The organism is Arthrobacter sp. Soc17.1.1.1 (assembly GCF_036867195.1).
GTDB lineage: Bacteria > Actinomycetota > Actinomycetes > Actinomycetales > Micrococcaceae > Arthrobacter_D.
The window spans coordinates 1-48026 of sequence record NZ_JBAJII010000005.1 but is presented as its reverse complement, the minus strand read 5'-3'; the positions used below and the strand labels follow the sequence as shown (position 1 = coordinate 48026).

Sequence of the window (48026 nt, the reverse complement as noted above, 5' to 3'; positions counted from 1 at the left end):
CTGACTGAACAAGTTCCTTGTTGATGGGCACGGTTCCTACCTCGTTCCTTGGTTGTAGCGCTGGTTCACGGATTGGCTGGTTCTGTGGGTTGGATGGCTTCGACCAGCCATGGATCGTCCTGCCCGACCCTGTGCAGCAGGACCGACCATGGACCGGCGTTTGTGGAGAACTCGGCCGTCACGGTGAGAGGGTTGTCCTTCTCCCGAACCAGAGACGGACCGGACAGGATCTCGTTCACGCGCACGTTGGCTGGATCGATGTACTGGGCGTCCTCCGCATACTCCTCGGACAGGTGCGGCAGCAGGTCCGTGTACCAGCGACGCTCGGGTACCTCAGGGCGTGCGAACAGATCCATGACCTCTACCGCGACTGCCTCGACCTCTGCGTTCGTCGACGGCGACCAGGTGACATCGGGGACGCCCTCGTAAAACTCGTCGTGTGCATGGCCGTCCCCACTGTGGTGCGTCTCATGCGACGTCGGTGTTGACGAACGAGCCTCATCTTCGACGCTGGAGGCGGGCGTGAACAAAGCGCATCCGCTGACGAGCAACGCGCTCAGTCCCACGGTGGCCGTCCGTGTGAAGACGATAGAAATTCGCATCAGAGTGCTCCCTTGCTACGAAGGATCGGTTCGGGATCGACGGTCGGGTTGGTCGGGATCGAAGGTTCGGCCGGGGTTCCTGTGAAGAACTCAAGGTGAAGGTGGGTGCCGCTGACGTTGCCGGTGCCACCTTCGGTGCCTAGGGGCGTGCCGGCGGCGACGGTATCCCCGACCTTGACCTTCAAGCTGCCGGCAGCGAGGTGGTAGTGGCCGATCGTGAGTTTGCCGTCGAGAGTGGTTCCGTTGACGCGGGTACCGAACTGTCCGTCGTTCTCCCGGGCGATGGTGATTTTCATATCCGTGGCCGCCACCACCGTGCCGCCGGAAGCGGCTGTGGTGCTGGACAGGTCGAGCCCGTAGTGGAAATTAGCCAGGACGCCGCCGGCGGTCCCAGCGGGTGCTCCACGGGGACCGTATCCGCTGGTCACCGTCGATCCGGGCAGAGGGTTCACCCACTTGCCCGACAGCTCCCCAATGACCGCGTTACTGGCTGCAGGGCACGCTCCGGTGGAGTCGATCCCTTCGATGTCGCCGCCGGCAAGAGCCTTGACGACCTCAGTGGCCGGCCCGCGGAACTGCGTGTAGTGATTTGGGTTGTCGTTGCGCTGAACCCGGTGGATCGCCGTGCTCGGCTCGAGCGCTTCCCATCCCTCCACCTTCATCAGCTGCTTGAAGAAGTTCGTGGCGCTCACGCGCGGATTCATGCGGTCTTCGAGAGAACCCCACGCCCCGTTATCACGCTGCTGGAACAGTCCTCGAGAGTCTGGCCCGGCGGCATCCCCGTAAGTCTTTACCTCGAGTGTGGACTCACCGATCGCTGTCTGAACACCGAGAATCTGGGCGGACACCGGGAGCTTCAGGTCGGTTGCCACACCCATGATCTCTGCAGCGTTTTGCAGCTGGACACCCGAGAAACCGGCAACCGATCCCTCGACCGTGCTTGCGTCACCGGCAACTCCGGGTGCTGCACAGAGACCGCTGGCCGCTGGCGCGCCGGTCATGCCGACGACCGCGATGATCACGATCATCAGTGGAACGAGGCAGATGGCGGCCACGACCGCAATCAGTTCCCCGCCCTTTGTGTCTTGCACCGCTCCCCCTCAATACGTGTCGATAGACCCAACTCTTACACATAAACAACCCAACTGCACACTTAAAGTGCTAAGTTGGGCACAGAAATTAGCTCGTTATAGGAAGGTTCGGCAGAATGGAACGCATGCCCCGCCACGTCCGCCCCGAAGACCCCATGTGGTCGCAGGACCTGGATGCCGCCATCGTTGCGTATGGCACCGCCGTCAGGATGCAGATCATCCGCCACTTGAGGATTAGCGGTCCGTCGATGCGGTACCAGATCCAAGAGGCGACGAACATCAACGCGAGCGTGCTGACTCAAAGCCTAGGAAAGCTCGAACTGACGGGGGTCGTTACTGCGAACCTTCCCGCCGGCGAGCGATCGACGAGAGCTCTTACCTACGCCCTGGATGCGCGCCGAGCTGACAAGCTCTTGTCGCTCATCGCCGCATACGTCAACGCTCGAGGCGACACCCACACCATTTAGGCGGAAGCCGGCGCGCAGTGCAGCAGAGCGGACGGCTGAACTCATGCGCCCAGCATAGACCCAAAACTGAAAATATTTCAGTCTGAAATATTTTCAGATCCGGGTGTTCATCTCTAGTTCTCCTGAGAGGGACGTCGAGGCAGGTTGCGGAGGGCTTGAGTGACTGCTCGCAGGGCGTCGATGTTGACCTCGCCTAGCGCCCTGGCGGCGTAGTGCTCAACCTCGGATATGCGGTAGGCCTCGATGAGCCTCAGCTCCGCTTCCACGCGCTCAGGGATGGGGCCTGAGCGCTGCAGCAGGAAGTTCTCATCGACGTCGAAGAAATAGGCAAGTGCCTTCAACAGGGGTGGGTCCCACCTGTTGTCTGCGGATCCTGCAAGTAGGCGGTGCCACCGAGTTTTGGTGAGGGTAAAGCCTTGGTCTTCGAGGCCTCTGCGGATGTCCTCGTAGGTGAAGCTGTCAGCGTCTTTCTCGTGCACGATGTCGAGTAAGAGTCTCAGCTTCGAAGCGACAACTTCCTTGTCGGTTCGAGGATCAACCGGCTCATTATCGTCGCCCAAGGTGACCTCATTTCGACTCATGGAATGTGCAAGAACTGGAATGCAAGAGTGGCCACAGGGACGGCTGTGGACGCTCCTTAGGCTGGTGGATGCTAGAGCTAAGCGGCAATCAGCGTATAGGAGATGCCGAATGCAACAGCACCGACGAGAAAGCCGACGATCACTTGTGCCGCTGAGTGATCTTTCAGATACACCCTAGACCAGCAGACGAGCGGGGCGGCTATAAGTACTGGCAGCCCTGCCCATCCGAACATCAGCAACGAGGTGACCGTGGCACCGCCGAGTGTCATCGCGTGCCCTGAAACCTTCCAGACAGGGCTGATGACGATCAGCGTCACGATCCCGGCGAAAATGCCACCAATCAAGCCCCAAAGGGGTCGTGGGGTGTCCATGAGTGTGAGTAAGCCGGCGCCAACGAGCGCTGATCCCAGGGTCCACAGCATGACTCCGCGGCGCTGCCGCTTGTCCCCTACGTGGTGGTCGGTCAGTCGCCCACGACGCGCCATGACTACCACGACGGCGAAAGGCACCAAGCAGATCGTCAGTGCGGCGATGATGCCGGTCATTACGAACGGCAGCACCGGGTTCTGAAGAATTGATGCCAACACTAGAAGCACTGACAACACCAGTGGCGGCTGGGCTATCTCAGTTGCAGTCCGCGCAATGCGGCCCACCGGGGACGTCCTCACTTCGTCACTGATGGTCTGAGTGCTCATAAGATTTCCTTTTCTTTCACTGTCATATCGAAGGACCTGTCGAACCGGTCTTCCGCTGCTGCAAGGGCCCTTGCGGTCAGAGCGGGCAATGAACGGTGTTCCTCGGTGACACGGCGATCACTCTCGCGGATGATGTGTTCGTACACGGCGCTTGATGGATCGGCGTGTAACCAGGCGGCTCTCATCCTCTGCAACGAGCTTTGAACCTTGGTGGAGTCGTTGATAGTTGCGGGCGAGACCTCCAGCACAAGCAGCGTGAGCCGGTTGACCAGATCGAACGTGCGAACAACACGTATGAGCAGGGGCAGGGCGAGGCTGAGTGAAACGATCAGCACACCGCCGTAGAGCAACGGGGAGAAGGCACCGTAGAGAACGGCTCTAAGTCCTGCCGGTCCGGCGTCCAGAGCCTGCAGCTGCATGTACACGATTTCGTCGATGCAGGCGACAGCCATGAACGCCATCCCGACGGCAACGCCGCGCGCGCTTACTCTGACGGCTCGACTCGACTGAGGTGCCAAGCAGGTTTTCACGACCGAGGCTGCAAGGAAACCCAGTGCAGCCATGTATACCGTCGCGTAGATCAGAACTGCCGGCTGGTCGACGTTTTCTGGAACGAATCGCTCGGTGGTGGGCACGAAGTGTTGGAACAGGAAGGGAATGACAATTGCGGCCGTGACAAGAAGCAAGAATGAACGACGGTAGATGAACCTGCTGCGGTCGGCTTCGCCACCGAACGCATGCACCACTCCGTCGCGGATGAGCCACACAGCGTAGGTGACTGCGAGGTTCCGCAGCAGGTGCAGGACATTGTGACCGCCGAGTAGTCCGTCGAGTATCGGCTCGGGAACCAGGACGCCGGTGCTGAAGAGTCCGATGAGCCCGATTCCCATGGCCGCGAGGAACGCCGTCGACGAGCCGAACCGGATCACGAACGTAAGACGGGAGACAAACGCTACTGCGAGCAGCCAGAAGGCAACCTCGATCACAAGCCGAAGATCCGCTCGGCAGCAGTTAAGTTGCCCTGCGTGGAGCCGAACATCGCATCAGCGAAAACGAACGCAAGGTCCTCCGCTGCACACTCGATGTGGTTCGTGGGTCCGTCGACCTGGCGGAACATCCAACTCACACCTTTTCGGCTGCCGATTCCACGAAAAAAGCCAGATTCGGCCATGGGGTGGCTCTTGTGGCTCTTGTGATCGAGCACGATGTGCCCCAGCTCGTGAAGAATTACGTGAAGCTGCCATACCCGTCGGCCCGCTGCGTATTCGATAAGGCCGTGGGTCACGAAGTCCGTCCACTGACCTGTGATGTTGTGTCCGAGTGACCCCGCCGGCACCTCACGAAGCGTCAAAGGCTTCCCATAGCGTTTCTCAACGGCGACCAATAGGTCGCCTAGCTGCGGCCGCGAAGGAAGTTCGAGCGTTGCGAACGCTGACAGGGCTGCCCCAGATCGCTCCACTTGCTTCTCCTGTCGTTCTCGACGTGTCGTGTGGCCCGCCGAGGACAGGGCGCTGCAGTCCGTTCCCCAACGGTACTGAAAAAATTTCAGTGATGTGTAATATGAAATTTACGATGTCGGCCAGGACGGTCGACGTTCCAGCAGTACGTAGACGAAGACCGAGCCGAGTGTACCGCCCACAGATGACATCTCAGGAGGTTCGGTCCGAACCCTGCGATCGAAGGGTCCACGATGTTTAATCCCGACACGCTGACGATCAGCCAACTTAATCCTAAGAGTTATAGATAGGTTCGAGCCATGGGTCAGACATTGCGGCGAGCACGCGGTACCAGCAAGGGCAACATCCAGGCCGGCTACATCATCCCGCCGGAGTCCAAGCAACGTCTCGCTGATGTGTCCCGCCGCCTCGGAATCAGTGCTTCCGAGGGACTTGAGTTGATTCTTGAGCATCTAGAGCTCGACGCTGATGGTCTCCCAACGTGGGCAGATCGAGAAAACATTCCGGAGGCTTTGCCCATGGCGCAGGCCAGTTAAACGAGGAAGGCCCGCCTAGCCGGCGGGCCTTCGTCCAAGTTTTCGAGCTTCACACCGCATATCCGCCAAGATCCGTCGGTGAGGAGCTCCTCAGTCACTGCTTTCGCTGTGCCTGTTTGCTACTACGAGAAGGATTCTACTACACGTGCTGGAAGCTCCTCCAGTCGTTTCGGACGCGCCGCGCCGCAACGATTCCAAGAAGGCACTTTGGGCTCTTGCCCCGCTAATCGCCGGTCAGCCTGCCTACAGGCTTGGCCGCCGGATCAACGGCGCCCTTCGGTATCAGCAGTCAGCCACGCGACCCATTACCGGCACCTTGCCGGCGGCGCCGGCCGCTGTGATGATCCATGATGTCGACGGATCAGTCCGAACTCTCTGCCTCGACCTGGACACATCCCGGACCGCCCGGCGCGCCGTCGTTGACGCCGACGCCGCACGGCTCGGCCAGCTGCTCACCGGCGTTGGCCTAGCGTTCGTCGAGGACCGTTCCCCCAGCGGTGGACGCCACCTGTACATCCCGCTACAGGAACCCATCACCGCGGCCGACGCCCGACGCCTCGTGGAGGCACTGCAACTGCACGCCCCGAGCCTCGACCCAAACCCCCACCAGAACGTCACAGACGGCTGTATCCGCGTTCCAGGTTCCCCACACAAGCTCGGTGGCCACCAGATTCTCATCACGCCTCTCACCGAGGCATACGGCATCCTCCGCCGCCGGAACCCCACTGCGGCGCTGACCGCGCTCAGGCAAACCCTCGCACCGGAGCTGCACCGCCTCGGACAGAACAAGGGCCACCAGCAGCGCACCGCGGCTGACGCGATCGCCACACTGCGTTCTTCCGCCGCCGCCGGGCACACCACCCTCAGGGCGTCCTCGAGGGCGGGAGAACGCTCTGTCCTGCGTTCCGTGGCCATTACCGGTGTCTACGACACCAGCACCTACCCCAGCGACTCAGAGGCCCGCATGGCGGTCCTCAACCACTTCGCCGGTTGCGGCTGGACCGTCGACCAGGTCCGCGCCGGCATGACTGACCAGCTCGCCGGCCTTACAGCGCTCTATGGAGACACTTCCCGGATCAATCGCCTGTTGCCCGGGGAGTGGGCCAAAGCCCACGCCCGCGTCACGGCCAAAGCCCCTGCAGAACGAGCACGGGACAGGTATGCACCTATCTACAACACAAGCCAAACTCAACTCACGCCCCCCTCGCCCAACCAAGCCTCAATACCAAGTGCGGCAACGATCCACCAGCTTGTGAACGATCTGGAGGTCATCAACTACGCCATCCTTGATTCACACTTCGACCAGCTAGGCCGTATCGGGATCTCGCTAAAATTCCTCATGCGTGCACTCCTCGGATTCATGAGGACGAACGAGACCAACATCCTCGACGTCGGCTGCCGTTCCCTCGCTGTCGCAGTAGGCAAGGACCACGTCACCGTCGCCCGACTCCTCGCAACGCTCGAACGCACATCACGCGGCATCATCACCCGCATCCACCGCGGCCGCGGACGGAACGCCGACACCTACGCCATCGACCTCCCCGCCGACCTCGAGCAGCACGCACGCGTCCTGCCGTGGCGAAAAGGCAAGATTTACGGCATCCGGCCCGTGTTCCGGGCCCTTGGAGAGGTTGCAGCTCTCGCCTATGAGGGCATCGAACGAGCACGCCACTCCCCCACCACCATTGAGTTATCCCGCGCGACAGGAATCAGTCGTAACACCCTCAGCGACCGCCTTGCCACCATGGAAAACCTCGGCATGATCCGACGGCACCACGGCGCCTGGCAGATCACGACCACCACGAACCTCCGCCAGCTCGCGGACAGACTTGGAGCCACCGACGACTACAGCGCTCAGATCAGCCGCTACCGCAAGGAACGAGCGGCGTGGCACGCCTGGCTCGACCGCCATTTGGTCCCGCAGCTCAACGAACACGAAGTGCATGACCCCGACGTCGACGACTACTGGCTCCCGCCAGCTGACGACGACCACAAGCACCACCTGGCCCTATGGAACGCCAGCAGAACAGCAGCTTGACGACCCCACGGTCGTGAGCGGCCTCCTGCCCACCTGGGCACGGCCCAAGCTCCCCCACGCTCCGCTGCTTGGCCCGCACACACGACGCTCCTATAGGTGTCAATCGTCGTGCGGTGGCAGAATTGAGCCGGAGCACGGGGCCCGTTCAGGCCTCGGCCGGCTGAGGCCGCCTTCGATGGTCCTCACGGTGGGAAGAAGGACTGAGTCATGACGATAGAGCTGCTCTACATCGAGGATTGCCCGAACTCGGTGCAGACTCTCCACCGTCTGCAGGTCGCGGTCGACAAGACGCTTCCTGGCACGTCAGTGGAGGCCACGGTGATTGATTCCATCGAGAAGGCAAAGACCCAGCACTTCGCCGGATCGCCAACGATCCTCGTTGACGGTGTTGACCTATTCCCGTCCGAGGGACGCACCACCGATCTTGCGTGCCGCATCTACTTCACTCCCGACGGCATCGCCGGATCCCCAACTCAGGAACAAATCGAAGCGGCGCTCACAGCACGTGTCTGACATCCCAGATCTCGACTGCTCCTGCTGTGGTCGCCCATACCCACGCCGGCGCCTACACGCACTCACCGACACTGTTTTCATCTGCCGCCGCTGCGCGCTGTGGGTAGCGCTGCGCCTCCCACAGCGCGACCGCTAGAGCTCCGGTCCTCTGCCCACAGCCGGGGACAGTTCTTTCGGGCTATCCACCGCTACTACTGCTCGGGAGCTTTCCCTACGGCTCCCTATATTCAGCCGTGGATAACCCAAACTGACCCCAACCGTGGACAGCTCAAGTGGTCACGGTTCGCAGCGTAGCAGCGAACGAGAATCGGCCGTGCAACGAGCTGCTGACGGACCGTGGTCCTCAAGGAGCTGCCGGTACTGGCTGAGCAACGCATCGTTTCTCGTGCGTCCGCGCTCGAGGCGCGACAGGTACGAAGGCCATTGGTGAAGGTGTTCGGCCGCATGTTGCAGCGTCATGCCGAGCTCATGCCGTAGCGGCCGTATGTCGGTGAACGTCGGCGCTGGGACGGGATTCGTGATCTGACGGTAGACCTCGCGGGCGACGTAGCGTTTCAGGCACCGCATGATCTCTCGTTTGCTCCTTCCCTCAGCTGTTCGCTTGTCGACGTAGTCCTTCGTCCGGGAATCGGTGCCCATCCTGACTAGGACGATGTGGTGGAGCGCACTGTTTGCGTGGCGATCTCCGCCACGGCTTAACCGGTGACGGGTTGATTTACCGGACGATGCCGGGACCGGGGCGACGCCGGCGAGTGCCGCGAACTGGGCCTCGTTGTTGATGCGCTGTTTGTTATCGCCCACGGTGACGAGCAGTTGCGACGCGACGTCGGTGCCGACCCCTGGCAGATCACAGAGCAGTGGTGCGTAGGAGTCGAGGATCTCCTGCAGCGACTCTGTCGCGGCGTCGATCTCGATGGTGAGGAGCTGGTACCGCAAAGCGAGGGTCTTGAGCACTCGGGCAGTGACGTAGTCGGGGTCAGCGAGGTGACCGGCCGGGCGGGATCTCGCCATCGTCGTGATCATGGGCACTGTTGGTATGCCCCGGTACTTCGCTCTGATCTCATCGGTGGCTGAGACGAGGATGTCGCGGATCTGGTTGATCGTCGCGGTTCGCGCTTTGAGCGCCGAGGCCCTGCCAGCCCGCAGCACACGTAAGCACTCCACGGGTCCGTCCTTGGCTTTTGGAACGGCGGTACTCGTCCCCGCGAGCACTGACCGAGCGGCCTGGTACGCATCAAGTGGGTCTGACTTCCCGTGTAATCGGCGTTGCTGACGATTGGGTCTATTCACTTCAGTGACGGAGATCCCGGCTTGACGGAGGATCCTGGTCAATTCCGCCCCGTAGGTACCAGTTCCTTCGATGCCCACTCCCCCGACGTCGCCGTGAGCGGTGATGAACTCGACGATGGCGCGATAGCCCGTGCTGGTGGCCGAGAACTCCTGATCCGTGAGAGGTTTCCCGTAGTCGGTGATAATGGCGACGTGGTGAGTGTCTGCGTGGGTGTCGATGCCGACGAAGACCTGGTGTTGTTCCTGATCTGACATGCGTACCTTCCTGAGGTTGGGCATCACACGTTGGACGAGCAGACAATACGGTGAGGGGACGTAGTCAAGCTCCTATGAGGTCATACCCGCTCCGTGTGAAGCGATCGCGCACCGGCGGACAAGTCGTGTGCTGGACAGCAGCCGAGGCCACGTCACGTGGACAAAGGGTCACACCGGTGACGCGATCAATACCATCATTACCGTGGACAGCAGGAACCAGCATGATCGCCTGCACACACCCACCACGTCACCCGCGCATCGTCAGCTCACGTTGAGCGAGCGGTGGGCGTGCACAACCTCAATACGTCGGCAGGGACCATTACCACTATTAGAGGCATTAGGGACGAAAACAGCCGGCGCTCTACGTGAATGGGGTAGAACACGGAGCACCGACTGCCGCAATCAACCGTACAAGGTCTCTACAGGCGATGGCTTGCGGGCCGGGGTCACCGGCCCCGACGATTCTCAAAAGTAAGCTCGCGACGCGTGCACTGATTGGGTCTCACCCACGCCTCACGAGCTCGGGAGAACTCCACCCACTGCGCGTACACCGCAGACGATGTCCACGCCATCGCAAATCCTTTGGCGGACTGCCGGCTTCCGTCGGGATATTCAAGCTCGACCCAGATCGGGCGTGCCTTCGCCGGCTCGGTCACGGCGTCGTCGGGTTTTTCGAGCTGCAGCGGAGCGATGAACCGATCAGCACTCGGCGGGATGCCATGCCACCCAGGACGCGGCGCCGGCACGGGTGCCGGAGGTTTCGGAGCTGGTTCAGCTGTCACTGATCCGTCCGGATCGCAATGATCTTGTACCCGTCGGGAAGGCGCTCAAAGAGTATCGCCCGCGCGGCCGCGTAGTCGACGCCCTCCGCGCCGATGTGGTCGATGTGTCTATGTCATCGCCGCGGCGAATCGTTCCCGTGAGTAGCACGCGCCGACTCTACCCAGACGCACCGACAGCCGGCGGCCGAGACCCCAAGCGACCACCGGCACTCCCCCGACTAGTCCCGGTACGCGGTCGTACCAGCACTTCGCTGACGCTCAGTTCCACAATCAACACCTTTTTGCAGCTGCCCGAAGAGCGTACGCACTCCCTCCGACCCGTCTACGGCTACGCCGCGACGACCCCAGAACTTTCCCCAGGCGCTGCGCTTATTTCCTGGAAAAACTTCTGGGCCCCTGGCCCTACGGGTAGACAGCTCTCCGCGGAGTGCAGCGAGACAAGCTCGCCAGCAGCAAAAAGCGATGGAGAGGAAGCACGACATGACCACCACGACCCGCTCACATTCCAGCCGAATCACCCCGCAGATCAACAACCAGCTCGACATATTCGACCTCCTGGCCCTTGCAGAGCCCATCACCGCACCCCTCAGCTTCACCGTTGCCCCCTACACGCCCGAGGAGCACCATAAAGCTTGCGAACGCTGGAGGATTGAACATGGGAACCTTGAAATCTGGGGCAAGTCCCACATGTGGCACTGCAACGGATACGACTTCGGAAACAACCGCACCTTCGCCGGTGACCACCCCACCGTCCTGATGAGTGCCGACACCCGCTGTGACCACTACTACCCCGCCGCATGCTCCTGCGTCGGGGATCTGCTCTACCGGATGCACTGTGAAGGATGCGGCCACGTCACCGGCATCCACGCCAGCGAGAACGCCGCCGTCGAGGAACACCTTGACCACTGCTGGAAAGGGTGGAGGAACCTCCCCACCATCACGCGCAAAGGCCAAGACGGCCCATGGAAGATCCCCAACGACTACCCCACCGAGTGGCAGATCGAGGGAGCCCCCGTCCGAACCCTCCGCCAACCCATGGGAACCCGCCATGTCCCCGGCCGCTCCCCCTTCGGAGGTTACGACGCAGGAACCCTATCCCCATAAGTACTAATAGTAGTATTGTACCCACCGCCGTAGCTCTGGTGGTGGGTACTTTGTCGAGAGCGACGAAGATGTCAATCCCCAATGCTTCTGATGACACTAAAAGTACTCTTGTGTATATTAGTTCTATTGTTACTAACGATCCTACCGAAGGAGAATTATGGTCGCGCAAATCCTCGCCCTATGTAACCAGAAAGGGGGAGTAGGCAAGAGCACTACAACCTTCCATCTTGCCCGCAGCGCGGTCACCAGGGGCCTCCGGGTCCTCGTGGTCGACGCCGACCCGCAAGGCAACATCACGAGCGTCCTGACAGAGGACGTCGGAGACGATGCCGCCGGTCTCGCTGACGTCCTCAGCGCGCGAGCCTCGGACTCAATCAACGACGTGGCCATCGACGGAATCTGGGATGGGTTGGCCGTCGTGCCCACAGCAGGGGAGACACTCGGAGTGGTCCGCGACGAACTGGTCGTGGCCGGGGCAGGAAGAGAAGCCAGGCTCAGAAACGCGCTGCACGAAGTGCGCGACGACTATGACCTCGTCCTCATTGACTGCGCACCGAGTCTGGACACTCTCACGATCAACGGCCTCACCGCAGCAACCGGAGTCGTTGTCGTCACCCAGTCAAAGCTCTGGAGCGCCAACGGGCTCGCCAAGCTCCTCGACACCATCGCCGCCGTGCAGGCCCACTACAACCCCCAGCTCCGTATCGCGGGCATCCTCGTCAACCAGCACGAAGCACGCACCATCGGGGGAGCCCACTGGGCAGAGCAGATCCAAGAAGCCACAACAGTCCGGGACCTTCCACTCCTACAACCGCCGATGCCCAAGCGTGCGCTCATCGCAGATTCTGCTGAAGCAGCACAAGGACTCGACGAACTGGGAGTCGACGGACTGGAACTCGCCGCTCTCTATGACAGCTATCTCGACGTACTGATGGATAGGAAGTAACACCATGGCCAACCGCGCAGCACCCCGAAAGTCCACCCTGGCCGGTACATCTCCGGTAACCGCAGCGACGCAACCAGCACCAAGCGTTGAGACCGAAGTGGCTCCGCCAACCACTACATCAGTTCCTCGAGTGCAGTCGCCGGCCCCTAGCCCATCGAGTAAGAAGACGAAGGTCGCCTACTACCAGGACGCTGAGCTGGCAGCGAGGATCAGGGGAGCCTTTCAGGCGACAGCCCATCTGGAGAACCATCGCAGTTTCTCGGACTTCCACGCCGCCGTGATGGAAGCCGAACTCGAACGGCTCGAGAAGAAGTACAACGACGGTCGTCCATACGAAGGAGCTGCACCCAAAAGCGGTCGTCTTGGGCGCCCTTTGGACTAAGAATCCCCTTGTCGTGAGATGGTTCTATTGGTACTATTAGTACTAATAAACCTAATGTATCTAAGGGGGACGGATCAATGACACTCACGCTATACATCAAGCCAGAAGGTTGCTTCGGGTGCGACAAGACCAAGCAAAAGTTCACCGAGGCCGGCATTAGCTTCACCACCGTGGACATCACCACGAACGACAATGCTCTCGCCTACATCACTGAGGAGCTCGGGTACACCCAGGCGCCCGTTGTTGTGTACGAGAAGGACGGCAGCGAGGATCACTGGTCCGGTCTCAACCCTGACAAGATCAAGCAGGTTATCGCTAGGAGGACCGCATGAGCCTCCCTGTTGATCCTGCGTTCACTGGTACTGACGACGCACACGAGACGGTTATTGAGTTCACCCGGTTCGTGCGTGGGGGAGGGGTACCGGAGCGGTTGGACTTCAACCACACAAGTATGCGCATCGCCCGGATGCAGTGGGACGACGAACGGCAGGGCGAGATCTACGAGCCGAACGAGGCGTGCGACCTCGCAGGATGGTTGTTCATCGGACCCATCCGAGACCGGATCATGGCAGACGCGATCAGCGTCACCGATGACGCGGCTACCTACCAGCAGATACTCGCTGGCCAGTACGAGGGACAGCCCGACTGGGACCGCGTGGACGTCACAGAGAAGCTCCTGGCTACGATCCTCACCTACACCCCGACCGAGGACCGCGGACCGCTGTACTACTTCCTCGGCTTCCTCAGCTGGCACCGAGGGCAGACCACCACCGCGTCCGCGTACTTCGACAAGGCACTCGAGGTCGACCCCACGAGTTACGGGCAGGTCCTTACCTCCCAGAGCGCATCACCATCAGGCAACGAGAACACCAGCACCCATACGAAAGGCAGTTGAGCATCATGGCCGGAGAGACAGTCATCACCGTCGTCGGGAACCTCACCAACGACCCCGAGCTACGCTTCACCCCCAGCGGGTCAGCGGTCGCGAACTTCACCATCGCGTCGACGCCGCGCACGTTCGACCGTCAGTCCAATGATTGGAAGGACGGGGAAACCCTGTTCCTGCGTTGCAGCGTCTGGCGCGAGGCGGCCGAGAACGTCGCCGAGACCCTCACCAAGGGAACCCGCGTCGTGGCTCAGGGCCGGCTGAAGTCCCGCAGCTTCGACACGAAGGAAGGCGAGAAGCGCACCGTCATGGAACTCGAGGTCGACGAGATCGGACCCAGCCTCCGCTACGCCTCAGCCAAAGTCACCCGAACACAGCGCGGTGGAAACGGCGGCGGCGGACCTCAGGGTGGGGGAGCGCAGGGAGGCTCTCAGCCAGGCAACACGTGGCAACAGCAGCCCGCAGACGACCCGTGGAGCGCACAAGCTGCAAGCCGCAACCCCGCCGGCGGATGGGGCAACGGCCCCGACAGCGAACCGCCGTTCTGACTATGAGTTGAGGATGGCCGGCAATCGCCGCCCACCCTTGCCTGCTTCACCCATCACTCACCAGCTGACCTGCACCCACGAACAACGCCTCTGGAAGGACCACACCATGACTGACGAATTTGACGAGTACGGTTCCCCGCGTGAAGACGAACCAACCCCCGTCATCGTGTCGTCCGCTGACGCGATCTACGACGAGCTGCGCACCATCTGCCACCACAGTCTTCCCGGAACCTCTATCCCGGCCCCCGTCGCCTACAAGGTGCTGGGGAACCTCAAGGGCGTCGAGTACCTGCTCTCGCAGGCCCTCGGCCAACTCGCGGCTGGCCTCGGGAAGTCCCTCGATACCCACGACGTCTACGAGTACGAGGACCGCGATCCCGTCCAGTCAGTTGCCACGGCGACGGATCACCTGACACGCGCGGCCGGTCTCGCCAAGCAGCTCGGCGCCGAGCTCGCGCAGGCGCAAAACGCCATTGCTGGCCAGGGATACCGGGACTGAGGCGTCGTGAGTCGGCTGCCTCGCGCCCTCTCAGCAGATGAGCTGGGAGTTCTACCCGCGACGGTCAAAGACTCATTCAGGGCCGGATGGTGGGCCTTCACCAGCCAGTGGGCGATTCCCCTGCAGCGCGTCCTATTCACCCTCATGGCGGGCGTGTACATCGCCACCATCGTGGCGCTGCCAGTGATCGACAGCCGCCCGTGGCTACCGCACCTGGTGAACACCACGGCACTCTTCCTGGTGGCGTTCACCGTCGTCTACGCCCTCTCGGTCGGTGTGTACGAACGAGCGCGCCGATCGGCCCACGCCGAGATGTATGTGAGCGCAGACGGAGATGCTGTCCTCGTGATCGAACGCGACGTCGTCAACGAAGGGCCTGTCTACCGACCACGGCAGCACACCGTGCGAAAGTCCGGTGAAGGTCAGGGGAGTCGGATGAGAGGCGAGGTAATGCCCCGGCTGGCGGCCATCGTCGACGGAATGCCCGGGGCGATGATCCAGATCAACGCACAGAACTCGGCGGTCAAGAAGATCTACCTCGAGGATTTCAAACGCTTCGACCTCACCGTCGAGGCAGGCGACGACGGATCCGCGACGATTACTTACCCGGCTCAGACGACGCCGGCGTGACGGCGCTCAGCCATACCCACCCCTCACGGTGGATCTTGATGAGGGGCTCCATGAACCGGATTTTCACCGCGGTCCTCGTGTAGGAGACGGCGTGAGCCTGAACCCGAACAGCCTTCGAGGGGTAGCGGATCCACGCGTACACCCGTCGAGGTTCCGGGAAGTCCCTCGGCCGGCAGTTATCGACGTCGAGCTCGGCCGCGGTGAGCATGACCAGCTCCTCGCGCATGACGAACTCCTCGATCCGATCATCCATCTGCTTCGCGTAGAACGCCTTGTACCTCGCGTTCTGACTCATGGCCGGGACAGTACGAGCCCACACCGACAATCACCGGCTCTGGACCTTTAGTAGGCACTCAACAAGGCTGTGCACGGCCACCGCTCGCCTGAGGAGACCTCTGCGCAAATGGTGACGTGGTGGGTGTGTGCAGGCGGTCAGGTGGTCCCTGCTGTCCAGGTGTGTGCGGGCCAAGCAGCGAAGCGAGGGCGCTTGGGCCGTGCACAGGTGGGCAGGAGGCCAATCACCCTGCAGCCGCTACTTCGTTGCGGCGTTGTAGGCGTCAACGATGGACTGTGAGACGCGACCCCGAGAGCTTGGGTTGTGCCCGTTCTCCTCGGCCCACTGACGGATCCGCTGTACTTCCTCGCGCCTGGAGTTACCCGGAAGGTTCCCACGCTGTGAGCGGCGCCCTGGGCGGCCACCAGTGACCTTTCGGCCCTTGTCCGCATACTCGGACACTGCCGAGCGGAACGTAGCAGCGTTCTCGGTCGTGAGGTCCAGCTCGTATTCGACGCCATCGAGGCCGAATCGCACGGTCTCCTGAGCAATCTCGCCGTTGAGGTCATCGACCAGTTCGATATGAACGCGCTGCGCCATTTCTCTCCTTCGTATTGTTCGGAATGTAAGCCCACTATGTCACGACGCTAGTTCCAACTATGCTCATGCTGAATTGGACCTACTGAGGAGTAAGAGGCATGGGAAATCCGTCATATGGCGCTGGCTTCCATCAAGGCTTTGAGGAAGGAGTCCAGTCCAAGGAGGGGGACTGGTCACTTGGGGCGATGGTCGGAGCGGTTGGAGGTGCTGCTGTTGTGGGTTTGGTGCACTGGGGTCCGCGGGGATTCCGGAAGATCAAAGCGTCACTAAAGGCCAAGCGCGAGTCAGTTGCCGATGGGAAGCCTGGCAACCCTACAAGCGACGACGGCGACAAGTACTTAGGCGGCCCCCGGTCGTAAACTTGGGCTATGTGTCCAGCAGCTTCTCCCACAGGGGAGCAACCCATGGTGAGCCCGGAGGTAGAGGCTCACACCGAGCAGCATCACGCTGACCTTCGCTTTTGGGCTTATGGCGATCGTGCGCGTGAGGCTGCGACGGAACTACTTATCAGAGCCTTCAGCGGGCAGTTCGCTACGCCTGCCTACCCCTGGATCGTCGACGGCGAATACAAACCTGCGGTCGACTTTGAAGCCATCGAGGGCAACCTCCAGGGACTGCTCAAGAAGGAACGTCGTCTGCTCGTGTTAGCTGCGTCCATCGGTCGCGGTGGAGTGCGAATCGATCTGGGCGATGTGATTCCGGGCCTGGACAGGACTCTCCTCGACCTTGTTCTCGCGGCCGTAGCGCACCTCGGTGTGGAGCAGCACCACTCTTCGAACCTCCTTGGAGGGACGGACCAGCAGACTGCAGAGCCGCCTCCGTTGCATTGGTGGCCGGCGTAACGCGAGCACGCCGACGACGAACTAGTTCAGTGTTTGGCGGAGCTCCGACAGGAGCTCGTACACGCGTTCTGCCTTGGCTTCTTCGGCGCTGGTATCTGCCCGTCTCACGAGTGCAGTAATTTTCCGGCGAAGTTGTTCCTGATCGTTGGACTCCGAAAAAGCTTTGAGAAAATCGATCCAATATTTGGCTGGGATTCCGGACACAGGACTGTTCACGAGCCCTGATATCCAGCTAGACATCAAACCTCTAATGCGGGCGACTCGTCCGAAGTTACCGCCGCCATCTTGGGCCGGCTTGTCAGATGTCGATGTTCCTGCGGGAGCGTATGGTGTGACGCCCTGCGGAACGTGGATGTCACTGTTCCGTGAGCCGGCGTCGCCCGCTCGGAGGTGCTTCCAGTAGTAGGTCCGCATGTCGGCGGCGTACTTAGCCTGTTCAACATATGGTTCGAGGATTCTTGGGCTGCCGCTGAGCACGTTGCTGAGGGTCCACGGAACACACACGAGGAGATCCCAGACGCTTGAAGCTTCGGCCGTTGCTTGGTACCTGAAAGATGGCTCCGCTTCCTTGCTGAGGAGATACCAGCCCTTGAGCTCAATGCCGAGGATGGGTTGTTGGGTGTTGTCCCCCCTTACAAGACGGACGTCTGGGAAGCTCTGCGAGAACCGTTTGAAGCCATAGTCCTGCCACTCGTCGTCAGGGTCCCAGACAGATCTGATGCGGTTGAGGGTGTCAACCGTTTGCACCTCGATCGCGCCGCCGAGAAGAGTGTTGAGCTGGAAAAGATCGCCTGCGTCGAGGCCTTCGATGTTGATCGGGCTCGCGAAGTGGAACGGTAGGGCATTGATTGCCTCGATGACGTTTTCGCGGAGTTTCGTCCGTCTGTCAGCCGGGTCCAGTTCGTACCTGGTCGGCGCGGGGTCTCCTGCGGGCGATCCGGCGGGGGAGCTAGAAGCCGTGTCGTCCATCGGGGAGAGATCAGTCGGCTCATCCGGATCTGTCATGAGACACGCACCTGCTCCGCGTGGCCGTCACGAGCTGCCTCGAAGAGGTCTGCTGCTTCGTTCAGTCTTTCGCAGGCTAGTCCTTGAAAGGCGACGTCAACTTCGGCGGCGAAAGCACGTCGGCCCGTGCTGACTGCTGCGACAGAGGCGGACGCAAGGCCGCCAAATGGTTCCCACACGACGTCGTTTGGGCGGGTTGTTGCTTCGACCTGGCGCACCATGAACTCCAGTGGTTTCTGGTTGAGGTGTGTGGCGCTGGCGCGGGTCGGTTTGTAGGTTCGTGGGGCGGATCGTTCCATGGCGCCTTTAAGCCGTTCGGAGTCATGCAGCGGAGGTCGCTGCCACACGTTGGTGAGTCCGTGCGCGTGGTTCCATGTAGCTCGAAGTTCATCCCAGGCCATCGCGGTGACCGGCGTTTCACCATCGAGGGAGAAGTAAGGACGGGATGTGATCTGCCCGTTCGTGCGTGCGTATTTGGCCATCAGTTCCACCATGGAGCCGGGCGGCCAGTACCAGAGCCAGTCCTGAGTGAGGTACTTCCTGGTTGCGGCATTTTTAACGCCGCAGGCTTCGTTGGAGCGGTTCAGAGGTAGGCCCGAGCGAAGCCATTCCGTCCTCAGCCATTCCTTTACCGGTAGCGTGCGGCCATCGGCTGCGGGGAGTTCGAGGCGCCTGCGGTACAGAGCGGAGACCTCAGTAACTACGGGCATTTGTCGGATCGTTAGCCCGTTCACGTTGCCTGCGATGTGCGAGAGGCCTTTATCCCAGGTGATGAGTTCCACGTACTCCCAGCCATGAGCGAGCAGTAGTGGGTGAACGGTCGCCCATCCGACCTCGGTGTTCCAGAACCAGAGGCTGGTGGACGGTTTGACGTGCTTACTCCACGCTTGAACGTGTGGCCGGTACCACGCGTCGAGTCCGCTGGCGTCCACGGTGTCGCCACGGAATCCTCGCACACCGTAGGCGCCGTCAGAGACGATGGTGTCGGGAGCTTCCCAGTGTGCGTACGCTTCCAGCGAGTTGCCGCTGTGGAATGTGAAGGCTCCGGTGGGATGACGGGTATCGGCACGGTGTTCGACCGGGCGTGGTGGTGTCCTCCGTGACGGCGTGCGCGCTGACAATGCTTCCTCTATTCCAAGATGAGACCGGCGAATGGTGCCAAAGCTCATGCTATCGGCACCAGTTCGGGTCAGGGTCAGGCGGCAAGGTGGCGCTTGAAAACAATGAGCTCGAGTTCGTCTGCTCGGACACTCGGCACCCGCCCAAGTTGTTCGGTCGCCTGAACCGCCCACTGCACGAAGAGGTTGCAGTACCGCTCATAGGTATCGGGCCACCACTCCCCAGTTGGGGCCGTTGGCCACACATCGCGGCGCAGGTTCTCAGAAACCACCTGATCGAGAATGAGCAGGCGCGGTAATTCAACATTGCCCTGCGCGAAGTAGAGGAACTTGGTGGAGAAGGCAGGGCCGTACCACCCGATTCGACCTTTGCCGTACCCGTTCGTCAGGCAGCTGTACGCCTCCTGTGGCGAGGCTCCGTCCCGGACGAGCGTCCATGCTGACACCAGCAGTTCGCCGGCTACCTCCCGTTGTTCAGCAAGGTGATCTAGCCGTTTGTGAAGGTAGGGTGCCTTCGTTCCGAGCCCCCACGCCAGGGAGTAGTAGAGCAGCTGGAACGCGTTGTCGACCGTGATGGGTGCATCACCGAGATCAAAAATCTCCTGACGACTGATTGTCGTGAGATCCGTGGTTGCTAGCTTCCCGCCTACGGGAGGTAAGGATCGCGCCGAGAGTTCACGTCGCCAGCGCGCGCCATTGGCGGGAGCGACATGCTCGAAAACCTTCGGTGAGGTCGGGATGTTCGCGAAAACGTCAGCAGGAATGGGCGCCTCTTCATTGATCATGGATCGACCTTAGACTCCACGGCTCTACTCATCTGCGCGGCTATCGCGCGAGCAGACGCGCCGCTTAGCCTGTCGGGAACCACCGTCGCCTCGAGGGAGCTAAAGCCGATCGGTCAGGCGTGCACCATTTTCACCACAGTTTCGAATACGCCAGCTGTAGCCGTTGAGTAACATCGACTCCCGCGTGCTGTGCCGCGGCCATCCTCACTCTCCAGTTGTCGCGCTTGTGAGAACGTGCCAAAGCAGTTGCTTCCATCTGTGACAACTCTCGAGCCCAGTTGATCGCGAAGCTGTCGCGATCCACAGAAACGACCACGGCAGCGTCGAAATCGAGGTCACGAAAAGCCCAATGGCGCAGGTCGCCGTGCGGTAGTGAACGTGCCTTGACCTGAAGGCGACGTCCGTCGCCGGCGATGATGTCAACGGATTCTGTCCCGACGCCAGTCAACGTCCCGTTGTAGCTCGTTGCCACGCATCGTTCCATGAGCTCACCGGCTAGGGATGAACTTGTGCGGCTGTAGCCTCTCGCCGAGATCTGACTATGACAGGTTCAAGTGGCCCCACTGTGGCGGTTCGTTTTGGACCCATCTAGCGACTCGCGGGGCTTCTTGTGACGGTTTGAAGTGGCCCCACCTCAGCGTTGGAATCATCGATCTGGTTCCAGTGGTGGAGGTCAAGAATGAGAGCACGCGTGGAGGTATTCGCAGCAATCCGTAGGGACGCCCGAGTGGAGGGCCTCTCTATTCGCGGGCTGGCCGCTCGGTATGGCGTTCATCGTCGAACGGTCCGAGCAGCGCTGGAGTCGGCGAAGCCGCCGGAGCGGAAAACACCGGTTCGGATATCGATGAAGTTGGAGGCGTTCAAGCCGGCAATTGATGTGATGCTCATCGAGGACACGGCCGCGCCGCGGAAGCAACGTCATACCGCCCGTCGGGTTCTTGCCCGGCTGGTTGAGGAGCACGGGGCCACGGAGTTGTCATATTCCACGGTGCGGGATTACGTGCGGGTCCGCCGTGCGGAGATCGACGTGGAGGCCGGCCGGCGGGTCGAGGTGTTCGTCCCTCAGGAGCATGTTCCGGGTGCGGAGGCCGAGGTGGACTTCGGTGAGGTCTGGGTTGTCTTGGACGGGGTGAGAACGAAGTGTCACATGTTCGTCTACCGGCTTTCCTACTCCGGGAAAGCCGTTCACCGGGTGTATCCGACGCAGGCGCAGGAGGCGTTCCTCGAAGGACACATCGAGGCGTTCACCGCTTTGGGTGGGGTTCCGACCAAGCACATCCGGTACGACAACCTCACTGCTGCGGTCACGTCGGTGGTGTTCGGCCAAGGTAGGCAGCGGGTCGAGAACGACCGGTGGGTGCTGTTTCGCTCTCACTATGGCTTCGACGCGTTCTACTGTCAGCCCGGTATCACCGGCGCCCACGAGAAAGGCGGAGTCGAGGGTGAGGTGGGCAGGTTCCGCCGCAACAGGCTTTCCCCGATGCCTGTCGTCGCGTCCCTGGATGAACTCAACGATCGCATCCGGGTCTGGGAGGAAGAGGACGACAATCGGCGGATCAGCGACAGGATCCGCACCGTCGGGCAGGACTTCGACACCGATCAGCCACGCCTCGCGCCCTTACCGGCGGAGGCATTCGATCCCGGGTTGGCGTTGACGCCGAGGGTGGACCGGTCCTCGATGATCACCGTCCGGATGATGAAGTACTCGGTACCGGCACGGTTCATCGGCCGGAAGGTCCGGGTCTCCCTGCGGGCGTCCGAGGTAGTTGTCTTCGATGGGCGCACGATCGCGGCCAGGCATCAGCGGATCACGATCAAGCATGGGCAGTCGGTGCAGCTCGATCATTACCTTGAGGTCCTGAAAACCAAGCCCGGAGCCTTTCCCGGCTCCACTGCTTTGGCCAGGGCCAGGGAGGCTGGTTCGTTCACGAACGCCCATGAAGCGTTCTGGGCTGCGTCCCGACGGGTCAACGGCGACACCGATGGGACCCGGGAACTCATCGATGTCTTACTCCTGCACCGGTTCATGCACCCCCAGGACATCGAAGCCGGAATCAGCGCAGCCCTCACGGTGGGTGCGGTCAGCGCCGACGTCGTCGCGGTCGAAGCCCGCCGACACGTAACCGAGAACCTGACCAGCAACCAGGACCTGAGAGCGGAGGATCTGGCAGCGGTTGGTGGGTCCAGTTCGGGCCGTCATTCCGACGGGCATCGTGGTGCTCGAGTCGAGGAACACGTGCAGCGGGTTGTCAGTCTCACCCAGCGCCGCCTCATGGACCCGGCCGCTGTCATCGCCGGTCTCCCACCCGACAGCCGGCCGATTCCGTCCGTCAGCGCGTACGACGAGCTGCTCGCCAAACGCTCCCCAGTGAACCCAGCAAACGCGCCCGCAAGCAACCCGAACAACGTCCCGAGCAGCTCGTCTGTCAGCATGTCGAAGGAGAACATCTCATGAGCCCCACCACCTCGACCACCACGGTGACTCCTACGCTGCGGCGCAGGCGTGGTCTGACCGAGCAGGCCGCGGTGGCGGCCGTTGATCAGGCGTGCCGCCGCCTACGACTCCCTACGATCCGCGCTGTCCTTGATGAGGCCCTGACCGTCGCAGGGAAGGAACAGCTCTCCTACCAGGGGTTCCTGGCCGAGTTGTTGTTGGCTGAGTGCGACGACCGGGACCGCCGCTCCTCGAGCCGGCGGGTGAAAGCCGCGAACTTCCCCAGGGACAAGTGGCTCGGGGACTTCGACTTCGACGCGAACCCCAACATCAACCCCGCCACGATCCATACCCTGGCGACCGGGGAGTGGATCCGCAAAGGCCAGCCCCTCTGCCTCATCGGGGACTCCGGGACCGGGAAATCTCATCTCCTCATCGGACTCGGGACCGCGGCGGCGGAGAAAGGGTACCGGGTGAAATACACGCTGGCCACCCGGCTCGTGAACGAACTCGTCGAAGCCGCCGACGAGAAAATGCTCGCGAAGACCATCGCCCGCTATGGGCGGGTGGATCTGCTCATGATCGACGAACTCGGCTATATGGAACTCGACCGCCGCGGCGCCGAACTCCTGTTCCAGGTCCTCACCGAACGCGAAGAGAAGAACTCCATCGCGATCGCGTCCAACGAGTCCTTCTCCGGGTGGACAAGAACCTTCACCGACCCGCGCCTCTGCGCCGCGATCGTCGACCGGCTCACCTTCAACGGGGCCATCATCGAAACCGGCACCGATTCCTACCGCCTCGCCCACAGCCTCAGCCAGACAAGCAGTTGAAACGTTGGCCACCCTCCTAGGTCGAAGACTGCCTATGACAATGGCGGGGTGAGTCATGTCTCGGTGTAGTCCTGAGTGGGGCCGGTGCGGGATCTGCGGCAGAAAGTTATTCTTCGATTTCTCCGCCGATGGAGCGTAGGTGCTGCCGGAAGGTCAGCTCCGGGTTGGCTTCCTGGGACGCGATGAACGCGGGTAAGTCGGCCTGGTTTCGTAGTGTGGTGCCGTGGTGCATGCGAGTTGCCTGGGCGCGTTCTGTGTCGCGGATAAATGTTGCGGCCTCCGCGACGTCCTCGGCATGGTCGAGGGGAACGAACAGGACCCCGTCGTCGTCTCCGAGGACGAAGTCGTCGCTCGTGACTGTGTGGGCTCCTGACATCGCGGACTCCAGGGCGGCCGGGTGCCGGGGATCGAGGCGTTGTGGTCCCACAGGCAACGCGCCCAGACTGAATATCGGCAAATGGATGGTCCGCAACTCAGCAGTGTCACGATGCAGGCCCCAGATCAGGATGCCGCTCAGGCCCGCTTGGCTGGCTTCGAGGGTCACCAGATCACCGACGCAGGCCTCGTCCTGACGACCGGTGTTATCGACCACCAGGACCTCGCCGGGTTCGGCGCGATCGATGGCTTCGAGGAAGACGTCGACGCTGCCCGAGTGCCGGGCCGGACGGACCCGACCGACCATGTGTGCCCCGCTCCATAGCGGCACGGTTCCCGCCGGCGCGCAGCGCACGGAAATGCCTAAGCGCATGCACGCGTCTGCGACGTGCGGGGTGGTGAGGTCAAGATAGATCCGGTGAAGCTGTTCTGATTCCATCAGCGAATGTTCTCCTCTTGGGGTAGTGGTTGGGATAGGTGTTGGCGTCGGTCACGGCAATCTGGATCGTCCGATGGCTGGCCTGTCCTCTAATGCATCAGACGCTCCAGCAGGAGGAATACGCCGATGAGGATCATGGCCGCACCGGAAACACGGGTCACGGTCCGGGCAGCCGCGGGGCGGGTGCCCAACACGGCGCGGGCGCCATAACCCACACCAAGGTAGATGACAGCGCAACTGGCCACATGGACCAGCCCGAGTGCAATGATCTGCCCAGCAACCGGCCAGGAACCATGGGGATCAGTAAATTGTGGCAGCAGTGCCAGAAAGAGAAGGAAGACCTTCGGGTTCAAACCGCTGATCCCGGCGCCCTTGAGAGCCTGCCGTCCCCAGCTACCGCCCATATGCACGTCACCGGCGTGCGGGACTGAAGGGCTCCTGAGCATCCCCACTCCCAACCAGACCAGGTACGCGCATCCCACCACGGTCAGCACTGTCAGTACGACCGGCGACCCGGCAACGAGGGCGCCCACCCCGGCCGCGACCACGACCGTGGCCGCCAGGTGTCCGGCCAACAAGCCCGCCACGGCCGGGACCACCGTCCGATGGCGCAGGCCCGCGGAAATCGCGTAAGCCCAGTCCGCCCCCGGTGTGAGCACAAACAGAAACGACACCGCCCAGAACGCGGCCACTGTCCCTAACGGCATAGCTCTCCCTCTCCCAGTGACGGCCCAAGCGTCTGGACCTCAGAAGAGCCTAGGGAAGTTCGCCCCAAATGTGCTTCCAACTTCTTTGTCCCATTCGGGACGGTGAGGGAGAATCTTCTTCATGGACGGGACGGATAAGAGTATTCTTGCTGAGCTGCAGCTCGACGGCAGACTTTCGCTGACCGATCTGGCCGAGCGGGTGGGGTTGAGCCTGTCGCCGTGCCACCGCCGACTGCGGGCTCTGGAACAGTCAGGAGCCATCAGCGGTTACCGGGCGCACGTGGACGCTGAAGCATTGGGACTGACCTTCGAAGCCCTCGTGTTCGTCACCATGCGCGACGGAGACCACACCACGATTGCAGCCTTTGAAGACGCCATCACCGGTATTCCCAACGCCCTCCGCGTCCAACGTCTCTTCGGCGACCCCGACTACCTCCTACAGGTCGTGGCCCACGACATTCGCGAGTTCCAACGCCTCTACGACGAGCAACTCTCCGCTCTCCCTGGCGTCCAACGACTGAGCTCCACCCTGGTCATGAAGAACGTCATAGAAGACCGACCACTACCCCTCTAAACGAACCCGCACAGCCGGTCTCCTGCACTAGTCATCAACCGGGACAACACACAGGAAAACGCGGCTCCTGATGGGGCCATATGTAGCCGTCCTCCCGGGGCCAAAAAAGGTTGACACAGCCAGAGATCTCGGTGTCGATGGCCACCCGTAGCGCGAGGAGGTCCCTGAGAGGCAGATCACCAAGACCGACGTTAAGCATGCGGTTAGCTTCGGCTTTGTGCCGTGTACTCCGGGCAAAACGTCACAACGCCGACGGCTTCGATCGTTAGGCCCTCCACGATGTTGAACGAGGTTCCGGGCTTGGGACTAATTCGCTCTAGGACTTCCTTTCGCATACCTCCGCGGCCGTAGATGGCGCAGATATCGAGTGCCATGTCGACCATCGTGCCGATGTCTCGGTATCCAAGATCCGGCTCTTTCTCTACAGCGAGGTCGAGGAACGCCTCACCGACATCGGGGTCTAGTCCCCGGTATGGGTCCTTCACGGTGTCCAAGTAGGAGGTCGGTTTTGGAGATGAGCTCACGGTAGGTCTGGATACCGCGCTGGGCGAACTGGATGCGGCGGAAGACGTTGTGGACTCAGCTGGGTCCACAGAGGGCTCCGTGCTGCCCTGGCTGCACCCAGTGAGCAGCAGGCTAGCGAGCAGCACAACAGCAAATTTTTTCAAGACGCCCCTAGGTGGTGTGATTTCGCCGATTTTAACGTCGAGTTGAGCCCTTCCCGGACAGGACACCCGCGACCTCGTGGAATGCCTCGCGGCGTCGTGCGTCGCGCGCATGGCGCACTTCCGGATCCGGATGTCGAAGGGCGGTCCGCCCAGGATGGTACGACTCAACCGCTACGTAGCGGCCTGCGGTATCAGAGTGTTTCCTGCTAAATCGCTTCCAGAGCAACTGGGCCTCGCGGCCCTGCAGGAGCACCACTTTGAGATCCGGCAAGAGGTCGATCAGCCGACGGAGTGGCTCGATGCCCTCGGTGACCTGGCGGCTGCTGAGTCCCGAGCTCTGGTCGTGTCGGTACCAGGGGTAGGCGTTCCACGGTGTGATGTCCTTTGGGGCTAAGCCCGCGTTCTCGAGCAGCTCACATTGCAGGGCCGCTGTGTCGTCATCGTTCTCGACGCTCAGCATGCCCGAGCCCCTGTCCTCACTCGTCATCGGACCGGGGTCGCGGAGCACGCTCAGCACGGGTGCTTCGGCGCCACCGTGGTTCGGCGCGACGTAGGGCACCCAGCCGCGGCCCGTCGGCGGCTCGTCCTCCCAGAGATCCTCGACGAGGGTGTTGATGGTTGTGATGAAGGGCAGGTGGACACCCAGTTTCATCGACTCACGGAACTCGGAATCCTTCATCTTCCTGGTCATGCGTGTGACCCTATCCGGCAACCTCATCAGTTCGCGGAACGCGAGGTTGTGGGGGTGGTGAGTCTCGGATGTCCGGAACTCACCACCCCTGCGCCTAACAGAGATGGTCATGCAGTAACGGGCGAATCTTCTCCCAAAGGCTAACGACGATGCTCGGGTCGCCAACCATGAGGGCGTGTATCTCGCGCCCAACTACCTGAACTATCGAACCTCGAAGAAGTCCTACTCGGACCTTCCTGGCCCGGGTGCCTGCTGCAGCCCGCGTTTTTCCTGCCTTGCCCTGCCTGTGTCTTGCTTCCATGTGCTACCTACTTTCATCTGGGCGATGAAAGAAGGCTTAGATGTTACTGATGCCTAACCATCTGGACCTCCAGGCCGGTTGGAACCGGCAACTGACTGGCTTAGACTGTTCGGATACTGAAGAAGTATGTACATCTGAACTTCTGCCTTCTTTCTTATTTGGGTCAACGTCAGATGGTCACAAAGAATCATCGAGGTATTGGACACCTCAATGATTCATATAACGCATATGCAGTTGGTAGTAATTAGAATGACACTTGCATATTGATACTGTCAAGCCCGGGGTATTCCCCGGGCTTTTCAGGTTAAGTGGTGCCATATATAGGCCTGTTGAGATTGCTGGTTTTACAAAATCTGTAAGTTTTACTTTTGTAAAACTTGTAAGATCATCAATCTTGGAATCTTGGAATCTTGGAATCTTGGAATCTTGGAATCTTGGAATCTTGGAATCGATACTTCGTTGCGTTGGTTTCTTGAACTTACGGGCGGCCAGATCAGGTGGCTCCGATGTTCGTCTTCACCTGCGAAGCCTGGAGAACCCCTGGTGCGGCTCCTGCCGTTGGCGCAAGGCGGTCTATAGACCTGACGTTTGACTCTCGGGCTTGGTGTCGCATTCACCACTTCCAAGGTGAACCTCATGCGTCGCGGACAACTTGTCGTGTCTGACCGTGACTCGGGGTGTGCATAAACGATCGTTTAAGCGCCAGTAGGTTCTGCAACATCGAAAAAAACGGGGGAGTCTCGTATTGTGCATCTCTAACCAAGTGCGAAACGTGTATGGTCGTGATGCAAGGAGAGGGCAGGTCTAGACGGGTTCTGCTTCTCAGAGAGTGGGGGAGGGTGACATGGATCGACCAGAACGCCTCGAGGGCGTTGACGAGCCACGGCTGGTGCCTGCAGGCGTCTCTCTGGGCTACGCCCGAGTGTCGACGGTCGACCAGAGCCTCGAGGGGCAGCGCCGCCAGCTCGTCGACGCTGGCTGCTACGACGTCTACGCCGACCACGGGAAGTCCGGCGCGACGATGGCACGCCCCGAACTCGAGCAGTGCCTCAGAGCCCTGCAGCCGGGGAACACGCTCGTCGTGACCAAACTCGACCGCCTCGGACGCACGGTCAGAGGGCTCGTGGAACTACTGGACTCACTGCATGAGCGCGGTGTGAGGTTTCGGTCCCTGTCCGAGGGCATCGACACAACCACCCCGTCAGGCCGACTGATGTTCAACATCATCGCCAGCGTCGCGGAGATGGAGCGCGAGCTGATCCGGGAGCGGACGAAGGCCGGCCTCGCCGTCGCCGCGGGTAAGGGTGGTCGACCGCCACGCCTGCAGCCTCACGACGTCGTGGAGGCCCGCAGACTCCGGGAGAAGGAGAAGCTGACGGTCGAGGCCATCGCGAGGCAGTTCAAGGTTCACCGGTCGACCATCATTCGCGCACTGCGCACAGATGGCCTCGCCGGCACCGGCTACAAGGGGCAAGCCAGTGATCAATAGAAGACCAGTGATGCCCAGCGCTTCCAACGACACTGAAACTATTTCAGTGCTGTGTACCGTGGAAGCAGTATTCCACCGGTATCAGGGAGACCTCGATGGCGCGATCGCGCAAGCGCAACCAGATAGATGGTCAGGCAAGTCTCGATGCATTTCTTTTCGCACCACCAGAGGAGGTTCTCGATGAACAAGTACGGCAAGTTCGCGCAGGAGACGTGGAAGATGACCGCACCGGCGCAGTACGCCCTGATCCCGGATCCGGAGGAGTGGTTCCGGGAGTTGGGGGAGAGGGCGATGTTTCAGGTGGGGGAGCTGCAGTACCAGATCGCGGGTCCGGACCCGAAGGACGAGACGTACCTGCAGAAGGTGGGCCGGCTGAACGCCTCGAGGATGCAGGCCGAGGAGATAGTCCGCGCGGAGATGCTGACACCGGACGTGACGGAAACGGAGGGCGACGACTCGGAGGAAGACGAGGAGGATCGTCGGCAGACGGAGATCTGGGAGTTGCAGCGCTCGATCAACCGGCAGCGGCAGGATCTGATCGACCTGTACAGGGAGCAGGAGATGGATCAGTACAACAAGACCTCGTAGCCGCACGAGGAGAAGACGGCACCCGTTTCCTACCCGTACGGCAGGACGACCTCGCGCCCTCAGGTGCCCGTGCTCGGTTCCAGGCGAATCTCGCCGCGCTTCGTACGCTGCGCCAGCTGCAGGATCAGGAGAGGAGTGCGACAGCCTCAGAGCGTGAGGTCCTGGCCCGGTGGGGGAGTTGGGGGGCCACCGGTGTGGCAGAGGTATTCGATGAGAGCCGCCCAGAGTACGAGGCTGACCGCGTCGAACTGCGCGAGCTGCTGAGCGACGACGAGTACCGGGCGGCGAACCGGACCGTCATCAACGCCCACTACACAGACCCCGCCCTCGCCACAGAGATCTGGCAGACCCTGAATACGCTCGGCTTCGACGGCGGCCGCGTACTCGAGCCCGGTTCCGGCGCTGGAACGTTCATTGGCCTCGCGCCCGAGTCCGCGACCATGACAGGCGTGGAATTGGATCCGATTACCGCCGGCATCTCCCAGGCGCTGTACCCGGACGCTGACATTCGCGCCGAATCATTCGCTGACACCCGGCTTCCCGCCGGCTACTTCGACGCAGCGGTCGGCAACGTCCCGTTCGCCAAAACCAGGCTGCACGACCCGCGACACAACACTGGCAACCACTCGATGCACAACCACTTCATCATCAAGTCTTTGGCTCTCACCCGGCCCGGTGGGGTAGTCGGTGTCATCTCCTCCGCGTTCACGATGGACGCGCAGAACCCTGCAGCCCGCCGAGAGATCTACGAGACAGCTGACCTGCTCGGTGCCGTCCGGCTGCCGACCGGCGCCCACCGACGCGCCGCCGGCACCGACGCACTCACCGACGTTCTGGTGTTCCGCAAGCGGCTCCCTGGGGAGGAGCCACTGGATCCGCAGTGGCTGGAATCGCGCGTCATGCCTGGCGTCGACGACGTCGCGCAGGATCTCGCTGAGGACGTCGCACGCATGAACGCCTACTTCCTCGAGAACCCGCAGCGAGTGCTCGGTGAACCCGTGGTGGGTCATGGCATGTATGGATCCGCAACGCTCACCGTCCGCAGCGAGGATCTGCGGTCCGTCCCGGAGCAGCTGCACAACCAACTACAGAACATCGCTCAGAGCGCCGTCGACGCCGGCAGGGGAGCCGTGGAGCGTCAGGACGGGCAGGTCATCGAGTCCGTTGCCATTGTCCCGGCGGGCAGTGGCCTGCAGGTCGGGCACATCGCCGTCGCGGAAGACGGCACGTTCACCCAGGTAGGTCTCGACGGTGCCGTGGCGCCATTGGCCGTGGCCAAGACGCAGGAGCGCGAACTTCGTTCCTTGCTAGGTCTGCGTGACCTTGCCCGGGCTGTTCTGTCCATCGAGGCGAGTAACGTCGAAGACACTGCCGAACTGATGACCGGACGCGACCAGTTGCGGGCCGCGTACAGCGGTTACGTCGACGCCTTCGGGCCGATCAACCGTTTCACCGAGCGTCGCACGGGCAAGACCAATGACGCCGGCGACGACATCATGGCCAGGATCACGCCGCGCGCCGTGGCGATGCTCAGGAATGACCCGTTCGGTCCGCTGGTGATGGCGCTCGAGAACTTCGACGAGGCGACCCAGACGGCGTCCCCAGCGGCCCTGCAGCGCGAACGGCAGGTGCAGCCCCGCCAGCCGGTCCGCGGCGTCGACACACCCGCTGAGGCGCTGGCCGTCACCCTCGACACCGTGGGCGAGGTGGATCTGTCGTCGGTTGCCGAACTACTGGGGATTGACCGGGATGCAGCGCGCGCGGCGTTGGGTGACCTGGTGTACGACGTCCCGGGCGAGGACGGCGCGTTGGAGACACGCGCTGAGTACCTCAGCGGCAACATCCGCGAGAAACTGGACGCCGCACACGCCGCAGTAGACGAGAACCCCGCGTTCGAGCGGAACGTCACAGACCTGCAGTCCGTGCTGCCCCTGCCATTGGGCGCCCACGAAATCGAGGCGCGCCTCGGGTCGGTGTGGATCTCCCCGGTCATCCACGAGGAGTTCCTGCGCACGATCCTGCGTGATCCCCGTGCCCGCGTCGACCGGATCAGTGGAGCGAGTTGGGATGTGCAGGCGAACAAGCAGATCCTGACGGCACGCAGCGACTGGGGTACCGTGCGGATGCCGGCCGGTGAGATTTTCAAGAACGTGCTCGAGCAAAAGCGCGTGCAGGTCACCGACCCCGACCCGGACCACCCCGAAACGCGGAGGATCGTCAATCCGACCGAGACGACCGCGGCGCAGGAAAAAGCCCAGCTGATGCAGGATCGGTTCGGTGAGTGGGTATGGGAAGACCCCGAGCGTGCGGTAGCTCTGACGGACGAGTACAACCGCCGGTTCAACTCGCTCGTGCTGCGCGACTATACGGTCGAGGGCGACCGGTTGACGCTGCCCGGGCTCGTGAAGAACTGGAACCCTCGACCACACCAGCGGGCCGCTGTAGCGCGGATGATTTCTGAGCCGTCCGTTGGGCTGTTCCACGAGGTCGGTGCGGGTAAGACCGGCGAGATGGTGATGGGCGCGATGGAACTACGACGCCTCGGTATGGCGCGAAAACCTGCCATCGTCGTCCCGAATCACATGCTGGATCAGTTCGCTCGGGAGTGGTTGCAGATCTACCCGCAGGCGCAGATCCTTGCCGCGTCCTCAGCCGACCTCACCGGCGACAAGCGCCGGCAGTTTGTGGCCCGCGCGGCCGCGAACGACTGGGACGCGATCATCATGACCCGCACCGCTTTCGAGCGGATCCCACTGTCGGCGGAGTCGAAAGCCGCGTACCTGACCAAGGAAGGGGATCGGAAACGCGCCGAGCTTCTCGCTGCGCAAGAACGGGCGGAAGACGGAGGTGCACGGCTCAGTGTGAAGAAGATGGAGAGCCGCCTGCAGTCCGATGAGGAGATGGTCAAACGTCTCCTCGATCACCCGGAGGACCCGGGGATCACGTTCGAGCAGACGGGCATCGACTACCTGATCGTGGACGAGCTGCACGACTTCAAGAACCTCGAGACCACGTCGAACATTCGGGACGCCGCGATCGATGGCTCTAAGCGCGCCTCAGACCTTCACGCGAAGGTGGAGTACCTGCGCGACACGCACGGCGACCGGGTGATGACTGGCGCCACGGCGACGCCGATCGCCAACAGCGTGACCGAGATGTATGTGATGCAGCGCTACCTGCGCCCGGACCTGCTGGAAAAGGCCGGCATCAACGACTTCGACACGTGGGCTGCGACGTTCGGTCAGGTGGTCTCCGAGATGGAGATGACCGTTGCCGGCGGCGACAGTTTCAAGATGAAGGAACGGTTCGCGAAGTTCCAGAACGTCCCCGAGCTGCTGAAGATGTTCCACACGTTCGCGGACGTGAAAACGGCCGAGGACCTCCAGCTACCGGTGCCCCTCATCGAGGAACGCGAGGACGGCCGCCGCCTGCCGCGCATGATCACCGTCGAACCATCCATCGAGCTCGAGGCGTACATCGCGGACATTGCAGAGCGCGCCGAGAAGATCCAGGCACGCTTGGTTCCCGCAACCGAAGACAACATGCTGAAGATCTCCAGTGACGGACGGAAAGCCGCCCTCGACATGCGCCTCGTCGACCCCCAGCTGGACGCTCTAATCGGGGCCACGAAGATCAGTGCCACCGCTGACCTGCTGACGACCGTGTACGAGGAGAATAAGAACCGCATCTACACAGACCCGGCGACGGGCGAGCCGCACCCGACACCGGGCGCCTTGCAGCTGGTGTTCTGCGACCTCGGCACACCGTCGGACAAGTGGAATGTGTACGACCAGCTGGCCCAGGACCTCATGGACCGAGGAGTGCCGGCAGACAAGATTCGGTTCATGCACGAGGCCAAGAACGACGCAGAGAAAGGCCGGCTGTTCGCGGCCTGCAGGAGCGGCGACGTCGCTGTCCTCATCGGGTCGACGCAGAAGATGGGCGTCGGCACGAACATCCAAGACCGCGCCGTGCACCTGGTCGACCTCGACGCTCCATGGCGCCCAGCTGATGTGTCCCAACGTCACGGACGCGTCGTACGGCAGCACAATCAGAACCCCGAAGTCGGTATTTCCCAGGTCGTCACCAAGGGCTCCTTCGACACCTTCATGTGGCAGACCTTGGAGCGGAAGAGCAAGTTCATCGACCAGATCATGCGCGGCCGACTCGACGTCCGCGAGATCGAGGATGTTGGCGACAACACTCTCTCCTTTGCGGAAGTCAAAGCGATTTCTAGTGGCAACCCTCTGATCCTGGAAAAGTCGAAAGCCGATCAAGAGCTATCTCGCCTCACGCGGCTGGAAACCTCGTTCCAACGCAACCGTGCCGCGCTCACCTATCGGAAGGACAGCGCCCAGAAACACGGCGAGTCAATGGTCGCTATCCTCCCGGCGTTGAAGGCCGCTGCAGCTCGCACGTCGCCCGAGGTGGGTGGCGATGACTTCCGGATGACGGTCGACGGACGCTCCTACGGCAAGCGAGCTGATGCGGTCGACGCGCTGCGGACGTGGGCGGACCGGAACGCCTCCGGTCGCCCTCCAATCCACGGTTCCAGGGATCTCGGAGTCATGGCGTCCCTTGGTGGTCACGACATCCGGTTTGTGCAGGGAGAGGCCAAGATGGTCGACCTCGGATCGTCACGCGTGGAACTGCAAATCGACGGCGCACCAGGTGTTGCCGTCGAGCTGAAACGGACCGATGCATTGTTCCCCACGGTGGGCGTGATCCAGCGCCTTGAGAACCAGGTAAAGCGGCTCCCCGACGAGGTAGCGCGACTCGAACAGAAAATCGAAGAAGCCCGCCAGGAGTACCGCGACGCTGCAACAGCGTTGCGCCAGCCGTTCAAGTATGCGGAGACTCTTGATGCGGCAAAGTGGGATGTCGAGCGGATCACACGGACGATGAACGGCGAGGAGAATCCTCAGCCGACTATCGACCCGGAACTGCTAGCCCACCGCCGGCGGATGCGCGAGCAGTTCCCGCAGCAGGGACGGAACACCTCTGCACAGCCGCCACGGAACCCTGGGGATCAGCAGAGCCCGAAGCAGCCCCCCGCTCCCGAGCGGAAGGACCGGGACGACGGTGTGGAGCGCTGACCCGTTTCCAATCCTCTGGCGAATAATCCGGATGTAGCTGTAAGACGAACGGAAACACCGAACGCGGTGTTTCCGTTCGTCTGTTCCTCGACCGCGGGCGGTTAGCCGACCGAGGCTACCTGTGCGGGGCTTTCCTCCGACGACTGCGACGTAGCTCCCTGCCCCGCCGCCCGGCGTGTACGTCGCTTGACGGCCGCGCTGTTATCAAGTCCTAGCTTCTTCAGTTCGTCCTCACTCCAGCCGTCTTTCGTCGCGCGGACGTATGCCTTTTTGTCCTCCCTTTCTGCCTCTGCGAGCTGCGCCTGGAGTTCGGTGACTTGCTGCCGAGCCTTCACCAGCGCACGCACGGATGCGACCCGGGAGTCGAGCAGTTGGCGGGCTTGAGTTTCTACGTTCTCAATGTTGATTGTCATGTCCTGAACTTTAATCCCTGACGCCCCCAGCTGGAACCCATCTTGTCTTGGTCATAGTTCCTTTCGGCACGCCTGTGATCACTCGGCCGCGAAGTGAATTGGCCAGTGGGAGAGCCCGGATCGTGGAATACCGGAGCGCAGCGAGGATATGCCGCGAAAGCCGGGCTCGGAGACTTGCCAAGAGAAGGGCGGTCAGTACCGTTATCAGCCGAAACGGAACGGCGCAGCCGGTCAAAAATCGACAGGCGCGAAGCGCCCATGACAACGTTGACACCCCGAGCCCCGTGGTGCCGCTCGAAGGGGCATGCGGAGCCCCGGACGGAGCAAGCTATACAATTATGCATGCATAACTGGCTCAGCGCTCTCGACACTGCGTGGCGAGTGCGGCACACTGGGAGTGTGGTCCCCGGTTCCGGGGTCGCTGCGCTGGGCTTCTTGAAAGGCGGTGGTTCTGGTGTCTGATCCGGTCTCGGATGACACGGGAGCTACCGCGCCGGGGGAGCCACCGCGGCGGTCCCGTCTGGGTCGGCGGCGGCGTGAGAACGCGCCGAAGGGCACCAAGACCAAGCGCGAGCTGTGGGTCACCGCGGAGGAAGAAGCCCTGCTGTTGGTCCGCGCCGAGCGTGAGGGAGTGTCGGTGCCTCGCCTGCTCATCGCAGCGGCGACGTCGGAGACGGTGGAGACTCCCACGGAGCGGCGTGCCATTATCGCGGAGCTGATGGCCGTGCACACGCTCCTTGCGCGAGTGTCGAACAACGTCAACCAGATCGCCAGGCACGCCAACGCGGGGGAAGAGTTTCCGCAAGACGCGAAGGCCGCGCTGGCTTACATTCGCCAGGTCGCCGGGCGCGTCGAGAAGACAATTGACGGGATTGACACGTGATCCCGAACATCACCCGTGGGTCGCGGATGAGCGGTCTGATGGTGTATCTCACGTCGACGGACGCGGACAAGACAAAGAACGCGCACACGGATCCGCACCTGGTCGCCGGGGATGCGGCAATCATGGCGTGGCACGACAACGGGACGATCAGCCGAGAAGATGCGCTGGCGATCGCCAAGCACCTTGACGAGCCGCACAAGAAGTTCGGCGTCGAGGTCCTGCAGAAGGATCTCCGCTGGGACCCGGTACAGAAGCGCAAGGTCGACCACGGGCAGAAGCAGGCCGACGTGTGGCACTGCTCGCTGAGCTTGCGCGCGGGGGACCGCGAGCTGACGGACCAGGAGTGGGGAGACATCGCCAACGAGTTCGTTGACCAGATGGGCTTCACCGAGACAAGCGGGAAAGCACAGTGCCGGTGGGCAGCCATCGACCACGGCGTGAGCGCCGGCGGTAACCACCACATCCACATCGCCGTCTCACTGGTCCGGGAAGACGGCACAAAGGCATCTACACACGGCGACTACCGACGCTCGCAAGAGGTGTGCCGGGAGTTGGAGAAGACGCACGGACTGGAACAGCTGTCCACGCTGCGGGCGACGCGAGGATTCGACCGGGCCGAACCGCAGACCGCGGTGCGCAACGAGCGGGAGATGTACCGGGCGTCCCTGTCCCGGAAGGTCCGCGCGGCCGCGACCGGCGCGGTCACGGAAGCGGAGTTCGTGCGTGCTGGGCGGAAGTCCGGTCTACTCATGCGCCCGCGCTACGAGAAGGGAACTACCGACGTCGTGGTCGGCTACTCGGTAGCCGAACGACCCACTGCCGGCGAGCGACCCATCTGGTACGGCGGCGGGAAACTTGCCGGCGATCTTGGCCTCGGGCAATTGCGTGAGCAGTGGAGCGACACTGCAGAGGGTGCGACGGAAGCAGCCGCCGAGTGGAACGCCGCTGCACGAAACCGCAAACCCGTCACACCGGAGACGACAACTGATACAGCTCGGACGCCGACACCGGAGCTGTGGGAGAAGTACACCGCTCAGGCAAAAGAATACGCCGACCGGCTGCACTCGATTCCGGTGACCGACCATGCAACGTGGGCCAAAGCTGCACGGGACGCCTCCGGCGTGTTTGCCGCGTGGTCTCTGCACAGCGAAGCGACGCCCGGGCCGCTCGCGGCGACTGCGGATGAGTTGTCGAAGACCGCGCAGTTGCGGGACCGCCGGCAACACTCCAAGCCGGTACGTCTACCGTCTCTGGCGGGCGCGACGATGCTCGTTCTGGCTGCGGGCAGTGACAGCAAGAGCGCCGCACACGCCGCACTGATGGTGCAGCTGATCCGCACCAGCAAAGCTCTCTACGAGATGCACGTCGAATCCCGGAACCTGCGCGAGAGCCAGAACCTGAACAGGGTTCTGATGAACGAGCTGCGCCCGGCCTACACGACGCTGATCGCAGACTTGCCTAAGGCGGGTCAGGGCACCCCTGCTCCGCCCGCCCCGGTTTCGGGGAAGACCGGGGAGCCTCTCACCCCGGCGCAGATCGCCGCACGCGGAAACGTGCCGTGGCGTCCAGGCAGTGCCGTGCCGACGAGGCTCCCGTCCCGTACCCGGCAAGAGTCACCGCTCGTCGCCAGGGGTGAGCCTGGCCCTGAACGCTAGAGCGCCGGCCCGGTGCACGACAGCTGCAGTCACCAACGAATTCGAAGTAACCAACGATGGGGAGTAGACGATGAGTGAAGATGGAATTGACGATGTGGTCGAGCGCGGGATGCGGCAACTTCTGACAGCCACGTTGCAGATTGCAGAGCGCGTTGCCCGCGCACGTCAGGACCTGATCCGGCGCCAGCGGGACCAGCAACCGGCAACGGAGCGCGCACAGCAGGAGCACCTGCGCTCGGTGGCTGCGGATCGAGCGGACATGCGGGCCGTGCTTGCACCAGTGGAGGAATTCCAGTGGTGGAACAAAGCGTCGGCCGAACGGATCGCCGGCGTCTACGAAGCGGCCGAGGCATGGAAAGACTACGACCCCGCAGCGCTGCAGGCATCAGCGCGGATCCGTGACGAGGTCAAAGCCCGGTATGGCATCGACACCGCAGACCTGCAGGGCGACGGCGCCTACCTGCAGGATGCCGTCGGGACGCAGAAGGACGCCGCCGCCAGCACGGAGGAGCTTCGTAAACATCACGACACAATGGCTTTGATCGCGGCCGCTCAACAAGCGGAGCTGCAACGCGAAGCGCAGGGGCTAAGAGGCGAGATGGAGCGACTGCAGGTACCCGAGGCGTATCTTGCTGACTCGACGCTCCTCGAGGCGCTCAGAGGGGCGCGTGACGCCTCCGACGTCGATGCTCGTACCGACGCGGAGCGGGTAGTGGCTGAGCGTGTCCATCTGATTCAGGAGGACGGGCTGCAGGGCCCCACCATCGACCAGCTGCGCGACGAGATCGGAGGCAGCTACTCCGGCGCCGACGACAGCCTGTTCCAGGACGCCGCATTCGTCGCGGCCGCCAAGGACTGGCACGAGGCCCGCGTCCTCGCGGAAGGCGGGTTCGTGACGCAGGACAAGGGATTGGAGGCTCGTTACGAGGCAGCCGAGAAAGACCTGTTCAGCCGTATCGACGCTCTTGGCCGTGACATCGAGCGCGACGTTCTCAACGACCGGCCTGACACTCCAGTCTCGTCCCATTCGCAGCAGATGCCCGTCGACCAGACACCCGCCTACGGGTCGAGCGAGCACCGGAAGGCATTCGCGGTGAAACTCGAGGGCACCGGAACACCCGAGGAGGTCAAGGGCAGGCTCGTGGCCGCCGCGGACCAGGGAAGCCATCCTCGAGAGGCCACGCGACAGACCGTGAAAGTTCCAGCAGCTCCCCGTCGTGCTCCCTCGTCGCCGGTCCGCGAAACCACCAAGAGCGGACCCACCCGCTGAGGAAACACCTCGCGCGCGAACACTCAACGAGAAGGCCGCCCCAGATGCTCTGGGGCGGCCTTCTCGTTGAGTGGAACTGTTAGGTAGCCGGGTCGTCGCGTTCGTCTGGGAACCAGCCGGTTGGGGCGATCTCGGCTTCGAGTGTCTTCGGGGTGGAGTGTCCGTCTCCGCAGTTGAAGAACGGTCCTTCCGGATCCAGTAGGACCCGCATGTGCGGATCCGCATGATGCAACCACCAGTCACTGATGCCGGTGCCCGCCTCGAGGCGCAGTGTCTCCCAGGCACGCCACAACGCTGTGATGCGGGAGATCGCCTCGGGGTGCAGGAACCACCGGCTACACCAGCGCAACTGCTTGCCTCGCGTGCTGCGGGTGAAAGTGGGTAGCAGCTGCTCGTGCAGGAACTCCTCCGCGGATCCGTACACCAGCTGTGGAGCCGCGTCAGCGGCCGCGGTGCCTGTCGCTTCTCCGCTCACGGGTTCGGGAACCGTGCTTACATCATCGAAAGCCCCGAACTCCTGAACGGTCATGCCGCGTCCTCCTGTGACGCATCCTCCCGCGGCGCGTACTTCGCCAGTGACGCCTCCACTTTCTCCTTGTGAACCCCGGTGTACCAGGGTCGGGTTTTGAGCAGTGTTGCGGGGGAACCGGAGGCCAGGACGACGGCGCGGCCGCGGTCCAGCTCGGCAAGGTTCGACACGTCGAAGATGCGTTCCTTGGATTCCTGCCTCGAGCGGGACGCACCGCTCTTGCCGTTGGACTGGGAGACGCTCGTGTACGAGTAGTCCCCGATGAGGTCTGACAGGGCACGCAGGAATCCTTCTTCCGCGACGCCACCGCCGTAGACCTTGATATTCGCGGCCGACCAGATCTTACGCATGTTGGGCTCTCCCCACAGCTCAACGCCCTGCGACCAGGACTGCAAAATGGCCATGACGATGATGCCGCGGGAGCCGTAGTGGCTGAACTGGTCCGGTAGGCCCGCCCACTTCACGACGTTTGCCAGCTCGTCGAGCGCGAACAGTGCCGGCGTCTTCAGCCGGCCGCCCATCCGCTCTGCGCGTTCCTCGAGCGCCTCAGCGACGGCCACGGTCAGCGCCGTGGTTAGCGGCGCCGCTGTGCCGACGCCTTCTTTGGACAGCAGGTACAGGGTTTCTTGGGATTGGGCGAAAGCTTTCGGGTCGAACTGAGGGCGCGGGTCGTCGGCGGCCACACCACCGGCAGGGGTAACCCAGCGCAGGGTATTGCGGTTCTTCAGGCACTGGACCATCTTCTCGGCCGTACCGAAGATGCCGTCGCGCTGCTTCTCGGTCAGATCGATCGTGGACTGCAGGCCCGCGGCTTGCAACGGGTAGTCGTGAGCCTCGAGGATCTCTACCGGCTTCTGGCTCGTCTGCTTCGTGACCCACATGTAGACGTCCGTGATGGTCCGATTATCGAGTGCGGCCGCGAGGAACAAAGAGGACAGTAGGTCCTCGGCTTTCGGATCGAAGTAGGCATCCGGGCGGGAGCCGGGCGCCCTGGACGCGGTGGCGAAGTGGGAGGTCAGGCGCGCGGCCTTGTCCTCGTCCGTGACGTAGCTCAGCGGGTTCCACCACCACGTAGGTTCTTCCTGTGCGATCTTCTGCGGGTCGAACACATGGACGGCGGCGGTGAGCTCACGCACTCCGCGGGTCGCGTCGACGACGTCGCGCTTGTTCGACGTCGACACCACAACGCCAGGCGCATCGAGAATCGCCGGGATCACCCGCGACGTCGACTTGCCGGTTCGCGGGCCCCAGATGTCGAGGCTGAGGTCTTCCCACGGCTGGTAGAACGTCTGCTTCGAGGAGATCACCGTGCCAACGACGATGCCGTTGCTGTGCGTCACACCCAGCCGCTGAGCTGTGGCCTTCGCGCCTCGCTCGGTGTACGCCTCGAGGGACTTGCCCTTCCCGAGATAGCGAGCTGCTTTGTCCACGCGGGCTTTCTTGCCCGAGCGGGTGACCACAAGGATCACCGTGGTGATCAGTCCCGCCACGGCCAGCACGGCCAGGGACACGGCAATGACCGTGGCCTGGACCGGCCACGGCGTCTCACCCTTAATGAGCCCTTCGATCAGGGTGCGGATGTTCGACGGTGGCGCTGGCAGGTTCGCCAGCGCAGACCCCCAATGCAGGGACACCCACAATCCGCCCAGAAGTGCGGCCAGGAGAGCCGCAACCGAGAAGACCGCGATGCCCTGCGCGTAGTTCTGGGTGCCTTTACGGTTCGGAGCACTCATCTATGCCGCCTCCTCCTGCAGTTGGTCCGCGTCGTTGCGCGACTTGAGGTTGGACTCAACATCGCTGCGCGCGTCCGTGGGGTGCTTGTCGCGCTCAATGTTGGTGAGCGTGGTCTGAATGGGAATGCCTACCCGGCCGTTGACCTTCAACAGGATCTTGCCGGCTCCCGGCGGGGGCAGACGGCGCCCCTGGGCGTCGAGGGCGGGCGTCCATGACGGGGGCGCGTTGAAGCCGGCCACCGTGTCCATCTCGCGCTCGTTGAGCGGTTGGATGGCGCTCAGATCCTTCAGGTCATCGCGTGAGAGCGCCATCAAGCCCAGCAGGGGGCTGCGCTCGGTGAAGCCCTTCGCCGTCGCCCGATCCTTCTCGTTCGGTAGCGACAGGAAGTCCTTGGGCGAGTGGGTGATCTTCAGCTCCGAGATCCCGAGTCCGCGGTTGGTGCGGCCAAGCCGGTCGACGCGGTCGATGATGCCCTCACAGGCGCGCATCGGGTACCAGAACTCATCCTGCACCGCGAAGTACCCGCCCCAGTAGATGGACGGGTCATGACGGGACAGCTCGTAGTGGGCATCGATCGTGGCGAAGCCAATCGTCCACGTCGCGAGCATCGCGGCCGACAGGAGCTTGGTGTTGGACTCCGGGATGGAGGACGTATCGAAGCAGAACCCGCCAGGATTTCCGACCTCGAGGCGCAGGCTGCCCTTGTTACCGACGAGGGCGCCCATCGTGCCGCTCATCAGCGCACCAAGGGAGCGGTGCAGCATCCGGTATTCCTCCTGGAACTGCTCCGGGCTGTGGCAGACCGTAGCGGACAGGACCTCCGGTGGCGGCGCGTCGAACGCAGCCAAGACGTCGCCCAGCCATGGCTCGGCCGAACGGTCGATCACTGAGCGGATCAGCGCGGCCAGGGCTGCGTCCTCGCTGTCACGTATCGGCTCCCCGCGGCTGATCTGTACGACCAGAGCCACCAGGTCAACGACCTTCGCGATCGCCTGCCGGCGCATGTCCGCGCCCAGGGTTCCTCCGACGCGCTTGGCGGCGTCCCCGAGGGCGCCGAGGTCGAGCAAGTTGATCTTATGGACGCTATCGGGGCCGATGCGGATACGTATGCCGCCCATAGCTTCCACGGCCTCGCCGTGCTCGTTCTTGATAGGGTCGAAGATCGCTGGCGCGATACCGCGGGCGGCCATCGAGTACATCATGCGCTGCGCAAACGATGACTTGCCGTTGCCGTTGAGACCGAAGAGCATCATGGACGGCGCGGAGATCAGGCCCGCGTCGTACCAGGTCTTCATATCCCCGCACACCGCCGTACCGACGTTCATATCCCGACCCAACGGGGTGCCCACGTTCGGGCGGGACGTCCCGGCCGCGAACGGGTAGACACCGGGCAGCTGGGCCGAGGTGGCGTACCAGGCCGGCGGCTGAGGGACTGCTCCCCAGCGTCCGCCGCCGAAACCGGTGAGTCCACGCGGGGACTTGATGTGCCGCATCAGATCACTCCTTCCAGCCACAAAGGCTTGTTGCTGTACTTCCAGGGCAGGATGCCGAAGGGCAGTGTCGTGTGGAACGCGGCCGAGCCGGCGTGCTCCACGAACCTGTACGGCATGAGCAGCTGATTCATCAGCGACTTCACCTGATTCACAGCCTCACGATGGGCTTTCTCGTTCGCCTCGAACGTGACCGTGACCATCAGGGAGAACATCGACAAACGCGCGCCCTGCGCCAGCTCCTGCTCCGTCTTCTCGGCCATCGCTAGAACCTTCGTGTCGAACGATGTGGCGCGGCCTTTCTTCGTGCCGATCTTCCACTCGGCGGTCCGCACCAGACGGTTCACCGTGCGGGCCGCTGCGCCGGGATCCACGGGACGGTAGATGATCGCCACGCGCTTGCGCAGGAACTTCGGGTTCGGGCCGAACAGCCGGTCAAAGGACCGCGCCGTGATCTGAGACTCGGGCGGAACGGTCATCATCAGCGTCATGGATGCCACCCCGTCGTGGTACACGACCCGGCCTTGCGAATCGTCGAAGAACTCCGGTCCCGACTGATCCCACGACCGCACCATCTCCATGCCCGTGAGGCTGTCCAGCGCCAGCTCCTGGTCACGCGAAGGCTGGTAGGCCAGCTGAGCGACGTTCGACAGTTCCTTCTCCACGAGCGGGCGCGGAGCACCGGCACCGGCGTTGGAGAGCATCTGTGTGTGGCTGGGCATTCTGGCCGCGATCTCCGCGACCGCCGGCGACAGGTTGTCATCCGTGGCCCCGAGGGTGGCCGCGTCCCAAACGAGGGAGGCGTACACGTTCACGACCGACGTCCGCGCGGGCAGCGTGCCAACAGCTTCGTCGAGGACCTGCTTGGCGAACGCCGGAGCGTTCGGTGCCACGTCCTCACGCACCGCCGCGCACAGGCCGGCAGAGGACTCCGATGCGGAGTCGACGACGACCGTTGCACCCGAAAGGCCAGCCTCGACGCTGAGAGAGGAGATCCACGCGCCGTAGTGCGAGACCTGGTTGTTGATCGTGGCTTGCTCCTGCATGGCCGCACCATCGGGGGTGCAGCCGAACACGGCTGTGACCTGCTTAACGGACTTGTGGTGCAGGAGCGTGTACTCCCGGCCGAGGCCGTCCTCACCGGAGATGGTGTCGACGTTGACCAGCGCCCCAGGCAGCCGCTGCCCGTGTTCGCGGGGAAGGGTGGAGAGAGCCCCGGTGACGTAGAACGTCTCGCCGCGCTTGTGGCGTCCTCGCAGACTCGCCCGGTTGAAGACCTTCTCCGCGATCGAGGATCCGCCGAACTTCACGAGCCCCAACAGCACCACAAGGATGGTTACGAGGATCATGATGAGTCCCAGTGTGTAGAGCTGCCGTAGGAACGACAACAGCGCCAGCACGATGCCGGAGCCTGACACAATCAGTCCGCCCAGACTCAATCCGTATAGGCCCGGAGCCGCGGGGCGAAGCCAGTTACCGAACTTGTCTTGCTCGACCGTGGAACTCATCCGCCGATCACATCCTCACCGTTGACGTCCTTGGCACCGTCCGCGACGGACTTGCCTGCTGATTCGATAGCGGAACGCGCCGCAGCGCCTCCACGAGTACTTCCCCCTGAGGTCCCGCCCGTAGGCGGGACGGAGGTGCCGGCGTTTCCTTCACCGGCGGCAGAGGCTCCACCGGCGACACTGCCCCCAGCGGTTCCACCGCCGGCATCGGCACTCGCACTGCCAATTGCACCGTCCGCTGCAGGCGCAGCTCCTCCAGCCGCGGCGTCAACTGCAGGTGTGCCCCCGCCGTCCGCTGCGGGTACAGCCCCGCCTGCCGTGCTGTCAGATCCAGGGGAGCCCGACGAGCCCGTGGTTCCGCTCGAGGCGGCATTCCCAGACGCGGCGGTCGCATTATCCGATGACTCAGGCGAACCAATCGCCCCGTCAGGCGTCGAGCCCGAAGAGTCCGATGCTCCACCGGCTGGAGCCGAAGGGGTTTCCGACGAACCTCCTATCAAGCTAGGAGTACCCGACGTACCGCCCGCTGTGGGTGCGGCGCCTTCTCCAGCCATGGTGGTGCCGCCGGTGCCTGCGGTCCCCGCGGTGCCGGCAGTGCTGACGGTGCCGGCGGTGCCGGCGGTGCCCGCGGTGCCTGCGGTGGCGGCCGCGCTACCGCCACCAGTCATGATCGCCGCACCCGCTGAGACAGCCGCACTACCCACAGCGGCCCCAGCTGCCAGAGCCATGGATCCGCCTGCAGCGCCACCAAGTGCGGAGGTGCCGGGGCTGATGAGGCGCATTAGTGCCGGCAGTGCGACAACTGCAAGCACCAGCAGGAGAAGGCCGTTCAGGACCCCGCCGATTCCGTCGTCCCCGGACTTCAAGCGCCACGCGAAGGCGTAGACAATCGCAGCGACAGGCTTGTAGAGGATGAAGGCGACCATCCACTTGGTGAGCTTCGAAAATGCCTGCTCACTGCCCTGGATCATGGACGCGGACGCCACGAGCGGCCACACCGCGATCAGCAACGGCAGAATCGTCGCGCGAATCAGCATGATCAGCCACTGAATCGCGGTGGCAATGATGCCGAAGATTCCCGCGATGATCGCCAGCCCGGGACCGATGGTGCTGACCGTTGCAGCGGCGGTTCCAAGATTGCCGAGACCGTCGACGGTGACGCCGGCGCTATCGAGTACCCAGTCGGAGAACTGGTCCCCGATCGTAAGGACCAGCTGTACCGCTGCGGTTCCCACCGTTGTGACTAGGACGACGGTGAGAAGTGATTTGCCGACACCTGCGGCTTTGTCTCCGCGGAAATGAATCATCGTCCACACCGCTGAAATCATGATGCCGATGATGGCGAAGAAGACGCTGATGGTCTGCAGCTGATCAGTCAGCCAGGTCACAGCGTCGCCGTCGAGACTGACCAGCAATCCCACATCTAGCCATGAAGTGAGGAACTGCTTCATCAGGCTGTCCCAGCCGCCCATCATCGCTTCACCGAGGCTGTTTGCCCCGGAATCGACCGCAGAGCTGACCGCTCCGCCGGCGATGACCTCCCCGGCACAACCGATCACGCCAAGTGGGCCCGAGCAATCAGCCATTCGCCTCACCCCAGGAGATGAAGTCGCCGGCGGCGGGGGTTGTCGGTTGGCCTTGAAAGATCCTTCCGTCGTCGAGGACCTGAAGCTTCCAGTCCCCATCGATCCAACGGAAAGTTTCGGGGACACCGACGTATCCCGTAGGGCTACCGGGGTTGGCAGCTACAAGAGTGACGCGAGCTTCGTCATCGCTGAAGGAATCAACGATGAACCCGGAGAAGACTGCCGGGCTGGTTGCCGGTGCCTCGCCCGCGAGAGTTTTGCGGTACACCTCTTTGCCTGCAGATTCAGCGATGTAGACCTCGATGGCCTCAGGCTGATTCCCGGTGTTCCCTTCAGCGATCAGGCTGACGCCCATGAGGGCCGCGCCGAGGGGTGAGCGTGCGAAGCAGACGCCGTACCCGCCCTCGTCCTTCGTGGGCCCGTAGGTATCGGATACGGGCCATGTCCAGCCGTTGGCAGCTTCCCAGCGAAGGTCCTCTGGTAGGTCCGGCATGGCTGATATGTCGCCCGCTGGAACGTCGCATTCTCCGTCGGCGGTAGCGCTCTCCGTCGACTCCTGTGAGGCCGACGGGGGCGCTGCAGGTTCATCCTGGACCGGGTTGGTCACGAGGAAGACGGCCATGATGATGACGACCGCGAGGATCGCGAGCGACGCCCACAGCGTGATCCGTGGGCGTAGGCCACCACTGGTCTTCGGTTCTTCGGTCTCCGAAATTTCACTCATAGGATCGTCGCTCTCCGCTCTAGATTCCGACAAAGATCGGGGCGATGACCCCGGCCAGGCCCAGCATCATCGCGCCGACAGCCCACCAGCCGACCTTGCCCATGAACTCCGGGCCCTGTCCGTTCCTGTGAGCGAAGAACAGGCCCATCGCGAGAAGCATCAGACCGATGACAGCGATCGATCCGCCGATGGTCTGAATCCAGAACTGCACTGTGTCGAGGCCGCGCTGAACTTCGACGGGGAGGGGAGCGATCTCCTGGGCTGGGACAGAGATGAGAGTCGAGACCTTGTTCATTTCATTTCTCCTTCTAGGGTTACGCCGGCTTTTGTCAGCTCGGCGGTGATTTTGGTGAGGTCTTTCGGTGGAATGTCAGCCGTCGTCGCCTGAGCGGCGCGTCGGATGAGAAGTGTGGGTACCCACGGTGTGTGAGCCAGAGGCACCGCGCCGGCCAGAATCTTCAGCTCGTCGCTGATGACCCGTGGTGGTCGTCCGGGAGCTGCTGCGACCGCGAGGGCGCAGGTGAAGGCATTGGCGCCGTGGTGGGCTATCGCCTTCTTGGCTGCACTAATTCCATCGACGGTGCTGCGCAGCACCAGCACGGTCCCGCCTCGAGGTGAGTCGCTGGGCATCCAGGTGGTGACAGAGCCTCCATCGTGACCGTCGAGCACGGATGCCCACACGGTCGCTCCCGCCCCGCCATGCGCTGAGAGGAACAGCGGCCTCGGTGAGGACAATTCAACGACCGCAGGCTCACTGATGGTTTCGGGCGTCGGAGCCGGCGCGGTGGGTGCGGCAGCTTGGACTGCCGTCACCCACGGGTTCGTGTTCTGGCTCGTCATGTTCATAGGCCCTGCGCCACCGCTGCTGTCGCACGAAGCCATGCCCGCCGTGTCGTCGGGGTCAGGGCGTCGTGAACGATACGCCCGGATTTCAGTGCCGGGTCGTAGGGCACGGTCACGACCTCACGCACGTAGGGTCGGAAGCCCTCAGCGATACGCTCGGCGATCGCGGCTTCTCCCGGCTGCCACTGGGACACGATGACCACCGCGTTTTCGGCAAGCTTCGCGGCGTGCTCGTCGCGTTCCTGTAAGGCTCGCAGCGTCAACAGTGCGGCCTCGGCCCGATCCTCCATCGTGGTCGTGGGAACGACGAGCTGATTGGTGTGGTGGATCATCCGCGCCCAATCAGAGCCTCGATCGACGTTCCCCGAATCCATCACGATGAGCCGGTAGTACTTCGCGGCCACGCGGTGGATCAAGTCCACGTCGTCGCCGGTCATGACGTGAGTGCCGACCAGGCTGTCATCCGAGCGCAGCACGTCGAACTTGTCGGCGGGCTGGTGGTGGACGTAGCGGGACATGTGCCCGGAGACGGCGTCCGTCGACAGAAGGTTCGCGCTGTTGTCCAGGACGTCGAGGACCGTCGCGGTGTGTCCGCCCTGCTCGGTGCGCCAGCCCAGCGTCCCGACCTCGGGGTTGCCGTCATAGGCGAGGACGCCGCCGCCGCCGTAGCGAGCGAACGTAGCTGCGAGGTTCTTCACGGTGGGTGTCTTGTTCGCTCCACCTTTGCGGTTGGCGATCATCACTGTGCGTGTCCCGGGCCAGTGCCGGGACACGGCGTCGATGTGGGCACGCTCAGCTAGTTCTTCAGCCGAAGGTGCCATGCGGAATCCCATCGATGCCATCCAGCCGCGGAAACCCCGTGTGGCCGGCTGCACAGCTGCCTGCGTCGTCAGAAACGACTCGGCTTCCCGCAGCGCCCGTCGCCCGGTCGGAGGCGTCTGAACGGCGGTGAAGGTGGTCCCGGCAGGGTTGCCGACCGGGGTGCGGGGAGCCTGCGTGGTGGCCATCGACGGCCGTTCCACTGCACCGTCGGGCGCTGATTCCTCCTCCTCGACCTCACCCTCGGGAGAGACAACCAGACTGGTCAGTCCGGACTCGTCCATGGTGCTGACGCGTACGGGTCTGCCTCGCCTACCCGCTTCCTCGATCACGCGAGCCATCAGCAGGCTGCGGAGCTCGGCGTGGCTCTCTCCACGGAATGTCTCTTCCCGGGCGTCGATGCTGAGAGTGCCGGTGTTGTCGGTGTTGATGATGGCGCTGATGACCGGTG

General features: G+C 62.7%; 49 protein-coding genes. 22 read left to right on the top strand and 27 right to left on the bottom strand.

The annotated features are described in order from the left end of the window. Positions 1 to 65: 65 nt before the first annotated feature. Both V6S67_RS19920 and V6S67_RS19915 read right to left on the bottom strand, forming a co-directional pair. The gene (locus V6S67_RS19920; protein ID WP_334212073.1) at positions 66 to 602 is read right to left on the bottom strand and encodes a hypothetical protein; all 537 of its coding nucleotides are present in this window, start codon (positions 600 to 602) and stop codon (positions 66 to 68) included. Then, positions 602 to 1693 (bottom strand): M23 family metallopeptidase, encoded by a 1092-nt coding sequence (locus V6S67_RS19915; protein ID WP_334212072.1) that lies wholly within the window; start codon positions 1691 to 1693, stop codon positions 602 to 604. Before V6S67_RS19915 ends, V6S67_RS19920 begins: the two co-directional genes overlap by 1 nt. A 116-nt stretch (positions 1694 to 1809) precedes the next feature. Here V6S67_RS19915 and V6S67_RS19910 point away from each other — a divergent pair, with 116 nt between their 5' ends. Further along, complete coding sequence (locus V6S67_RS19910) at positions 1810 to 2160, top strand: hypothetical protein (RefSeq protein ID WP_334212071.1); 351 nt, start codon at positions 1810 to 1812, stop codon at positions 2158 to 2160. Between the two features lie 113 nt (positions 2161 to 2273). Here V6S67_RS19910 and V6S67_RS19905 read toward each other — a convergent pair whose 3' ends face one another. From V6S67_RS19905 to V6S67_RS19890, 4 genes are all read right to left on the bottom strand, one after another. After that, a complete protein-coding gene (locus tag V6S67_RS19905; protein WP_334212070.1) occupies positions 2274 to 2720 on the bottom strand; it encodes a hypothetical protein in 447 nt (148 codons plus the stop codon). A 98-nt stretch (positions 2721 to 2818) separates the two neighbouring features. Then, positions 2819 to 3436, bottom strand: a complete 618-nt coding sequence (locus tag V6S67_RS19900; RefSeq protein ID WP_334212069.1) for a phosphatase PAP2 family protein — start codon at positions 3434 to 3436, stop codon at positions 2819 to 2821. Then, the gene (locus tag V6S67_RS19895) at positions 3433 to 4422 is read right to left on the bottom strand and encodes a hypothetical protein (protein WP_334212068.1); all 990 of its coding nucleotides are present in this window, start codon (positions 4420 to 4422) and stop codon (positions 3433 to 3435) included. The genes V6S67_RS19900 and V6S67_RS19895 overlap by 4 nt, the downstream gene beginning before the upstream one ends. Further along, on the bottom strand, positions 4419 to 4895 hold the full coding sequence (locus V6S67_RS19890; RefSeq protein ID WP_334212067.1) for a hypothetical protein: 477 nt from the start codon (positions 4893 to 4895) through the stop codon (positions 4419 to 4421). Before V6S67_RS19890 ends, V6S67_RS19895 begins: the two co-directional genes overlap by 4 nt. Before the next feature lie 297 nt (positions 4896 to 5192). On the opposite strand from V6S67_RS19890, the gene V6S67_RS19885 reads away from it, so the two are divergent. The 3 genes from V6S67_RS19885 to V6S67_RS19875 all read left to right on the top strand — a co-directional run bounded on the left by V6S67_RS19885 (position 5193) and on the right by V6S67_RS19875 (position 7980). Further along, positions 5193 to 5429: a hypothetical protein gene (locus tag V6S67_RS19885; protein WP_334212066.1), complete on the top strand. Its 237-nt coding sequence runs from the start codon at positions 5193 to 5195 to the stop codon at positions 5427 to 5429. A gap of 145 nt (positions 5430 to 5574) precedes the next feature. Next, on the top strand, positions 5575 to 7467 hold the full coding sequence (locus V6S67_RS19880; RefSeq protein WP_334212065.1) for a hypothetical protein: 1893 nt from the start codon (positions 5575 to 5577) through the stop codon (positions 7465 to 7467). A 207-nt stretch (positions 7468 to 7674) separates the two neighbouring features. Then, on the top strand, positions 7675 to 7980 hold the full coding sequence (locus V6S67_RS19875; RefSeq protein ID WP_334212064.1) for a DF family (seleno)protein: 306 nt from the start codon (positions 7675 to 7677) through the stop codon (positions 7978 to 7980). Positions 7981 to 8256: 276 nt separating this feature from the next. On the opposite strand, the gene V6S67_RS19870 is transcribed toward V6S67_RS19875, so the two are convergent. Further along, a complete protein-coding gene (locus V6S67_RS19870) occupies positions 8257 to 9525 on the bottom strand; it encodes an IS110 family transposase (RefSeq protein ID WP_334212063.1) in 1269 nt (422 codons plus the stop codon). Positions 9526 to 10787: 1262 nt separating this feature from the next. Between V6S67_RS19870 and V6S67_RS19865 the strand changes: the two genes are divergently transcribed. From V6S67_RS19865 to V6S67_RS19830, 8 genes are all read left to right on the top strand, one after another. Further along, positions 10788 to 11411 (top strand): DUF6349 family protein, encoded by a 624-nt coding sequence (locus V6S67_RS19865; protein ID WP_334212062.1) that lies wholly within the window; start codon positions 10788 to 10790, stop codon positions 11409 to 11411. A gap of 157 nt (positions 11412 to 11568) precedes the next feature. Continuing rightward, entirely contained in the window at positions 11569 to 12357 is a 789-nt protein-coding gene (locus V6S67_RS19860) for a ParA family protein (RefSeq protein ID WP_334212061.1), read from the top strand. Positions 12358 to 12361: 4 nt separating this feature from the next. Beyond that, positions 12362 to 12739, top strand: a complete 378-nt coding sequence (locus V6S67_RS19855; protein WP_334212060.1) for a ParB family protein — start codon at positions 12362 to 12364, stop codon at positions 12737 to 12739. A gap of 77 nt (positions 12740 to 12816) precedes the next feature. Beyond that, entirely contained in the window at positions 12817 to 13071 is a 255-nt protein-coding gene (locus tag V6S67_RS19850) for a glutaredoxin family protein (RefSeq protein ID WP_334212059.1), read from the top strand. Beyond that, positions 13068 to 13634, top strand: a complete 567-nt coding sequence (locus tag V6S67_RS19845) for a tetratricopeptide repeat protein (protein WP_334212058.1) — start codon at positions 13068 to 13070, stop codon at positions 13632 to 13634. The genes V6S67_RS19850 and V6S67_RS19845 overlap by 4 nt, the downstream gene beginning before the upstream one ends. A 5-nt stretch (positions 13635 to 13639) precedes the next feature. Continuing rightward, positions 13640 to 14173 carry a single-stranded DNA-binding protein gene (locus V6S67_RS19840; protein ID WP_334212057.1) on the top strand — a complete coding sequence of 178 codons (534 nt, stop codon included), beginning with the start codon at positions 13640 to 13642 and terminating at the stop codon, positions 14171 to 14173. A 106-nt stretch (positions 14174 to 14279) separates the two neighbouring features. Next, positions 14280 to 14672: a hypothetical protein gene (locus V6S67_RS19835; protein ID WP_334212056.1), complete on the top strand. Its 393-nt coding sequence runs from the start codon at positions 14280 to 14282 to the stop codon at positions 14670 to 14672. Positions 14673 to 14825: 153 nt separating this feature from the next. Continuing rightward, positions 14826 to 15302 carry a hypothetical protein gene (locus V6S67_RS19830; RefSeq protein WP_334212055.1) on the top strand — a complete coding sequence of 159 codons (477 nt, stop codon included), beginning with the start codon at positions 14826 to 14828 and terminating at the stop codon, positions 15300 to 15302. Here the strand turns inward: V6S67_RS19830 and V6S67_RS19825 are convergent. Beyond that, positions 15271 to 15597: a hypothetical protein gene (locus tag V6S67_RS19825; RefSeq protein WP_334212054.1), complete on the bottom strand. Its 327-nt coding sequence runs from the start codon at positions 15595 to 15597 to the stop codon at positions 15271 to 15273. The genes V6S67_RS19830 and V6S67_RS19825 overlap by 32 nt on opposite strands. Positions 15598 to 15834: 237 nt before the next feature. Further along, positions 15835 to 16176: a histone-like nucleoid-structuring protein Lsr2 gene (locus tag V6S67_RS19820; protein ID WP_334212053.1), complete on the bottom strand. Its 342-nt coding sequence runs from the start codon at positions 16174 to 16176 to the stop codon at positions 15835 to 15837. Positions 16177 to 16580: 404 nt separating this feature from the next. On the opposite strand from V6S67_RS19820, the gene V6S67_RS19815 reads away from it, so the two are divergent. Next, positions 16581 to 17018, top strand: a complete 438-nt coding sequence (locus V6S67_RS19815) for a hypothetical protein (RefSeq protein ID WP_334212052.1) — start codon at positions 16581 to 16583, stop codon at positions 17016 to 17018. A gap of 21 nt (positions 17019 to 17039) precedes the next feature. Here V6S67_RS19815 and V6S67_RS19810 read toward each other — a convergent pair whose 3' ends face one another. From V6S67_RS19810 to V6S67_RS19795, 4 genes are all read right to left on the bottom strand, one after another. After that, on the bottom strand, positions 17040 to 18023 hold the full coding sequence (locus tag V6S67_RS19810; protein WP_334212051.1) for a hypothetical protein: 984 nt from the start codon (positions 18021 to 18023) through the stop codon (positions 17040 to 17042). After that, positions 18020 to 19192: a DNA methyltransferase gene (locus V6S67_RS19805; protein ID WP_334212050.1), complete on the bottom strand. Its 1173-nt coding sequence runs from the start codon at positions 19190 to 19192 to the stop codon at positions 18020 to 18022. Before V6S67_RS19805 ends, V6S67_RS19810 begins: the two co-directional genes overlap by 4 nt. A 26-nt stretch (positions 19193 to 19218) precedes the next feature. Beyond that, a complete protein-coding gene (locus V6S67_RS19800; RefSeq protein WP_334212049.1) occupies positions 19219 to 19926 on the bottom strand; it encodes an 8-oxoguanine DNA glycosylase OGG fold protein in 708 nt (235 codons plus the stop codon). A 130-nt stretch (positions 19927 to 20056) separates the two neighbouring features. Next, positions 20057 to 20398, bottom strand: a complete 342-nt coding sequence (locus tag V6S67_RS19795) for a hypothetical protein (RefSeq protein ID WP_334212048.1) — start codon at positions 20396 to 20398, stop codon at positions 20057 to 20059. A 207-nt stretch (positions 20399 to 20605) separates the two neighbouring features. Here V6S67_RS19795 and istA point away from each other — a divergent pair, with 207 nt between their 5' ends. Both istA and istB read left to right on the top strand, forming a co-directional pair. Then, positions 20606 to 22381 (top strand): IS21 family transposase, encoded by a 1776-nt coding sequence (istA, locus tag V6S67_RS19790; protein ID WP_334212047.1) that lies wholly within the window; start codon positions 20606 to 20608, stop codon positions 22379 to 22381. Further along, on the top strand, positions 22378 to 23193 hold the full coding sequence (gene istB / locus V6S67_RS19785) for an IS21-like element helper ATPase IstB (protein WP_334212046.1): 816 nt from the start codon (positions 22378 to 22380) through the stop codon (positions 23191 to 23193). The genes istA and istB overlap by 4 nt, the downstream gene beginning before the upstream one ends. 106 nt (positions 23194 to 23299) lie before the next feature. Here the strand turns inward: istB and V6S67_RS19780 are convergent, their stop codons facing one another. Both V6S67_RS19780 and V6S67_RS19775 read right to left on the bottom strand, forming a co-directional pair. Then, positions 23300 to 24007, bottom strand: coding sequence for an RraA family protein (locus V6S67_RS19780; RefSeq protein WP_334212045.1), 708 nt, complete (start codon positions 24005 to 24007; stop codon positions 23300 to 23302). 89 nt (positions 24008 to 24096) lie between these two features. Next, positions 24097 to 24699, bottom strand: coding sequence for a LysE family translocator (locus tag V6S67_RS19775; RefSeq protein ID WP_334212044.1), 603 nt, complete (start codon positions 24697 to 24699; stop codon positions 24097 to 24099). A gap of 136 nt (positions 24700 to 24835) precedes the next feature. On the opposite strand from V6S67_RS19775, the gene V6S67_RS19770 reads away from it, so the two are divergent. Then, positions 24836 to 25288, top strand: a complete 453-nt coding sequence (locus tag V6S67_RS19770) for an Lrp/AsnC family transcriptional regulator (protein WP_334212043.1) — start codon at positions 24836 to 24838, stop codon at positions 25286 to 25288. A 203-nt stretch (positions 25289 to 25491) separates the two neighbouring features. On the opposite strand, the gene V6S67_RS19765 is transcribed toward V6S67_RS19770, so the two are convergent. Further along, positions 25492 to 25812, bottom strand: coding sequence for a hypothetical protein (locus V6S67_RS19765; RefSeq protein ID WP_334212042.1), 321 nt, complete (start codon positions 25810 to 25812; stop codon positions 25492 to 25494). 175 nt (positions 25813 to 25987) lie between these two features. Beyond that, positions 25988 to 26758, bottom strand: coding sequence for a uracil-DNA glycosylase (locus V6S67_RS19760; RefSeq protein ID WP_334212041.1), 771 nt, complete (start codon positions 26756 to 26758; stop codon positions 25988 to 25990). A gap of 1034 nt (positions 26759 to 27792) precedes the next feature. Here V6S67_RS19760 and V6S67_RS19755 point away from each other — a divergent pair. From V6S67_RS19755 to V6S67_RS19745, 3 genes are all read left to right on the top strand, one after another. After that, complete coding sequence (locus tag V6S67_RS19755; RefSeq protein WP_334212040.1) at positions 27793 to 28437, top strand: recombinase family protein; 645 nt, start codon at positions 27793 to 27795, stop codon at positions 28435 to 28437. Between the two features lie 180 nt (positions 28438 to 28617). Next, positions 28618 to 29025: a TnpV protein gene (locus V6S67_RS19750; protein WP_334212039.1), complete on the top strand. Its 408-nt coding sequence runs from the start codon at positions 28618 to 28620 to the stop codon at positions 29023 to 29025. 194 nt (positions 29026 to 29219) lie between these two features. Continuing rightward, positions 29220 to 34121: a helicase-related protein gene (locus V6S67_RS19745; RefSeq protein ID WP_334212038.1), complete on the top strand. Its 4902-nt coding sequence runs from the start codon at positions 29220 to 29222 to the stop codon at positions 34119 to 34121. 101 nt (positions 34122 to 34222) lie between these two features. Here the strand turns inward: V6S67_RS19745 and V6S67_RS19740 are convergent, their stop codons facing one another. After that, positions 34223 to 34534 (bottom strand): hypothetical protein, encoded by a 312-nt coding sequence (locus tag V6S67_RS19740; RefSeq protein ID WP_334212037.1) that lies wholly within the window; start codon positions 34532 to 34534, stop codon positions 34223 to 34225. Between the two features lie 454 nt (positions 34535 to 34988). Between V6S67_RS19740 and V6S67_RS19735 the strand changes: the two genes are divergently transcribed. The 3 genes from V6S67_RS19735 (at position 34989) to V6S67_RS19725 (ending at position 38342) form a co-directional block, all read left to right on the top strand. Further along, positions 34989 to 35417: a MobC family plasmid mobilization relaxosome protein gene (locus V6S67_RS19735; protein ID WP_334212036.1), complete on the top strand. Its 429-nt coding sequence runs from the start codon at positions 34989 to 34991 to the stop codon at positions 35415 to 35417. Continuing rightward, on the top strand, positions 35414 to 37072 hold the full coding sequence (locus tag V6S67_RS19730) for a relaxase/mobilization nuclease domain-containing protein (protein WP_334212035.1): 1659 nt from the start codon (positions 35414 to 35416) through the stop codon (positions 37070 to 37072). The genes V6S67_RS19735 and V6S67_RS19730 overlap by 4 nt, the downstream gene beginning before the upstream one ends. A gap of 70 nt (positions 37073 to 37142) precedes the next feature. After that, positions 37143 to 38342, top strand: a complete 1200-nt coding sequence (locus V6S67_RS19725; protein ID WP_334212034.1) for a hypothetical protein — start codon at positions 37143 to 37145, stop codon at positions 38340 to 38342. A gap of 79 nt (positions 38343 to 38421) precedes the next feature. Here V6S67_RS19725 and V6S67_RS19720 read toward each other — a convergent pair whose 3' ends face one another. The 9 genes from V6S67_RS19720 to V6S67_RS19680 all read right to left on the bottom strand — a co-directional run. Next, positions 38422 to 38871, bottom strand: coding sequence for a DUF4913 domain-containing protein (locus tag V6S67_RS19720; protein WP_334212033.1), 450 nt, complete (start codon positions 38869 to 38871; stop codon positions 38422 to 38424). Continuing rightward, on the bottom strand, positions 38868 to 40604 hold the full coding sequence (locus tag V6S67_RS19715; RefSeq protein WP_334212032.1) for a type IV secretory system conjugative DNA transfer family protein: 1737 nt from the start codon (positions 40602 to 40604) through the stop codon (positions 38868 to 38870). Before V6S67_RS19715 ends, V6S67_RS19720 begins: the two co-directional genes overlap by 4 nt. Further along, a complete protein-coding gene (locus tag V6S67_RS19710) occupies positions 40605 to 42098 on the bottom strand; it encodes an ATP-binding protein (RefSeq protein ID WP_334212031.1) in 1494 nt (497 codons plus the stop codon). It lies immediately after the preceding gene. Beyond that, complete coding sequence (locus tag V6S67_RS19705) at positions 42098 to 43603, bottom strand: SCO6880 family protein (protein ID WP_334212030.1); 1506 nt, start codon at positions 43601 to 43603, stop codon at positions 42098 to 42100. Before V6S67_RS19705 ends, V6S67_RS19710 begins: the two co-directional genes overlap by 1 nt. Next, a complete protein-coding gene (locus tag V6S67_RS19700; RefSeq protein WP_334212029.1) occupies positions 43600 to 45189 on the bottom strand; it encodes a hypothetical protein in 1590 nt (529 codons plus the stop codon). The genes V6S67_RS19705 and V6S67_RS19700 overlap by 4 nt, the downstream gene beginning before the upstream one ends. Next, positions 45182 to 45913, bottom strand: a complete 732-nt coding sequence (locus tag V6S67_RS19695) for a hypothetical protein (RefSeq protein ID WP_334212028.1) — start codon at positions 45911 to 45913, stop codon at positions 45182 to 45184. The genes V6S67_RS19700 and V6S67_RS19695 overlap by 8 nt, the downstream gene beginning before the upstream one ends. Positions 45914 to 45932: 19 nt before the next feature. Beyond that, positions 45933 to 46208, bottom strand: coding sequence for a hypothetical protein (locus V6S67_RS19690; RefSeq protein ID WP_334212027.1), 276 nt, complete (start codon positions 46206 to 46208; stop codon positions 45933 to 45935). Next, the gene (locus V6S67_RS19685; RefSeq protein WP_334212026.1) at positions 46205 to 46753 is read right to left on the bottom strand and encodes a hypothetical protein; all 549 of its coding nucleotides are present in this window, start codon (positions 46751 to 46753) and stop codon (positions 46205 to 46207) included. The genes V6S67_RS19690 and V6S67_RS19685 overlap by 4 nt, the downstream gene beginning before the upstream one ends. 2 nt (positions 46754 to 46755) lie before the next feature. After that, positions 46756 to 48026, bottom strand: a 1271-nt coding sequence (locus V6S67_RS19680; RefSeq protein ID WP_334212025.1) for a MinD/ParA family ATP-binding protein, incomplete at its 5' end; no start/stop codon positions are given.

Excerpts from the sequence above, each read along its gene's own strand:
- V6S67_RS19920 (WP_334212073.1), bottom strand. The coding sequence starts at position 602 with ATGCGAATTTCTATCGTCTTCACACGGACGGCCACCGTGGGACTGAGC.
- V6S67_RS19910 (WP_334212071.1), top strand. The coding sequence starts at position 1,810 with ATGGAACGCATGCCCCGCCACGTCCGCCCCGAAGACCCCATGTGGTCG.
- V6S67_RS19900 (WP_334212069.1), bottom strand. The coding sequence starts at position 3,436 with ATGAGCACTCAGACCATCAGTGACGAAGTGAGGACGTCCCCGGTGGGC.
- V6S67_RS19885 (WP_334212066.1), top strand. The coding sequence starts at position 5,193 with ATGGGTCAGACATTGCGGCGAGCACGCGGTACCAGCAAGGGCAACATC.
- V6S67_RS19875 (WP_334212064.1), top strand. The coding sequence starts at position 7,675 with ATGACGATAGAGCTGCTCTACATCGAGGATTGCCCGAACTCGGTGCAG.
- V6S67_RS19870 (WP_334212063.1), bottom strand. The coding sequence starts at position 9,525 with ATGTCAGATCAGGAACAACACCAGGTCTTCGTCGGCATCGACACCCAC.
- V6S67_RS19865 (WP_334212062.1), top strand. The coding sequence starts at position 10,788 with ATGACCACCACGACCCGCTCACATTCCAGCCGAATCACCCCGCAGATC.
- V6S67_RS19860 (WP_334212061.1), top strand. The coding sequence starts at position 11,569 with ATGGTCGCGCAAATCCTCGCCCTATGTAACCAGAAAGGGGGAGTAGGC.
- V6S67_RS19855 (WP_334212060.1), top strand. The coding sequence starts at position 12,362 with ATGGCCAACCGCGCAGCACCCCGAAAGTCCACCCTGGCCGGTACATCT.
- V6S67_RS19850 (WP_334212059.1), top strand. The coding sequence starts at position 12,817 with ATGACACTCACGCTATACATCAAGCCAGAAGGTTGCTTCGGGTGCGAC.
- V6S67_RS19845 (WP_334212058.1), top strand. The coding sequence starts at position 13,068 with ATGAGCCTCCCTGTTGATCCTGCGTTCACTGGTACTGACGACGCACAC.
- V6S67_RS19840 (WP_334212057.1), top strand. The coding sequence starts at position 13,640 with ATGGCCGGAGAGACAGTCATCACCGTCGTCGGGAACCTCACCAACGAC.
- V6S67_RS19835 (WP_334212056.1), top strand. The coding sequence starts at position 14,280 with ATGACTGACGAATTTGACGAGTACGGTTCCCCGCGTGAAGACGAACCA.
- V6S67_RS19825 (WP_334212054.1), bottom strand. The coding sequence starts at position 15,597 with ATGAGTCAGAACGCGAGGTACAAGGCGTTCTACGCGAAGCAGATGGAT.
- V6S67_RS19820 (WP_334212053.1), bottom strand. The coding sequence starts at position 16,176 with ATGGCGCAGCGCGTTCATATCGAACTGGTCGATGACCTCAACGGCGAG.
- V6S67_RS19815 (WP_334212052.1), top strand. The coding sequence starts at position 16,581 with ATGGTGAGCCCGGAGGTAGAGGCTCACACCGAGCAGCATCACGCTGAC.
- V6S67_RS19810 (WP_334212051.1), bottom strand. The coding sequence starts at position 18,023 with ATGACAGATCCGGATGAGCCGACTGATCTCTCCCCGATGGACGACACG.
- V6S67_RS19805 (WP_334212050.1), bottom strand. The coding sequence starts at position 19,192 with ATGAGCTTTGGCACCATTCGCCGGTCTCATCTTGGAATAGAGGAAGCA.
- V6S67_RS19800 (WP_334212049.1), bottom strand. The coding sequence starts at position 19,926 with ATGATCAATGAAGAGGCGCCCATTCCTGCTGACGTTTTCGCGAACATC.
- istA (WP_334212047.1), top strand. The coding sequence starts at position 20,606 with ATGAGAGCACGCGTGGAGGTATTCGCAGCAATCCGTAGGGACGCCCGA.
- istB (WP_334212046.1), top strand. The coding sequence starts at position 22,378 with ATGAGCCCCACCACCTCGACCACCACGGTGACTCCTACGCTGCGGCGC.
- V6S67_RS19780 (WP_334212045.1), bottom strand. The coding sequence starts at position 24,007 with ATGGAATCAGAACAGCTTCACCGGATCTATCTTGACCTCACCACCCCG.
- V6S67_RS19770 (WP_334212043.1), top strand. The coding sequence starts at position 24,836 with ATGGACGGGACGGATAAGAGTATTCTTGCTGAGCTGCAGCTCGACGGC.
- V6S67_RS19760 (WP_334212041.1), bottom strand. The coding sequence starts at position 26,758 with ATGACCATCTCTGTTAGGCGCAGGGGTGGTGAGTTCCGGACATCCGAG.
- V6S67_RS19755 (WP_334212040.1), top strand. The coding sequence starts at position 27,793 with ATGGATCGACCAGAACGCCTCGAGGGCGTTGACGAGCCACGGCTGGTG.
- V6S67_RS19750 (WP_334212039.1), top strand. The coding sequence starts at position 28,618 with ATGAACAAGTACGGCAAGTTCGCGCAGGAGACGTGGAAGATGACCGCA.
- V6S67_RS19740 (WP_334212037.1), bottom strand. The coding sequence starts at position 34,534 with ATGACAATCAACATTGAGAACGTAGAAACTCAAGCCCGCCAACTGCTC.
- V6S67_RS19725 (WP_334212034.1), top strand. The coding sequence starts at position 37,143 with ATGAGTGAAGATGGAATTGACGATGTGGTCGAGCGCGGGATGCGGCAA.
- V6S67_RS19720 (WP_334212033.1), bottom strand. The coding sequence starts at position 38,871 with ATGACCGTTCAGGAGTTCGGGGCTTTCGATGATGTAAGCACGGTTCCC.
- V6S67_RS19715 (WP_334212032.1), bottom strand. The coding sequence starts at position 40,604 with ATGAGTGCTCCGAACCGTAAAGGCACCCAGAACTACGCGCAGGGCATC.
- V6S67_RS19710 (WP_334212031.1), bottom strand. The coding sequence starts at position 42,098 with ATGCGGCACATCAAGTCCCCGCGTGGACTCACCGGTTTCGGCGGCGGA.
- V6S67_RS19705 (WP_334212030.1), bottom strand. The coding sequence starts at position 43,603 with ATGAGTTCCACGGTCGAGCAAGACAAGTTCGGTAACTGGCTTCGCCCC.
- V6S67_RS19700 (WP_334212029.1), bottom strand. The coding sequence starts at position 45,189 with ATGGCTGATTGCTCGGGCCCACTTGGCGTGATCGGTTGTGCCGGGGAG.
- V6S67_RS19695 (WP_334212028.1), bottom strand. The coding sequence starts at position 45,913 with ATGAGTGAAATTTCGGAGACCGAAGAACCGAAGACCAGTGGTGGCCTA.
- V6S67_RS19690 (WP_334212027.1), bottom strand. The coding sequence starts at position 46,208 with ATGAACAAGGTCTCGACTCTCATCTCTGTCCCAGCCCAGGAGATCGCT.
- V6S67_RS19685 (WP_334212026.1), bottom strand. The coding sequence starts at position 46,753 with ATGACGAGCCAGAACACGAACCCGTGGGTGACGGCAGTCCAAGCTGCC.